This is a genomic window from Erwinia sp. V90_4 (assembly GCF_029967685.1).
Taxonomy (GTDB): Bacteria; Pseudomonadota; Gammaproteobacteria; order Enterobacterales; family Enterobacteriaceae; genus Erwinia; species Erwinia aphidicola.
Window position 1 is genome coordinate 1 of record NZ_JASCAQ010000066.1, and the last position, 57,509, is coordinate 57,509.

Below are 57,509 nucleotides of genomic sequence, written 5' to 3' on the forward strand. Positions count from 1 at the left end.
GTAGGGGGCGACCTTTTTTCCGGTCGCCCCGTGGTGATGATTTACACCGGGCTGAGCGAAAAAGAGGGTCAGCCTCTACACTAATTCAGTGCACCTGTGCGTAGGGGGCGACCTTTTTTCCGGTCGCCCCGTGGTGATGATTTACACCGGGCTGACCGAAAAAGAGGGTCAGCCCCTACACCAATTCAGTGCACCTGTGCGTAGGGGGCGACCTTTTTTCCGGTCGCCCTTTTTTATGGGCGCGGTTTATTCGGGTCGGCGTTGGTCAGCGCCAGTGATACCGCCAGCGTCTGCGCCAGGCAGAGTGAAGCGACCTGGGAACGGAAGCCATCCACCTGCGCTTCACGCACCACAAAGCAGACGTCGCTAAACGCCGCCAGCGGGCTGACCTGACTGTCGGTGATCGCAATCTGATGCGCACCGCGTTTGGCACCCAGCTCCACCAGCTCCACCGCTTCACGCGCATACGGCGAGTAGCTGATGGCGATCACCACATCTTTCGGATTGACCATGCTCAGCTGTTCGGCAAACATCCCGCCGAGGCCGTCAATCAGGAAGGCGCGGCGCTCAAGGTGGCGCAGCGCGTAGGTCAGATAAGAGGCGACGCTAAAGGAGCGGCGCAGGCCAATCACGTAGATGTTATCGGCCTCGTCCAGCAGCTTCACGGCTTTATCCAGCTGTTCCGGATTAACCTGCATCGCCAGCTGCTGCAGCGCCTGCGAATTGACCATGGTGAAGACGTTCAGGATTTCTGCCGGGCTTTCCGGCGCGCCCTGCGCCTCATCGGTAGCGGTCTGGCGGAACAGACGTGCTCGCTCGGTATAGTTAACGGTCTCTTCCATCAGGTGCTGACGAAACACCTGCTTCATTTCATTGAAACCACTAAAACCAAAGGCGTTAGAGAAGCGGATCAGGGTGGAAGGCGGCACGTCGGCCTGCTGGGCGATAGAGGCAACGGTATCAAAGGCGATGCTGTTGCTGTTATCCAGAATATAGCGAGCCACCTGCTTCAGGCGTTTACTCAGGGTGTCGTAACGGCGACGGATATCGTCCTGTAACAGGGAAAGCTGGGTGGGATTGTTATTCATTGCTCGGCTCGCTAAGGAAAATGTTGTTCTTCTGTGCGTTATTCTACCAGATGAACAAAAAATTTCACTTTATAGTCAAAGCAGCGGCTTTTATTTCATCAGGGTTGGGAATTGGTTCACAAAATCGCAAGCTATGGGGCTTCTGCGATATATAAATTCTAAACGACAAAAAAAAGGGGCGACCGTGTCGGATCGCCCTCTGTGTGATGCCGCGCGGCTTACTGCGCCGGGCGCGCTTCCCGCCAGTAGCCAATCAGCGTCAGATAATTACTTTTCACTTTCTCAATCAGCGCAGCGTTATCCAGCTCACCCTGCAGCCACTGGCGTGACGGCTGGCCGAAGATGGTGCGGCCGACGGCGAAACCCTTCACCCACGGCGATTTCGCGGCGGCGGCGAATCCGGCTTTCAGCTCGGCCTCCGGCGCGTCCAGACCCAGCAGCAGGATGCCGCGGCAGTGCGCATCGTGCTGCTCAATCAGTTTGCCTATCGCCTGCCAGGAGTCATGGGACAGCGGCGGCAGCTTCCACCAGTCCGGCTGGATCCCTAAGCTGTAGAAGTGGCTGAGAATTTCCTGATAGTGCTTCTCATCTTTATCCGGGTTGCTGTCGGGCAGGATCACTTCCAGCAGCAGCTCGTGGCCAGATTTGTTACAGCCGTTCCACACGTCAAGGATCAGCTCATCCTGCTGCTGGCGCATTTCGGCGCTGTCATGCGGATGGTAAAAGGTCAGGCACTTGACTACGTGCTCCTGCGGCCAGTCGACCAGCTGCGAGCCGATGTTGCCATGCTCCAGGCGCAGCGGGCGCGAGCCTGGCAGCTCGATCGGGCGTCCAATCCACCAGCCCTTGCCGGTGATTGCGTTCAGCGCCGGCTGGCCATAGGTGGTGTCGGCCAGAATCCCGCTGCGGCCATCGTCAAGGCCCGCCTCTTTCGCCGCTTGCTGTGCACCCTGCAGCAGCAGCAGCTTGAGCTCGGGGATGCGTGAATCATCCACTCCCGCCTCACTGGCCATATCGGCCAGCTGCTTGCGATGGTCGAAGGCGAAAACGTTCAGCTCCTGCCACTGCTGTTTGCGGGTGGTGACGCGGTGCAGGTGGTTGAGGCGCGGGTCGAGATCCGGACGGGTGACCTCTTGGTCGCGGCTGAGGAAGTCGTCCAGCTCCTCTTTCGTGGGCATCGCCGGGGCGCAGCCGTGGCGCGAAACCACCAGCGCACCGCAGGCGTTGGCATAGCGGCAGGCCTGTTCCCAGCTTTCATCGTTCAGCCAGCCGCGCAGCAGGCCGGACATAAAGGCATCACCCGCGCCGAGCACATTAAGCACTTCCACGCGCACGCCGGTTTGCAGTTTAGTCTGCTGCCAGCTGTCCGGGATTTCGCCTTCAAATACCACACAGCCCAGCGGGCCGCGTTTGCACACCAGCGTCGCTTTGGTTGCTTTGCGCACGTTTTTTAGCGCGGTCAGGCTGTCGGTGCTGCCGCCCGCGATGTGGAACTCCTCTTCGGTGCCCACCACCAGATCAAAGTAGTGCAGCACTTCCTGTAGCTGCTGGGTGACGCGTTCGGATTCGACAAAGCGGGTTTCGCCATCGCCCAGCGAGGTCAGGCCCCATAATACCGGGCGGTAGTCGATGTCGAGCGCGGTGCGCAGGCCATTTTTACGCGCAATTTCCAGCGCTTTCAGCACGGCGGCGCGGGTATCGGGATGTGACAGATGCGTCCCGGTCACGGCCACGGCGCGGGCAGAGGCGATGTAATCTTCCTGAATATCGTCCGGCACCAGGCCCATATCAGCGCAGTTGTCGCGGTAGAATACCAGCGGGAAGGTTTCCTGATCTTTGATCCCTAAGATCACCAGCCCGGTCAGGCGGGTTTTATCGGTAATCAGGCTCTGGGTATCACAGCCGACGCGCTGCAGCTCTTCGCGCAGGAAGCGGCCCATATGTTCGTCGCCCACGCGGGCCAGCATCGCTGATTTCAGACCCTGAATTGCCGTGCCGTAAGCCACATTGCCAGAGGAACCGCCAAGATACTTGGCAAAGGTGGTTTCATCTTCAAGGCGTGCACCGATCTGCTGGCCATAAAGGTCGACGGCGATGCGTCCGATACAAATCACATCAAGCCGCTTCTGTTGTGTAGTCATACCTGTTTTTTCCTCTTTAGCTGACCCTGTTGAGCTTCTCCAGCAGATCAGTGGCTTGAATGCCCGATCGATTCCGGATCTTACATGAGCAAAGTATGAGGAATAAAAATTTCAAATTCAATATGAAATGAAATTATTACCCCAAAAGTGTGAGGTGGTTAAAACTCTTGTATCGCTGATTTCACCGTGCGGCTGGCAGGGAGTATTCCGCGCTATGACAGAGATGTGAGCGGCCTCGCAACTTTGTCCTGACCGATCGGCGAACATATTGAAGTGAAACGATTTTTCTCATTTATGACTGAAGATCCTGTTATCGTTTCATTTACTCGCTGGCGATCCCCCCTTGCATCCCCGTTTCACCGCAGAATTTGATCTCTCTCGCAAAATGAAATGTTTCTTCTGTAATTGTGTTTGGTGAAAAAAATATTTGTTTATAATCGTCCCACGTTTCACTTACAGCTGTCGCCGTTTTGCGCATAAGGCGACCATAAATGCGAACCCCGGCCGACCTAAAGATGCGGCCGTCGAACCACAAAGGAAGAGCAAATGGGCAAGACGAGATTAACCACGGCACAGGCTCTGGTCAGATTCCTGGATAATCAGTATCTGTCGGTAGACGGCGTTGAAACCAAGTTTGTGAAGGGCATTTTCGCTATCTTTGGTCACGGCAACGTGCTGGGCTTAGGCCAGGCGCTGGAGCAGGACAGCGGTGACCTTGTGGTGCATCAGGGCCGAAACGAGCAGGGTATGGCGCATGCGGCTATCGGTTTTGCCAAGCAGAAACTGCGCCGCGAAATCATCGCCTGTACCTCTTCCGTTGGCCCGGGCGCGGCCAACATGGTCACCGCAGCCGCCACCGCCACCGCTAACCGCATTCCGCTGCTGCTGCTGCCGGGCGACGTGTTCGCCACGCGCCAGCCGGACCCGGTGCTGCAACAGATTGAGCAGAGCCACGACCTCAGCATCAGCACCAACGATGCCTTCCGCGCCGTGAGTAAATACTGGGACCGCGTCAGCCGCCCTGAGCAGCTGATGACCGCCTGCATTAACGCCATGCGCGTGCTGACCGACCCGGCGGAAACCGGCGCGGTGACGATATCACTGCCGCAGGACGTGCAGGGTGAAGCCTATGATTTCCCTGATTACTTCTTTCAGAAGCGCGTACATCGCCTGGAGCGCCGTCTGCCGACCGAAGGCCAGCTGGCCGATGCGTTAGCGCTGATTGCCGGTAAGAAGAAGCCGATGATTGTCTGCGGCGGTGGGGTGAAATACTCCGGCGCGGGCGAGGCGCTGGTGGCGTTCGCCGAGCGCTACAACATTCCATTTGCCGAAACTCAGGCCGGGAAAGGCACCGTGGTTTCCGACCACCCGCTGAATGTGGGCGGCGTGGGTGAAACCGGCTGCCTGGCGGCCAACCTGCTGGCGAAAGAGGCCGATCTGGTGATAGGTATCGGGACGCGTTACACCGACTTTACCACCGCCTCGAAATGGATTTTCCAGAACCCCGACGTCAACTACATCAACATTAACGTCAGTAATTTTGACGCCTATAAGCTCGATGCCGTTCAGGTGGTGGCCGATGCCCGGGAAGCGCTGATCGCGCTGGAGAGCCGCCTGGCGACGACCGGCTTCAGCAGCGGCTGGGGTGAAAAAGTATCCCAGGCGCAGAGCAAACTGCTGAAAGAGACCCAGCGCGTTTACTCCTCCGTTTACAGCGGTGCCGACTACGTGCCGGAGATCGATGACCATATGGACCGTGACGCGGTGTGGGCCGAGTTTAACCGCCTGACCGGTTCTTACCTGACTCAGAGCAGCGTGCTGGGCACGCTCAATGAGCATCTCCCAAAGGATGCAGTGATTGTCGCGGCCGCAGGCAGCCTGCCGGGCGACCTGCAGCGCATGTGGCGCAACAAAGATTACAACAGCTATCACGTCGAGTATGGCTACTCCTGCATGGGCTACGAGGTCAACGCTTCACTGGGCGTAAAGCTGGCTGAGCCACATCGCGAGGTTTACACCTTCGTCGGCGACGGCTCATTTATGATGCTGCACTCCGAGCTGGTGACCTCGATCCAGGAGCGCGCCAAGATCAACGTGATCCTGTTCGACAACATGACCAACGGCTGCATCAACAACCTGCAGATGGAGCACGGCATGGACAGCTTTACCACCGAGTTCCGCTTCCGTAATGGCGAAGGGGGCAAGCTGGACGGTGGCTTTGTGCCGGTCGACTTCGCGGCGATTGCGGCCGGTTACGGCTGTAAGACCTATCGTGTGACCACGCTGGAGCAGCTGGAAGCGGCGCTGGCGGATGCGCAGAAGCAGACGGTATCCACCCTGATCGACATTAAAGTGCTGCCGAAAACCATGATCCACAAATACTTCAGCTGGTGGCGCGTAGGCGGTGCCCAGGTATCCAACTCAGAGCGCGTAGACGCCGTGGCCCGCATGCTGAACCAACATATCGACCAGGCTCGGGAATACTAATTTTACTTTTTGCTGTGCTTTTACCATGCGGGCGTTAACGCGCCCGCTATATACCCAAAATAATTCGAGTTGCTGCCAACGCACATGCAGCTTGAAGTATGGCGGGGATAAACCCTACAAGTAAGGACCTGTTATGACATTGAAATTAGGTGTAATCGGAACGGGCGCCATTGGCCAGGAACACATTCGCCGCTGTAGCAAAGTGCTGCAGGGTGCCCAGGTGGTGGCCGTTTCTGATATCAACGTTGACGGTGCGAAAGCCGCTCTGACGCGCATCGGTATTGAAGCCGAGGTGTTTGCTAACGGTCACGACGTGGTGAACTCCCCGAACGTGGATGCGCTGCTGGTGACCTCCTGGGACCCCACGCACGAAGAGTTTACCCTGGCCGCGATTGCAGCCGGTAAGCCGGTGTTCTGCGAGAAGCCGCTGGCAATGAGCGCCGAGGGTTGCCGCCGTATCGTCGATGCCGAAATCAAATTTGGTAAGCGCCTGGTGCAGGTAGGCTTTATGCGCCCGTACGACAGCGGCTATCGTGCGCTGAAAAAGGTGATTCAGCAGGGGGAGATCGGCGAGCCGCTGATGCTGCACTGCGCACACCGCAACCCGACCGTGCCGGAAAACTACACCACCGATATGGCGATCACCAACACGCTGATCCACGAGCTGGACGTGCTGCGCTGGCTAACCGAAGACGATTACAAATCGGTGCAGGTGGTGTTCCCGCGCTCCACGTCAAAAACCCACGGCAAGCTGCGCGACCCGCAGGTAGTGCTGTTTGAAACCCGTAAAGGTATCCGCATTGACGTGGAGATCTTCGTTAACTGCGCTTACGGCTACGACATCCAGTGTGAAGTGGTGGGGGAAGAGGGGATCGCTAAGCTGCCTGAGCCATCCGCCGTGCAGATGCGCAAAAGTGCCAATCTCTCAACCGCGATCCTGACCGACTGGAAAGACCGCTTTATCGATGCCTATGACGTTGAGCTGCAGGCATTTATTAATGATGCCACCGCGGGCAAGCTGACCGGGCCATCCGCCTGGGACGGCTATGCCGCTTCCGTGGCTGCCGATGCCTGCCTGAAGGCGCAGGAAAGCGGCGCGATTGAGGCGGTGGAACTGCCGCAGCGCCCCTCTTTTTATCTTTAATGGCTGCGCCTTACCCCGCCGATTGCGGCGGGGGAACGTCGTTATACAGCGTACTGATTTAGCACGGAGAGTCTGATGAAAATTGCCTTTGATGTGGATGTCATTCGAGATTTAGGCATCACAAAAATGGTTCACCAGGTGGCTGACTGGGGCTATCAATATATTGAACAGTCCCCGCATCCGCAGATCAACCCGTTCTATAAGCATCCAAAAGCCAGCCGCGAAATCATTACCGAGTACAAAAACGCGCTGCGCGAGACCGGGTTAGAAATCTCCTCGTACATCGTGGTGTATCGCTGGTCCGGCCCGGACGAAGCGCGGCGTCAGGCTGCCGTACGCAACTGGAAGCGGATGATTGAAATTGCGGTGGAAACCGGCGTGCAGGTGATCAACACCGAGCTGTCGGGAACCCCGAACGAACCCGAAATTTGTGAAGAGATGTTCTATCGCTCGATGGAAGAAATTCTGCCGATCGTCGAACGTGAAGGCATCCGCATCGAAATCCAGTCGCACCCGTGGGATTTTTGCGAAGAGAACAACGAAACCGCCGATCTGGTGAAATCGTTTCGCAGTGAGAACGTCAAATACCTGTACAGCGTGCCGCACACCTTCTTCTACGACAAAGGAAAAGGCGACGTGAAGAGCATGCTGGAGTACGCAGGCGGTGACCTGTCGCACGTGCTGATCGCTGACACCATGAACCACACCAAACACTGCCGCTATATTGTGAACCCGCCTGGCGTTGACGCCACGATTCACCAGCACGTGGGCGTGGGCGAAGGGGAAGTGGACTTCCCGACGCTGTTCCAGACGCTGCGCGATATGGACTTTGCTAACCGCACTTATAAAGTCGGTGGCGAGTCGATTATTGCCTCTTCCCTGTTTGGTTACCCGGAAAAAATGCCTGTTCAGGCGGTCGCCACGCGCGAGCTTATCGAGCGTGAACTGCTGAGCAAATGAACCAGGCGGCTGCGGCCGTCTTTTGAGGTATCAACATGCAAATGAATAAAGAGAACGTGAAGCTGGCGATCGCCCCGATTGGCTGGACCAACGATGATATGCCGGAGCTGGGTAGCGAGAACACCTTCCAGCAGATCGTCAGTGAAATGGCGCTGGCAGGCTTTACCGGCAGCGAAGTGGGCAGCAAATATCCGCGCGATCCAGCGGTGCTGAAGCCGATGCTGGATATTCGCGGCGTGCAGATTGTTAACGCCTGGTTCAGTACCTTTTTTGCCAACGGTGACAAAGCGAAAACCATTGATGAGTTCATCAACCACCGCGATTTCCTGCACGCAATGGGCGCCAGGGTGATCGGTTGTTCAGAGCAGAGCCTGAGCATTCAGGGCACCACTAAAGCGGTGCTGGAAGAGAAACCGCTGTTTAGCGACGAGCAGTGGCGCCTGACCGCAGAAGGTTATAACGAACTGGCTAAGCTGGCGGCGGAGAAAGGCATGACGGTTGGCCTGCATCACCATATGGGCACCGGCATCCAGACCACGGCAGAAATTGATCGCTTTATGGCGGCAACCAATGATGACGTCTATCTGCTGTTTGACACCGGCCATGCGTACTACTCGGAAGGCAGCCATCAGGCGATGCTGGATATCCTGACGAAATATCTGCCGCGCATTAACCATGTGCATCTGAAAGACGTGCGTGATGAGGTGGTGGCGCAGGTGAAGAGCCAGAAGCTGTCGTTTTTGGATGGCGTGAAGAAAGGCACCTTTACCGTACCGGGTGATGGCGTCATTGATTTCAAACCGGTGTTTAAAATCCTCGACGATTTCGGCTACAAAGGCTGGATGGTGGTGGAAGCAGAGCAGGACCCGGCGCTGGCGAACCCGTTTGAATATGCAGTGAAAGCGCGCAAATATATCCGCGAAAATACCGGTTTGTAGAATTAACCCCGGTAATCTGTAGGGGTCGACCGCTTTACTGGTCGACCTTTAGCGGGCTGACCGTAAAAGAGGGTCAGCCCCTGCAGAACATGCTCTATTTCAACGTAATGGTATTGATAATGCTTTCCGCTTCGGTCTGCGCCTGCTGCTGATTATCCGCAGGCAGGGTGATTTGCAGCGTCAACAGTTTGCCATCAACTTTGCCCAGCACCACGGAAGACCATGAAGACTGGTTGTTGGCAGAGATTACGGTATCCAGCTGCTGTAGCGGCTGACCCTTGACGGTGATCGCTTTGTTAGTCACCACCTGCAGTTGGGCATCGCGGTTGCGCTGCTGCGCTTCCAGGCGGCCTGCCAGCACGTCCAGCCCTTCATTGGTGCTCTCACCATCAATCACAATAATCGCTCTCTGGCCGGATTCATCGGCGTAGACGTGCATATTATTGGCCTGAGTCCCGAGCTTGCCGCTCTTATCCGACATGCCCGGCGGCAGGGTAAAGCTCAGCTTACCGTCCATCAGAGTGACGTTCTGGGTAGACTGGCTGCTGCTGGTGCCATTGTCATCGGCAGCGTCTTTGTCTTTTTTGCCATCGCAGGCGGCCAGGCCAGCCACCAGAACTGCTATTCCGGCATATTTTAGTAAGTTACGCATCAGGGTCCCTTTTCTACAGTAGTCGCGTCTTTATCAGGCACTTATACAAGCGTATTCAGCGGCTAAAAGCAACTTAACAACGATTGCAGATCGCGTCCTAACCAAAGTTTACATGGGTACGCGCGGGCGTCCTGGCCAGACGCTTGAGCGCGGTGTTAAGCAGCACCCCATAGGCAGGCAGGAAGAACACCATGCAGATCAGCACTTTGAAGCTGTAATCCACCAGTGCGATCTCCACCCAGTGCGTGGCCATAAACGGGTCCGGGCTTTTATAGAAGGCGATAAAGAAGAATGCCAGCGTGTCGCTGATATTGCCGAGGAACATCGCGGCCGCCGGGGCCATCCACCATGCTGCTTTCTGGCGCAGGCGGTTAAAGACGTGCACGTCTAAGATCTGGCCCAGCGCGTAAGCCATAAAGCTGGCGCAGGCGATGCGGGCAACAAACAGGTTCATCTGAGACAGCGCGGCTAAGCCCTGCCATTCGCCCTGATAGAACAGTGCGGAGATAACGTAAGAGATCGCCAGCGCCGGGATCATCACCGCCAGAATAATGCGGCGTGCCAGCGGAGCGCCAAAAATACGCACGGTCAGGTCGGTAGCGAGGAAGATAAACGGGAAGCTGAAGGCACCCCAGGTGGTGTGCAGGCCAAAAATGGCCACCGGCAGCTGGACCAGGTAGTTACTGGAGGTGATCACCAGCAGGTGAAACAGGGAGAGCCAGACCAGCGCGTGGGTGCGCTGACGCGCAGTAAAAGCGATCATCGTTATCAGCCTTTTTATGTAGAAATGGGGTGAGGGAACCCATAAGAAAAATTTTAATCGTCGGTACGATTTCGCGGCATCTTACCGTTTTAGCCTGCTATTGCAATGGTTAATTTTAGCGCAAACGTTATCGTTGGATTGATCCCTTGCACGCGGTGCGGCTGGCGTTAAAATAGGCGGCAGTTTGTCATCCCAGATTGAGAATATCATGAGCGACCTCTTCGCTAATCCCGACCAGACCCTTGATGCGCTGGGCCTGCGCTGCCCGGAACCGGTAATGATGGTGCGCAAAACCGTGCGTCATATGCAGGAGGGTGAAACCCTGCTGATCATCGCCGATGACCCGGCCACTAAACGCGATATCCCCGGCTTCTGCCGTTTTATGGAACACACGCTGGTGGCCGAGAACACCGAGGCGATGCCGTATCAGTTTTTGTTGAAGAAAGGGTTATAGCCCGTATAAAACCAGGGTCGGGCATGCCCGACCCGTACGCCGATCTCCGCAGGGGTCGGGCATGCCCAACCCGTATGCCGATCTCCGCAGGGGGCGACCATGCCCGAGCCGTATGCCGATCTCCGTAGGGGTCGGGCACGCCCGACCCGTATGCCGATCTCCGTAGGGGTCGGGCATGCCCGACCCGTATGCCGATCTCCGTAGGGGTCGGGCATGCCCTACCCGTATGCCGATCTCCGCAGGGGGCGACCATTTTCCGCTCTACCCATGGCGGGCTGGCCGAAAAGGAGGGGCAGCCCCTACAGGATAGTGAAGTTGACAGCCTGTTATTTCTTGCGCAACAGTCGCAATGCGTTAGCGGTTACTAACGCGGTAGCCCCCGAATCTGCCAGAACCGCCAGCCACAGGCCGGTGATCCCCAGCAGCGTGGTCAGCAGAAAAATCCCCTTAAGCCCCAGCGCCAGCGCCACGTTCTGGCGGATATTGGCGTGGGTGGCGCGCGACAGGCGGATCATCGCCGCCAGCCCGCTAAGGCGGTTATGGGTCAGCGCCGCGTCGGCGGTCTCCAGCGCCACATCGCTGCCGCTGCCCATCGCAATGCCGATGGTCGCGGCCTTCATCGCTGGCGCATCGTTAATGCCGTCACCGACCATCGCCACCGGCTGCTTAGCGTTCAGCGCGCTGACCGCCGCCACCTTGTCTGCCGGCAGCAGCCCGGCGCGGTAGTCAATCCCCAGCTCGGCGGCAATCGCGGCGGCAGCACGCGGGTTGTCTCCGGTCAGCATCACGCCATTAATCCCCAGCGCTTGCAGCTCTGCCAGCGCGCCCCGGGCATCGGCGCGCAGCGTATCGCGCAGGGCGATAATCCCCAGCAGCTGCGCAGCGTCATGCAGCAGCACCACGGTATTGCCGGCGCTCTCCAGCTCTTCCACCACCTGCTGCTGGGGAGCGAGCAGCATTGAAGGCAGTTTAGTCGGGGAGCTAATGGAAAGTAAGCGCCCACTAACTTTTGCCTCCACGCCGCTGCCGGCCAGAGCGCGCTGATCGGTGGCTTCAGGCAATATCAGCGAGCGCCCGGCGGCGGCGGCAACAATCGCCTGCGCCAGCGGGTGTGAAGAACCCTGTTCAACCGCGGCGGCGGTGGCCAGCAGCTGGTCCTCATCACTGCCCGCCAGCGGCAGCAGCGCGGTGACCTGCGGCTTGCCCTCGGTCAGCGTGCCGGTTTTATCAAAAGCGATGGTGCGCACGCTGCCGAGGCTTTCCAGCGCGGCGCCGCCTTTAATCAGCGCACCACGGCGCGCAGCGGCGGCCAGCCCGGAAGTGATCGCGGCGGGGGTGGAGATCACCAGCGCGCAAGGGCAGCCGATCAGCAGCAGGGTCAGCCCTTTATAGATCCACGGCTGCCACGCGGCGGCAAACAGCAGCGGCGGCACGATGGCGACCAGCAGCGCCATCAGCATAATCACCGGGGTGTAGATGCGGCTAAAGCGGTCAAGGAAGCGCTCAATCGGCGCACGGCGCTCTTCGGCCTCTTCAATCAGATGCAGAATGCGGTCAATCGCGCTGTTGCCCGGCTCGGAAACCACCTGCAGCTGCACCAGACGGTCAACGCTCAGGCAACCGGCGCTGATTTTCTCGCCCTGCTGGCGCTCAACCGGGATCGACTCGCCGGTCAGGGCGCTTTCGTCGAAGCTGGCAAAGGGGCTAAGCAGGCTGGCATCGGCGGGCAGGCGCGCTCCGGCGGCCACTTCAATCACATCGCCCGGACGCAGCGCGCTGACCGCCACGCTTGCGCGCTGGCCGTTGCTGACGCGCAGGGCAACGTCCGGCTTCAGCGCCATCAGCGCCGTGACCCCTTTGCGCGCGCGACCGGCAGCGAAGGACTCCAGCCGCTCGCCGAGCATAAACAGCAGCAGCACCATCGCCGCTTCTGCGGTGGCACCGATAAACAGCGCACCAATAGCGGCCACGCTCATCAGGGTTTCAATCGAGAACGGTGACCCGCTGCGCATCAGGCGCAGCGCGCTGCGGGCAATTGGCCAGACGCCCACCAGCGTGGTGGCGATAAAGGCGAGGTTGCCGGCCGGATGGTTGAAGCTGTTAAGCAGCCAGCTGATGGCCATCAGTACGACCAGGGCTATCAGGCTGAGATTCTCCCGCCAGAAGCTGACTTCGGCTTTCGCCGCTGGGGCCGCGTCGCTGCGCTGCAGCTGGAACCCTGCGCGTGACACGGCCTGCTCGACATCGCTGCGCCTGTCGTCTGCGCAGTCGACCAGCAGCTTCTCACTGGCGAACACGACGCGTGCCTGGTGAATCCCGGGCAGCTGCCTGACGGCGGTTTCCACTTTACGCGCGCAGCTTGGGCAGTCCATCCCGCTGACCTGCCAGCTGAAACGCGTGCCGGAGCCGGGCCTGTCGCCCTCATCAAGCGGGTCAGCCCCGGTGGGACTGCAGGATGATTCGGCGCAGCAGGGCGCCTCAACGCTGGCCGCGCTGACGGAAGTGATTTTGCTGATAACGGGACGCGGGCGGGTGCTGCATCCGTGTTGTTTGCTGGCGTGGCAGTGACCACAACCGCAAGAAGAGTGCTGGTGCATAACGCCTCCTGACCGGTGACGGCGGGCTTCAGTGCCCGCCAGTCACCCATCTTACACTCTGGAGTCCACTCCAGAGTCAAGCGTCAACTCAGCTTACAGCCACAGGGAGCGCACGATCATAAAGTGACCGGCAAAGTAGCAGGCGGCAATAATCGCCCGGTCGGCGTTAAAGCGGCGACGGTAGTGGCTGATTAACCAGACAATATTGGCTAATAGCAGCAACCCGGCACCGGCGACCAGGGTAAAGCTGTAGTCGGTCGGGCGGAAGAAATATTGCTCTGCGGCCAGCCACACCATCAGTATCGTCATGCCGATAAAGGTGCAGATTGGCCAGCGCAGCTCCTCCAGCCTGCTCCACACGGTGGCGATCAGCGCCGCACCGATAATCAGCAAAGTGAGCGGGATCGGCCAGAAGAAGCTCAGCGTCATCTGGCTGGCGAAGCACAGGGTATACAGCAGGTGCGAGAGGAAAAATGCGCCAATGGCGTACAGCATGCGCTTATTGGGCAGCAGCGTCAGGGCATCCCCAACCAGCGTTGCCAGCAGGCCAAACAGGATCAGATAGTCCGTGGTTTTCAGTACCGGCGCCTGCCACGCCCATGCCAGCAGCAGCAGCAGGGTAACGGGCTTAAACACCCAGCGCTGCCACTGCGGGCCGCGGTAAGAGGCGTCGACATACAGCCAGCCGGAAAAAAGAACCGCAAGGAAAGACCAAATCATATTGTTATCCTTAGATTAAAAACTCCACAACTGACAATCAGTTTAGGTTAAGCGGGCGCGATGTGACAATGAGAGGGCTCCGGTTGTATGCTTAGCCGCACTGCTGACTTTGCCTCCAGGAGGAGGAAGAAACATGAAGCCACCTCTCATCTTTTTTATCGTGCTGGCCATTATTGCCATCTTAGCCACGCGTCAGTTTATCAAACAGCGGCGTGAAGTCGCGGTTAACGACGCTTCGCCGGTGCGCAGCCTGATTGTGGAAGTGAAAACCAAACGGGAATTTCCGGCGCCGAACCGCCGCTCGCGCCAGCGCGAGAATATTCCGGTGGAGGATATGCGCTACGAGGCGTGGTTTCATCCGCTTAATGGCGCAGGGGATTTCACGCTGGAGCTGAACCCTGGCGATTATCATCAGATTGATAAGGGCGTGAAGGGAGAGTTGAAGGTCAAAGGCACAAGATTCGTTTCGTTCAGCACCAACGCCTCTCGCTGATAAGGCGTTGATGCTTTTAAGCCAGGGGCAGCACTTACTGCTTCGGATAATTCTTCTTTTGCCACGCCAGCAGTTCGAACACGCCAAAGAAAAACACTTTGGCCTGGGTTACGCCGCTGAGCTTTTCCGCGCCGGGTGGCTGGGTAGAGCGCATCAGCACCAGCTGTAGCCCGTGCATGATCACCATGAAAAACAGCGCGACGTTGACGAAATACGTCAGCGGTTTGGGAAAAGGGTGAACCAGGTTGAGCAGTAAAAAAGCCCAGACGAACAGCATCAACACGCGGCCAGCATTAATCAACATTTGACGTTTCCTTATCATTAGCGTGGCGAATATACAGGCGGTAAGCCACCTGCCCGGCAATTTTTTCCCGGTGCAGCTGCCAGTTTACCGGCACTGGCGGCAGGCCGTGTTCCACTTCGCTCTCAACATACACCAGCGCATCATCGCTCAGCCAGCCGTTGCTTTCCAGCAGCGTGCTGGTCTGCTCCAGTAATCCCTTGCGAAACGGCGGGTCGATAAACACCAGCTGATGTGGCTCCCCTTTCTGAGCAAGGAACTGCAACGTGTTAGTGTTCACGACGCGCGCGTTCTTTGCCCCCAGCGTAGCGAGATTTTTTTCCAGCTGCTGCGCCACCGGGCGCTCCAGCTCCAGCAGGGTGGCGCTGCCTGCATGACGCGACAGCGCTTCCAGCCCGAGAGCACCGCTTCCGGCGAAGCAGTCGAGGCACTTGGCCTGCTGAATATCGGCCGCCAGCCAGTTAAACAGGGTTTCGCGCACGCGGTCGGTGGTCGGGCGCAGCCCTTCGCTGTCCGGGACCGGCAGCTTACGGCCGCGCCAAAGGCCGCCAATGATACGTATTTGCCCGGCTGCGCCGCTGCGGGGTTTCTTTGTCATCTCACTGAACTCTTAATAATTTGTTGCACAGTTTAACGGGCTAACCGGGCGGAGGAAACGTAAAAAGGGTGCTGTGATGCTCTCTGCAGAAAGTGTTAGACTAAGGGATTAATTATCAGTCTCTTTATACACCAGAATGGTTTTCCCCACGAGGAGTGTGGTTGCAACATGGCAAAGAATAAAAAACGTGGCTTTTTTTCCTGGCTGGGCCTGGGGCGTGACGAGAAAGCGCCTGAGGAAGAGGTAAAAGAAACGTTAGAACAGCAGCCCTCTGCCGATACCCCCGTTGCTGAAGACACACCGGCTGCTGAAGCAACCCCTGCCTCTGACGCGCCATCAACATCGCTAGCCGAGCCGGAACCTGCCCCTGAAAAAGTGGCAGAAGAGATTGTGGCGGTCACGCAGAGCGTGGCGGAACAGCAGGCGGAAGAAGCGCGTGTGGTTGCAGCACCGATAGCGGCTGAACCTGAGCCTGTCGTGGTGACCCCAGAACCCGAGGTGATTACTGCTGTAGAAGAAGAGATCCTGCCGGAAGAGATTGCCGCTGAAGAAGAAGAGGTGATTGACGACGCGTCGCTTGAAGCCGCCGCGCTGGCAGCGGAGCCGGTTGACGCAGCGCTGGCCGCCGAAATCATCGAAGAGAGCGCTGAAGAGGCTGAAGAGCCTGAAGAAGCTGAAGTGGTTGCAGCGGCGGTGGTCGAGCAGGAGCGCCCAGGTAAAGAGGGCTTCTTTGCCCGCCTGAAGCGCAGCCTGGTGAAGACCCGTCAAAACCTCGGTTCCGGCTTTATCAGCCTGTTCCGCGGTAAGAAAATTGACGACGACCTGTTTGAAGAGCTGGAAGAGCAGCTGCTGATTGCCGACGTCGGGATGGAAACCACCCGCCGTATTATCAGCAACCTCACCGCTCAGGCCAGCCGCAAAGAGCTGCGCGATGCCGAAGCGCTATACGGCCTGCTGAAAACCGATATGGCCGCCATCCTCTCTAAAGTGGAACAGCCACTGGATGTGAGCGGTAAAACCCCGTTTGTTATCCTGATGGTTGGCGTGAACGGCGTGGGCAAAACCACCACCATCGGCAAGCTGGCGCGTCAGTTCCAGGCCGAAGGGAAGTCGGTGATGCTGGCGGCGGGCGATACTTTCCGCGCCGCAGCGGTTGAACAGCTGCAGGTGTGGGGCCAGCGCAACAATATTCCGGTGGTCGCGCAGCATACCGGTGCGGATTCCGCGTCGGTGATTTTTGATGCCATCCAGGCGGCTAAAGCGCGCCACGTTGACGTGCTGATCGCCGATACCGCCGGGCGTCTGCAAAATAAATCACACCTGATGGAAGAGCTGAAAAAAATCACCCGCGTGATGAAGAAGCTCGACGACCAGGCGCCGCACGAGGTGATGCTGACGATTGATGCCAGCACCGGCCAGAATGCTATCAGCCAGACTAAACTGTTCCACGAGGCCGTGGGCCTGACCGGGATCACCCTCACCAAGCTGGACGGTACGGCGAAAGGTGGCGTGATCTTCTCGGTGGCGGACCAGTTCAACATTCCTATTCGCTATATCGGCGTTGGCGAAGGTATTGAAGATTTGCGATCGTTTAAGGCTGACGATTTTATTGAGGCACTTTTTGCCCGAGAGGACTAATTAGGATGATTCGCTTTGAACAAGTCAGTAAGGCTTATCTCGGCGGTCGGCAAGCGCTGCAGGGGGTAGATTTTCATCTGCGTCCCGGTGAAATGGCGTTTCTGACCGGACATTCCGGGGCAGGTAAAAGTACCTTGCTGAAGCTGATCTGTGGCATTGAGCGCCCGAGCGCCGGGCATATCTGGTTTGGCGGCCACGACATCAGCCGTCTGAAAAGCCGTGAAGTGCCGTTTTTGCGCCGCCAGATCGGGATGATCTTCCAGGATCACCATCTGCTGATGGACCGCTCAGTGTATGACAATGTGGCTATCCCGCTGATCATCGCCGGGGCGAGCGGGGAAGATATCCGCCGCCGCGTGTCGGCCGCGCTGGATAAAGTGGGCCTGCTCGACAAAGCGAAAAGTTTTCCTATCCAGCTGTCCGGCGGTGAGCAGCAGCGCGTGGGCATTGCCCGTGCGGTGGTGAACAAACCGGCGGTGCTGCTGGCGGATGAACCGACCGGTAACCTTGATGAAGCGCTGTCGGCAGGCATTCTGCGCCTGTTCGAAGAGTTTAACCGCGTCGGCGTTACCGTGCTGATGGCGACCCATGATATGGGGCTGATCGGCAGCCGTAACTATCGACTGATGACGCTCAACCAGGGACGTCTGCACGGAGGTCATCGTGGTGAATAAACGTAATCCGCGCCCGGCGGCAGCCAAAGCGGTGAAGCAGAAGCAGCCGTCAAAAAGCAAAGCGCTGAAGGGCGGCTGGCAGGAGCAGTGGCGCTATGCGATGCACGGTTCGCTGTCTGATATGTGGCGCCAGCCGCTGGCGACGCTGCTGACGGTGATGGTTATCGCTATCTCTCTGACGCTGCCGAGCGTCTGCTACATGGTCTGGAAGAACGTCAGCCAGGCCGCAGAGCAGTGGTACCCGGCCCCGCAGCTGACGGTTTACCTCAGCAAAACGCTGGATGACGACGCCGCCGAAAGCGTGGTCGCGCAGCTGAAGAAAGAAGAGGGCGTGGAAAAAGTTAACTATCTGTCGCGGGAAGAGGCGCAGGGCGAGTTCCGTAACTGGTCCGGCTTTGGCGGCGCGATGGATATGCTGGAGCAGAACCCGCTGCCGGCGGTGGCGATTATCACACCGAAGCTCAATTTCCAGAATTCCGACACCATGAACAGCCTGCGCGACCGCGTGTCGAAAGTGCAGGGCATTGATGAAGTGAAGATGGATGACAGCTGGTTTGCCCGCCTTGCGGCGCTGACCGGGCTGGTGGGCCAGGTGGCAGCGATGATTGGCGTCCTGATGATTATCGCGGTGTTCCTGGTGATCGGTAACAGCGTGCGCCTGAGCATCTTTGCGCGGCGCGACACCATCAATGTGCAGAAGCTGATCGGCGCCACCGACGGCTTTATCCTGCGGCCGTTCCTGTACGGCGGCGCGATGCTCGGCTTTGCCGGTGCGCTGCTGTCGCTGGTGCTGTCGCAGGTGCTGGTGCTGCGTCTTGAATCGGTGGTGACGCAGGTGGCTTCGGTGTTTGGCACCACCTTCGCGCTGCATGGCCTGGCGTGGGATGAGAGCCTGCTGCTGCTGTTGATTGCCGCGATGATTGGCTGGATAGCCGCGTGGCTGGCCACGGTGCAACATTTACGTCGATTTACGCCGCAGTAACCCATGTACACGTTTTTTTGATATAATCTTCCTCTGCTGCGTGAACGTTAGCCGCAGAGGAAGTTCATCAAACTGTCACTTCCCCCTGCAATTCTGGCCTCTTGTCCGCACAGCATGCTGTTTGTAAAATATCCACTGCCTGAATTGAACTTGTGGATAACTTTAGCGTCTTAATAAGTAATCGGTAACATCGTTAGCACAGATTGCGTTTGCTTCTGCTGTCCGTTCACGTAGTCTTATGGGCGGTTCACGGAATGACGCGGTAATTTGCTTAACACAGAGAGGGTTTGAATGACCAAAGATATGCAAACTTTAGCTATTGCTCCTTTAGGCAACCTGGATTCTTACATCCGGGCGGCTAATGCCTGGCCTATGCTGACGGCAGAAGAGGAAAAAGCGTTGGCTGAACGGCTGCATTACCAGGGCGATCTGGAAGCAGCAAAAACGCTGATCCTGTCTCACCTGCGCTTTGTTGTTCATGTCGCTCGTAACTATTCCGGTTACGGACTGCCGCAGGCAGACCTTATTCAGGAAGGTAACATCGGCCTGATGAAAGCCGTGCGCCGTTTCAACCCGGAAGTGGGTGTGCGCCTGGTGTCATTCGCCGTTCACTGGATCAAAGCCGAAATTCACGAATACGTGCTGCGTAACTGGCGCATCGTGAAAGTCGCCACCACCAAAGCACAGCGTAAGCTGTTCTTTAACCTGCGTAAAACTAAGCAGCGTTTAGGCTGGTTTAACCAGGACGAAGTGGAAATGGTGGCGCGTGAGCTGGGCGTCAGCAGTAAAGACGTGCGTGAAATGGAGTCGCGTATGGCGGCCCAGGACATGACCTTTGACCCAACGCCGGATGACGAAGGCGAAGGCCGCTCCATGGCGCCAATGCTTTATCTGCAGGATAAATCTTCTGACTTTGCTAACGGCATTGAAGAGGATAATTGGGAAGATCACGCCGCCGATAAGCTGAGCGATGCGATGCAGGGGCTGGATGAACGTAGCCAGCACATCATCCGCGCCCGCTGGCTGGACGATGATAACAAAACCACGCTGCAGGAGCTGGCTGACCAGTATGGCGTTTCCGCCGAGCGCGTGCGCCAGCTGGAAAAGAACGCGATGAAGAAACTGCGTCTGGCTATCGAAGCGTAACCGCAGTCGTTCAGTATTTTTTTCAGCACATTGATCAACACCGCCTGTCAGGCGGTGTTTTTGTTTGTATGGCGTTTCTGTCGTGCTGGCTTTGCGGTGCGATGCTGCCTAAAATAAAACATAAATATTTTTCAACTATCAGCAATTTTGTTCCAGGTTCTGACAGGGAGTAAGAACGTATGATGGAGGAGAAAGAGCCAAAAGAGCAGGCCACAATGCATCATCTGGATGAATTTGATGGTCTCGATATGCTTGAAGCCAGGTACTATCGTCGGCGCTTTCCGCGACACGTACATGAAACGTTCTGTATCGGCGTGATCGAAGAAGGCGCCCAACGCTTCTGGCGTGGGGGAGGGGAGCACGTTGCACCCACAGGCGATATCATTCTGGTCAATGCCGATGAAGTGCATACGGGATGTGCTGAAGTCGAGAATGGCTGGGCATATCGGGCAATATATCCTCACCCCGAACTGCTGCGCCAGATCACTGGCGATCTGAGGCATGAGCAAGGGATCATTCCGTGGTTTCCTGATGCGGTAGTGCACGATCCCGGGTTGTCCGCCCAGCTACAACTCGTCTTTAATATGTTGCCTGTTGCGGGCAATAGTCTGCTGAAAGAGTCATTACTACTCACGGCCGTCTGCTGGCTGATCATGCGCTACAGCCGTACGCCCACGTCTCCAGGTCAGTTACCCTGCGCAAAATCGATGATCCTTCAGGTCAAGGACCTGATGACTGCCTGCCCGGAGCAAAACTGGTCGTTGAAACAGCTTTCAGATCTTGTGCAGCTTAGTCCCTGGCATTTTCTGCGCCAGTTTAAGCAGGTTGTGGGAATGCCTCCGCATGGCTGGTTAATCCAGGCCAGACTTCGAAAAGCGCGTGAGCTGTTGGTTAAGGGTGAGACGATCCCCGCTGTTGCGGCACGCTGTGGTTTCTCCGATCAGAGCCATTTCACCCGTCATTTCAAAAATTCGATGGGCGTCACTCCCGGAGAGTTTATCCGCTCATTACGCTTTCCTGGCTAGTTTGGTCTCTCTTCTCCCGGCAATTTTGTTCAATATTTTAATTACCCGTTTCTCTAACCTGACGCCACGTAATTCGTAGAGAGCGGAATGGGTAAAAATGGAGACATCGCCCTGCAAATCATTTGCTGATACCAGCATGCGGAGCAACAGCGGATTCTTTCGTGGCGTGGTTAACATGCTGCCACTTTGCCTTTCCGTAGTCCCATGGGGAGTCCTGGCGGGATCGATGGCGGTGCAGTCAGGGCTGACACTGCCGCAAAGTATTGCGATGTCAGCGGTTGTTTTTGCTGGCGCGGCACAGCTCGTCACACTGGGGCTACTGCTTTCCGGGGCGAGCATTCCTACCATTATCCTCTCCGTATTTTTTATCACCTCACAGCATTTTCTTTACGGTCTGACGTTACGAGAAACGGTGTCATTTTTTCTGAAACGTTATCGATTACCGATAGGTTTCTTATTAACTGACGAGCTGTTCGCGTTGAGCTGCGCTGAAAAACAGCAGGTGGCGTTAACGCCGGGTTATCTGATCGGTGCCGGGCTGACCTTTTACCTCTGCTGGAATCTTTTTAGCCTGCTGGGCATTTTCATGGCTTCGTCTGTTCCTGATTTACAGCGTTATCACCTCGACTTCTCCATCGTGGCCACTTTTATTACCATTGTCGTGCCGATGATTAAAAATCTCAGCGTGTTATGCGGGGTGCTGGTTTCCCTGCTGTTATCGATGATACTTAGCGTGTTTCAGATTGAAGGGGCAATTGTCATTGCCGGGCTGAGCGGCATGTTGTGCTCAGTAATATATGCCCGCCTGACGAGAGGAGAAGCATGAGCTGGATACTGTTATTCACTCTGGCTGCCGTGGTGTTTTTTAACCGCTACGTCTTTCTGGAACCGAGGGTGCCTGTGCGCTTGCCCTCGTTAGTACGTGAAGCATTGAAATATTCAGCGCCCTGCCTGCTAACGGCAATATGTGGGCCGATTATTCTGCTTAACGATGGCGAAATAAGGGCGCTCACCTCCAATCCTTATTTATATGGAGCGATGGCAGGAATTGTCATTGCCCTCTTTGTGCGAAATATGATTCTGTCAGTCCTGCTATGTCTTTCCGTATTTTATCTCATTTCTTGGAGCATCGTATGACACTCAATAAAAGGAATTTTTGTCGTTCTACGCACTCTGTACAGATGCGAGATTCTTACCGCATCCTTCCTTTTCAGGGCGTCTGGACTTGGTTGACGGGGAAAGAGATTGATGGCCGTCCACAGCTATGGCAATCCCATTCTGTTGAGATGATCTGTTGGTCCCTGTCGTGGATGATAGTGGGGAGTATCATGACGTCACTGGCCTGGTTTGGCAGCCTGTCGCTGCTTGTGAAGAGCGTCATCTACATGACGGGCATCTTCTTTGTAGCTTCGGGTGCCAGATATATTGTGGCAACGATTATCCACCATGGGGTGCATGGGCATCTGTTTAACAGCCAACAGGATCCTGTGTGAAATATTATCAACGATTTTGATCGTTCAGCCTTATGATTCCTATCGTCAGTTTCATGTTTATGAGCATCATGGGGCGGCATTCTCAACGTTTGAGGACCGCGACTTAGCGGCAATTTATCAGTTGGGTTTCAAACCGGGTATAAAAGTCAGGCAGCAATATATCAATCTGTTGTTGACTTTGCTGAGCCCGAAATTTTATCTGACGTTTCTTTATGGTCGGCTGAAATCCAACCTGGTAAATTTGCCGATCTGGCGACGAGCAATGTCCCTTTGCTGGTGGGGAGTGCTAATCTGGCTGGCGTTAACTTATGGGTACGGGTTCTTCTTGTTGAATATTGTTATTCCCTACGTGTTGGTTTATCAAATTGCTTCTCTGCTGCATCTTTTAACTGAACATACCTGGTGTTTACGTCAACAGGGCGAAAGCGTGCGCGACAGTCATATTAAAAATTGTCTGGGCAGATTTTGCGGGAGTGCTTGTCCGCCAGATTTTTCCTTACGCTTTACCGCAGACTGGATACGTTGGACATTCACCCATCTGTTTTTCCATTTGCCGTGCCGGATGCTTATCGTTTAGGGCTCTCTGGTATGCCACGACTGGCATCATCGTTTTGGCAGCGTGCGGCAATGGTATGACTATGCCCGGCTACGGGAAAAACATCAGCTGAAGTTAGCAGCAGAAGATCGTAATGACTACATCGATATTTGGGGTACTCAGCACGCGTTGCATTACGTTTTTATTAAATTGAGCGAGATGGATTCAGTTAAAACCGTAAATCTGGCGTACCGGCTTAATTAATGGATATCGAAAGGCTGCATAACCCGTTCCGGGCCGAGATGGCGCAGGAGGATGTCCGGCGATTTGCTCATCTTCACCCTCAACCGATGCGCAAAGAGAGAGAGTCTGCGCCTGAAGAGCGGGCGGAAATGCCTGAGAGGGAATAACCCTCTTTCCTTTCCCTGGCGTTGTATTGTTTTGGGCCCTTGCAGGGCCCCTTTTTACATCTTTATCCATCTATTAGCTTGTCGATTAAATCCCGCTGCCTGCATAAACGCGGCTATCACCTGCTGCGCTGAACTGCCATCCTGACTCATTACCCACTGCGTAACCTGCGGGTTCTGCGCCATCACTTCCTGCACCAGATAGAGACCCACCCCGCGCCGCCGCGTCACCTCGCGTACCTCAAGCTGCTGCATCTCTCCTGCGCTGCCGCTGAGGGTCACGCGCACTGCCGCCAGCAGACGATCGTTAAAACGCGCCGCGTACAGCTGCTTTGCCTCATTCAGTTCGCTTTCCAGCGCCGCGATATTCGCCTGAGGCCAGATTTTTTTTACGTCGCTGCGATCCTGCTCAGACAACTGTTGCAGGCGGATGATAGTCAGTTTCATCAGAATAACCCGGTCATGAGAAAGGCATATTGTAGCGAAGTTGACCATACTATAGCGTGTTAGTTTTTCTGTACGAAAACGAGGCGATGTGCGGGCGTTTCAAATGGTTTACCGAGTAAACCGTTATTCTCTGTGCAGAAAGCCAGCATAATGCGCTGGCTAGTTGGTGAATTTGCCACCGTTGCTGTTAGTGGATTGTCCTGCGGCACCCGCTATTTACTGAATCTGTCAGTTGATTTACAGCAGAATATTCCTGTTTAATAACCTGAAAATTAAAGCCTTATTGATAAAAACTGTCGGGAATTATGCTAACTCGTTCAAAGGCAAAGCGTTTATCGCTATTCACCGACAAATAAATAGCAAGCAATCACAACAGATGGGGTAGTCAGGATGAAGATCAGTAAAGGTAAAGCGCTGTTAGCTGGCTGTATGGCTCTGGCAATGAGCGGTGCAGCAGTAGCAAAAGATATTAAAGTCGCGGTAGTAGGCGCCATGTCCGGCCCGGTTGCCCAGTACGGTGATATGCAGTGGACCGGCGCTCAGCAGGCGATCGCAGACATTAACGCCAAAGGCGGCATTAACGGCGACAAGCTGGTCGCGGTGAAATATGACGACGTGTGCGATCCAAAACAGGCGGTTGCGGTTGCTAACAAAGTGATCAACGACGGCATCCGTTACGTGATCGGCCACCTGTGCTCCTCTTCGACTCAGCCCGCTTCCGACATCTATGAAGATGAAGGCGTGCTGATGATTACGCCAGCAGCAACGGCTCCTGACCTGACTTCCCGCGGCTACAAGCTGATTATGCGCACCACTGGCCTCGACTCTGACCAGGGCCCGACTGCGGCAAAATACATTCTGAATGAAGTGAAACCCCAGCGCATCGCCGTGATCCACGACAAGCAGCAGTACGGTGAAGGCCTGGCGCGCTCCGTGCAGGAGAGCCTGAAAAAAGGCGGCGGCAACGTGGTGATGTTTGAAGGGATCACCGCGGGTGATAAAGACTTCTCTACCCTGGTGGCTCGCCTGAAGAAAGAGAACGTCGACTTTGTGTACTTCGGTGGCTACCACCCGGAAATGGGCCAGATCCTGCGCCAGGCGCGTGCGGCCGGTCTGAAAACGCAGTTCATGGGTCCTGAAGGCGTAGGCAACGCTTCTCTGTCTAATATTGCCGGTGCAGCCTCTGAAGGCATGCTGGTGACGCTGCCAAAACGCTACGACCAGGTCCCGGCTAACAAACCGGTGGTTGACGCGCTGAAAGCGAAAAAACAGGATGCAACCGGTCCCTTCGTCTGGACTACCTATGCCGCACTGCAATCCCTGGCCGCGGGCATGGAGCGCAGCAAAAGTGAAGAGCCAGACGCTATCGTTAAAAACCTGAAAGAGGGTGCGCCGGTGCCAACCGTGATGGGTGACCTGAGCTGGGATCAGAAGGGCGACCTGAAAGGCTTCGAGTTCGGCGTATTTAAATGGCACGCTGATGGTTCATCAACCGCCGTTAAATAAATCGGGCTTTTGGGATAATGACGCCTGGTGATGTATGCCAGGCGTCATTGTCTTCAGTGTGGGTTGATTCGTAAGGTATTAAGGTATGTCCGAGCAGTTTCTTTACTTCCTGCAGCAAATGTTCAACGGCGTCACGTTGGGCAGCACTTATGCGCTGATCGCCATCGGTTACACCATGGTGTACGGCATCATCGGCATGATCAACTTCGCCCACGGTGAAGTGTATATGATCGGCAGCTACGTCTCGTTTATCGTTATTGCGGCGCTGATGATGATGGGCATTGATACCAGCTGGCTGCTGATTGGCTGCGGCTTCGTGGTTGCGGTGGTGATCGCCTCCTGCTACGGCTGGAGCATTGAACGCGTGGCGTATAAGCCCGTGCGTTCCTCTAAACGGCTGATTGCCCTGATCTCGGCGATCGGCATGTCGATATTCCTGCAAAACTACGTCAGCCTGACCCAGGGATCGCGTGACGTGGCGCTGCCAAACCTGGTCACCGGCCAGTGGACGCTGGGCGTCAGCAATGGCTTCGCGGCGACCATCTCCACCATGCAGATTGTGATCTGGGTCGTGACGTTCCTGTCGATGCTGGCCCTGACGCTGTTTATCCGCTATTCACGCATGGGCCGCGCCTGCCGCGCCTGCGCGGAAGATCTGAAAATGGCCAGCCTGCTGGGGATTAACACCGACCGCGTTATCTCGCTGACTTTCGTCATTGGTGCAGCGATGGCGGCAGTGGCAGGCGTGCTGCTGGGCCAGTTCTACGGCGTGATCAACCCGTACATCGGCTTTATGGCCGGGATGAAAGCCTTCACCGCGGCCGTTCTCGGCGGTATCGGCAGCATTCCGGGTGCAATGCTGGGCGGTCTGATCCTCGGTATTGCTGAAGCGCTGACCTCGGCGTATCTCAGCACCGAATACAAAGACGTGGTGTCGTTTGCGCTGCTGATTGTGGTGCTGCTGGTGATGCCAACCGGCATTCTTGGCCGCCCGGAGGTTGAGAAAGTATGAAGAAGCTCAACCTGCTTAACGCCCTCGTTTCCTCGCTGATGTTGCTGGTGCTGGCGGCGTTCTTTATGGGGATGCGCCTGAATCTCGACGGCACGCATCTGGTGGTGAATAACGCCGGAAGCGTGCGCTGGAACTGGATTGCGCTCGGCTGCGGCGTGGTGTTTCTGTTCCAGCTGCTGCGCCCGCTGCTGACCAGCGGCCTGAAAAAAGTCTCCGGCCCGGCATTTGTGCTGCCGGGCATTGATGGCTCAACCGTTAAGCAGAAGCTGTTCCTGCTGGTGCTGATCGTCGCGGCGGCGGTGTGGCCATTTCTGGTTTCACGCGGCACGGTGGATATCGCTACCCTGACGCTGATCTACGTGATGCTGGGCCTCGGCCTCAACGTGGTCGTCGGCCTGTCCGGCCTGCTGGTGCTGGGTTACGGCGGCTTCTACGCCATCGGCGCCTATACCTTCGCGCTGCTCAACCACTATTACGACCTCGGCTTCTGGCAGAGCCTGCCGCTGGCGGGCCTGGTGGCGGCGGCGTTTGGCCTGCTGCTCGGCTTCCCGGTGCTGCGCCTGCGCGGAGACTACCTGGCGATTGTCACGCTCGGCTTCGGCGAGATCGTGCGTATCCTGCTGCTGAACAACACCGAAATCACCGGTGGCCCGAACGGTATCAGCCAGATCCCAAAACCGACCTTCTTTGGCCTGGAGTTTGGCCGCAGCGTGCGCGACGGCGGTTGGGGCACCTTCCACGACTTCTTCGGGCTGAAGTATGACCCAAGCGACCGTATTATTTTCCTCTACCTGGTGGCGCTGCTGCTGGTGGTGATCACCCTGTTTGTGATTAACCGCCTGCTGCGCATGCCGCTGGGCCGCGCGTGGGAAGCGCTGCGTGAAGATGAGATCGCCTGCCGCTCGCTGGGCCTCAGCCCGACGCGCATCAAGCTGACCGCTTTCACCATCAGCGCCGCGTTTGCCGGTTTTGCCGGCTGCCTGTTCGCCGCGCGCCAGGGCTTTGTCAGCCCGGAATCCTTCACCTTTGCCGAATCGGCGTTTGTGCTGGCGATTGTGGTGCTGGGCGGAATGGGGTCGCAGTTTGCAGTGATCCTCGCCGCTATCCTGCTGGTGGTGTCGCGTGAGCTGATGCGCGATCTGAACGAATACAGCATGCTGGTGCTCGGTGGCTTAATGGTATTGATGATGATCTGGCGCCCGCAGGGCTTACTGCCGATGAAGCGCCCGCATCTGAAGTTGAAAAGCGTAGAAAAAGGAGAGCAGGCATGACTCAGCCTTTGTTAGCAGTCAATGGCCTGATGATGCGCTTCGGCGGCCTGCTGGCGGTCAACAATGTTGAACTGGAGCTGCGCCCGCAGGAGATTGTCTCCCTGATTGGCCCTAACGGTGCCGGGAAAACCACGGTGTTTAACTGCCTGACCGGCTTCTACCGCCCGACGGGCGGTTCGATCAAGCTGGGTGACCAGCAGCTGGCGGGCCTGCCGGGGCAGAAGATTGCGCGTATGGGCATTGTGCGTACTTTCCAGCACGTGCGCCTGTTCCGCGAAATGACGGTGATTGAGAACCTGCTGGTGGCCCAGCATCAGCACCTGAAAAGCGGCGTCTTCTCCGGCCTGCTGAAAACCCCGGCCTTCCGTAAAGCGGAAAGCGAAGCGCTGGATCGTGCGGCAACCTGGCTGGAACGCGTCGGCCTGCTCTCCCTGGCCAATCGCCAGGCGGGTAATCTTGCCTATGGCCAGCAGCGCCGCCTGGAGATCGCCCGCTGCATGGTGACCCGCCCGGAAATCCTGATGCTGGATGAACCGGCGGCCGGTCTGAACCCGAAAGAGACGCACGAGCTGGATGAACTGATCGCCGAGCTACGCAGTCAGCACAACGTCTCGGTACTGTTGATTGAGCACGATATGAAACTGGTAATGGGCATTTCCGACCGCATTTACGTGGTCAATCAGGGTACGCCGTTGGCAAACGGCACGCCAGACGAGATCCGCAACAACCCGGATGTGATCCGCGCTTACCTTGGGGAGGCCTAAGATGACTCAGGCTATGCTATCCCTGAATAACGTCAGTGCGCACTACGGTAAAATCCAGGCGCTGCACAACGTCAGTCTGCACATCAATCAGGGCGAAATCGTTACCCTGATTGGCGCCAACGGGGCGGGTAAAACCACCCTCCTCGGCACGCTGTGCGGGGAACCTCGCGCCAGCGAAGGCTCGATTGTCTTCGACGGCAAGGCGATCACCGACTGGCAGACGGCGCGTATTATGCGTGAAGCGATTGCCATCGTGCCGGAGGGCCGCCGCGTCTTCTCACGCATGTCGGTAGAGGAGAACCTGGCGATGGGCGGCTTCTTTGCCGAGCGCCAGCAGTATCAGCAGCGTATCAAGCGCGTGTACGAGCTGTTCCCGCGCCTGTATGAGCGCCGCGTGCAGCGCGCCGGCACCATGTCCGGTGGCGAGCAGCAGATGCTGGCGATTGGCCGCGCGCTGATGAGCCAGCCGCGCCTGCTGCTGCTGGATGAGCCGTCGCTCGGCCTGGCCCCGATTATCATCCAGCAGATCTTCGACACCATTGAGCAGCTGCGTCAGGAAGGCATGACGATTTTCCTCGTCGAGCAGAATGCCAACCAGGCGCTCAAACTGGCCGACCGTGGCTATGTGCTCGAAAACGGTCACGTGGTGCTGGAAGATAGCGGTGCTGCGCTGCTGGCGAATGAAGCGGTAAGAAGCGCCTATCTGGGCGGTTAAATCCGGATCGGGCATGCCCGATCCCTACGAGTAACGTCGGGGCGAGGCATGCCTCGCCCGTTTCGAACCCTCTGTCACCTTGCTGTCACCCCTCCGTCATAACGCCGTTATTTTTCTGTCATTTTTGCGTGTCATGTTACCTCCCGACTACAACAATGCGCGATAGCGCGCTTTACAACACCGGGCACAGGTAATCGACATGTCATCATTCGCATTTCGCCGTAACGCAGTAAGCGTGGTACTGGGACTGACTCTGAGCGCGAATGCGCTGGCCGCCACCGAAATCCCTTTCTGGCACTCAATGGAAGGCGAGCTGGGCGTGGAAGTGAACTCGCTGGCGACGCGCTTCAACGCTGAACACCCCGATTACAAAATCGTGCCGACCTATAAAGGCAACTACGAGCAGAGCCTGGCCGCCGGGATTGCTGCGGTGCGCACCGGTAAAGCGCCGGCGATTTTGCAGGTGTATGAAGTCGGTACGGCAACCATGATGTCGTCAAAGGCGATCGTGCCGGTGAATGAAGTGTTTAAAACGGCCGGGATCGCGATGGATGCCCAGCAGTTCGTTCCGGCGGTGGCAGGTTACTACAGCGACGCAAAAGGTCAGCTGATCTCCCAGCCGTTTAACAGCTCCACCCCGGTGCTGTACTACAACAAAGACGCGTTTAAAAAAGCCGGATTGGACCCGGAGCAGCCGCCAAAAACCTGGCAGGAACTGGCGAAAGATACCGCCGCCCTGCGTAAAGCGGGCATGAGCTGCGGCTATGCCAGCGGCTGGCAGGGCTGGATCCAGATTGAGAACTTCAGCGCCTGGCACGGTCTGCCGGTCGCCAGCAAAAACAACGGCTTCGACGGCACCGATGCGGTACTGGAGTTCAACAAGCCGGTGCAGGTGCGCCACATCCAGATGCTGGAAGATCTCAACAAAAAGGGCGATTTCACCTACTTCGGGCGTAAAGATGAACCCACCGCCAAGTTCTATAACGGCGACTGTGGCATCACCACCGCCTCTTCCGGCTCGCTGGCCGACATTCGCAAATACGCCAAATTCAACTTCGGCGTTGGCATGATGCCGTATGACGAGACCGTGCCGAACGCGCCGCAGAACGCCATCATCGGCGGTGCCAGCCTGTGGGTAATGAAAGGCAAAGATGCCGATACCTACAAGGGCGTGGCCGAGTTTATGCAGTTCCTGGCAAAACCAGAAATTGCCGCCGAATGGCACCAGAAAACCGGCTACCTGCCTATCACCACTGCCGCTTATCAGCTCACCAAACAGCAGGGCTTCTACGACAAAAATCCCGGCGCGGATATCGCCACCCGCCAGATGCTGAACAAAGATCCGCTGCCGTTTACCAAAGGAATGCGCCTCGGCAATATGCCTCAAATCCGTACCATCGTCGACGAAGAGCTGGAAGGCGTATGGACCGGGAAGCAGTCACCGCAGGCGGCACTGGATAGCGCCGTGAAGCGCGGTAACGAACTGCTGCGCCGTTTCGAACAGCAAACCCGTTAGGGTATGCCATAGGGGCGGATTAACAATCCGCTCGCCATGAGAAAAGTGAGGAGGGGCGGATCGACGATGCGCCCGCCCGGGCCGACCAGAACCACGGTCGGCCGCTACGCATTGAGATGAGATGGTTGCCATGTCCCAACCCCGCCCCGTATTCCGCACCAGCGCGCTGCCCTATCTGCTCATGCTGCCGCAGCTGCTGATCACCGCCATCTTCTTTATCTGGCCCGCTGGCGAAGCGCTCTGGTACTCGTTGCAGAGTATCGACCCGTTTGGCATCTCCAGCACTTTCGTCGGGCTGGATAACTTTAAACGGCTGTTTGCCGATAGCTACTACCTCGACTCTTTCTGGACCACGCTGAAGTTCAGCGGTCTGGTCACCGTTTGCGGCATGACGTTCTCGCTGCTGCTGGCGGCGCTGGTGGACTACATTGTCCGCCTGAAAAAGCTCTATCAGACGCTGCTGCTGCTGCCCTACGCGGTCGCCCCGGTGGTGGCTGCCGTGCTGTGGATGTTCCTGTTTAACCCGGGCCTTGGCCTGTTCAGCCACCTGCTGAACCAGTGGGGCTACAGCTGGAACTACGCGCAGAACAGCGGCCAGGCGATGTTTCTCATCGTACTGTCCTCAATCTGGCAGCAGATGAGCTATAACTTCCTGTTCTTCTTTGCCGCGCTACAGTCGATCCCGAAATCGCTGGTGGAAGCCGCCGCCATTGACGGGGCCGGTCCGGTGCGCCGCTTCTTCAGCCTGGCGCTGCCGCTGATCACCCCGGTCAGCTTCTTCCTGCTGGTGGTGAACCTGGTGTATGCCTTCTTCGATACCTTCCCGGTGATCGACGCTGCCACCGGCGGCGGCCCGGTGCAGGCCACCACGACGCTTATCTATAAAATCTATCGCGAAGGCTTTGCCGGTCTGGATCTCTCCTCCTCGGCTGCACAGTCGGTGGTACTGATGCTGCTGGTGATTGGCCTGACCGTGATCCAGTTCCGCTTCGTCGAACGCAAGGTGCGCTACCAATGATTGAAAACCGACGCGGGCTGGATATCTTCAGCCATACGCTACTGATCCTCGGCATCCTGACCATTCTGTTCCCGCTGTACGTGGCGTTTGTCGCCGCGACGCTGGATAACAAGGCGGTGTATCAGGTGCCGATGACGCTAATCCCCGGCAGCCATCTGTGGGAGAACGTGCGCAATATCTGGCTCAACGGAGTGAACGGCAGCGGCCCGGCCTTCAGCCTGATGATGCTCAACAGCCTGATTATGGCGCTGTGCATTACGGTGGGGAAAATCAGCGTGTCGATGCTGTCGGCGTTCGCGCTGGTGTGGTACCGCTTCCCGCTGCGCAATCTGTTCTTCTGGATGATTTTTATCACCCTGATGCTGCCGGTTGAGGTGCGTATTTTCCCCACGGTGCAGGTGATTGCCGACCTGAACCTGCTCGACAGCTACAGCGGGTTAACCCTGCCGCTGATGGCTTCCGCCACCGCCACCTTCCTGTTTCGCCAGTTCTTTATGTCGCTGCCGGATGAGCTGATGGAGGCGGCGCGCATTGACGGTGCCAGCCCAATGCGCTTCTTCCGCGATATCGTGCTGCCGCTGTCGAAAACCAATCTGGCGGCGCTGTTCGTGATTACCTTTATCTATGGCTGGAACCAGTACCTGTGGCCGCTGCTCATCATCAATGATGCTTCGCTCGGTACGGCGGTCGCGGGGATCAAAAGCATGATCTCCACCAGCGGATCCCCCACCCAGTGGAATGAAGTGATGGCGGCGATGCTGCTGACGCTGGTCCCGCCGGTGGTGATTGTTTTAGTGATGCAGCGCGCCTTTGTGCGCGGTCTGGTTGAGAGCGAGAAATAGTGATGGCAGGTGTACGACTTCAGGCAGTAACCAAATCCTACGACGGTAAAAACCAGATTATTCAGCCGCTGGACGTGTCGATCCGCGATGGTGAGTTTATGGTAATGGTCGGGCCATCCGGCTGTGGAAAATCCACGCTGCTGCGCATGGTGGCCGGGCTGGAGCGGGTCACCAGCGGCGATATCTGGATTGATACGCGGCGCGTGACCGAAGAGGAGCCGAAGGATCGCGGCATTGCCATGGTGTTCCAGAACTATGCCCTCTACCCACATATGAGCGTGGAGGAGAACATGGCGTGGGGCCTGAAAATTCGCGGCATGGGCAAAGAGCAGATCCGCCAGCGGGTGCTGGAGGCGGCGCGCAGCCTGGAACTGGAAGCGCTGCTTAAGCGCCGCCCGCGTGAACTGTCCGGCGGCCAGCGGCAGCGCGTGGCGATGGGGCGCGCCATTGTGCGTGAGCCCGCGCTGTTCCTGTTCGATGAGCCGCTGTCGAACCTTGATGCCCGCCTGCGCGTGCAGATGCGCCTTGAGCTGCAGCAGTTACACCGCCGCCTGAACACCACCAGCCTGTACGTGACGCACGATCAGGTCGAGGCGATGACGCTGGCGCAGCGCGTGATGGTGATGAACAAAGGCGTGCTGGAGCAGCTCGGCACCCCGGAGGAGATTTACCAGCGCCCGGCCACGCGTTTCGTCGCCAGCTTTATTGGCGCCCCGGCGATGAACCTGCTGGACGGCCAGCTCAATGATGACGGCTCGCGCTTTATCCTCGCGGATACCCTGGCGCTGCCGCTGAGGGCGCCGAAGGCAAAATGGGCCGCGCGCACGTTGACGCTGGGCATCCGTCCGGAGCATATTGAGCTCTCCTCTCAGCAGGACGGCGGCATTCCGCTGGTGGTGGAGACGCTGGAGATGCTGGGGGCCGACAATCTCGCCCACGGGCACTGGGGAAAAAATAAGCTGGTGGTGCGCCTGCCGCACTCGGTGCGCCCGCAGATGGGCAGCACGCTGTGGTTGCAGCTTCCCGCTGCCGCGCTACACTTTTTTGACCATAACGGACAACGGACCGAATAATGACCCACAGCTGGCCATATCCGCCGATCGTCGCCCATCGCGGCGGCGGGAAACTGGCACCGGAAAATACCCTTGCCGCCATTGATGTTGGCGCGCAGCACGGGCATCGCATGATTGAGTTTGACGCCAAACTGTCGCAGGACGGCGCCATCTTCCTGCTGCACGATGATACCCTGGACCGCACCAGCAACGGCTGGGGCGTGGCGGGCGATCAGCCGTGGGACAAGCTGGTAACGCTGGATGCCGGCGGCTGGTTTGGCAGCGCGTTCAGCGATGAACGCCTGCCGCTGCTGGCGGAAGTCGCCGCCCGCTGCCGCCAGCATCGCCTGATGGCCAATATCGAAATTAAGCCGACTCACGGAGCGGAGGTGGCAACCGGGCGCGCTATCGCGCTGGCCGCCCGCGTGATGTGGCAGGGCCAGGTCGCGCCGCTGCTGTCGTCGTTCTCGTACTCTGCGCTGGAAGCGGCACAGCAGGCGGCCCCGGAGCTGCCGCGCGGGCTGCTGCTCGACAGCTGGGATGAGAACTGGCAGGCGATGACGCGCGCGTTAGGCTGCGTGTCGATCCATCTGAATCACAAAGTGCTCGACCCGGAGCGCGTGGCGCTGCTGAAGCAGGCCGGGCTGCGTATTCTGGTGTATACGGTGAATAAGCCAGAGCGGGCGCGGGAGTTACTACAGTGGGGCGTGGATGCGATCTGCACCGACCGCATTGATATTATCGGGCCGGATTTTCGTTAATTAAACCGCGATCGCCTGGTGATAACGGGCGGACCCAAACTGCGGTCCGCCCCTACTGTAGGGGTCGACCTTTTTTCCCGGTCGGCCCTTAGGTTGGCCGGATTAATTCTGCTGGGTCTGCTGCAGCTGACCGTTGTTATTGGTGCGCTGCGTGGCACTGTCGCGCTGCTCCTGAATTTTTCGCTGTAAATCCTGCTGCTGACGCTGCTGATCCTGTTGCAGCTTCAGCTTCTGCTGCGACTGCTGATTCTGCATGTTTTGCTGTAAGCGCTGCGTGCTCGGATTGTAGTTTGAAGACTGCGGGTTATTCGGATTATTGTTGTTGCTGTTATTCAACATGTTCGCCATGCCGCTCAGCGGCAGCAGGGCAGCAAAAACAACCAGCCATTTGGTTTTGATTTTCATGTTACGTCCTCCGTGTTCCTGCCATAAGTCTATGTTATCTGCCAGGCCTGTACCCCAGGAGTGCTCCTGAATTGCGCTATCGTTCGCCTTTTGCGCAATTTTGTGCATATTTATCAATGGCAAACACAACGTAAATAAACTTAAAGGATGTAACAATGATAACAAAAGGTACTGTGCAGCGCCTGTCGTGGTCGCTGTTAGCCGCTTTACTGGTGTGGCAGGGGGCGGGTGCCGCTCCAGCCGCACCGCCGGTCTCCTATGGCGTAGGCGCTGATACTTTCCATCCGGTCACGGCTCAGCACGGCATGGTCGCCTCGGTGGATGCCACCGCAACGGAAGTGGGGGTGAAAATTCTTCAGCAGGGCGGTAACGCGGTGGATGCCGCGGTCGCCGTGGGTTACGCGCTGGCGGTGACGCATCCACAGGCCGGTAATCTCGGTGGCGGCGGCTTTATGCTGTTGCGCACCGCCTCCGGCCAGACTACCTCGATTGATTTTCGCGAAATGGCCCCGGTGCGCGCCAGCCGCGATATGTTCCTTGACGCTGCAGGTAATGCCGACAGCAAAAAATCGCTGATCTCCCACCTGGCGTCCGGCGTTCCCGGAACCGTGGCGGGCTTTGCGCTGGCGAATAAAAAGTACGGCACGCTGCCGCTCAGCACGCTGATCCAACCGGCGCTGGAGCTGGCGCGCAAGGGCATTGTGGTTAACGAAGCGCTGGCCGATGACCTGAAGATCTACGGCAGTGAGGTTTTGCCAGCCCACCCGAACAGTAAAGCAATCTTCTATAAAGCCGACGGTAAGCCGTACCAGCAGGGCGATAAGCTGGTGCAGCGCAACCTGGCGCACAGCCTGGAGCTGATTGCGAAGCAGGGGCCGGATGCGTTCTACAAAGGGCAGATTGCCGATGAGATCGCCTCTGAGATGGCGCAGCACGGCGGGCTGATCGACAAGCGCGACCTCGCCAACTATCGGGCAATTGAGCGCAAGCCGGTGAGCGGCAGCTACCGCGGCTATGAGGTCTTCTCCATGCCACCGCCATCCTCCGGCGGTATTCATATCGTGCAGATCCTCAATATCCTGGAAAACTTCGATCTGGCAAAAATGGGCTTTGGCAGCGCTGATGCCATGCAGGTGATGGCCGAGGCGGAGAAATATGCCTATGCCGACCGCTCGGAATATCTCGGCGATCCAGATTTCGTTAAGGTGCCGTGGCAGGCGCTGACCAGCAAAGCCTACGCCAAATCACTGGCCGAACAGATCGATGTGGCCAAAGCGCGGCCGTCATCCGAGATCAAACCGGGCAAGCTGGCGCCCTATGAAAGTAATCAGACCACGCATTTCTCGGTGGTGGATAAAGACGGCAATGCGGTCGCGGTGACCTACACGCTGAACACCACCTTTGGCAGCGGTATTGTGGCCGGCAACAGCGGCATTCTGATGAATAACGAGATGGATGACTTCTCCGCCAAGCCGGGCACGCCCAACGTTTACGGTCTGGTCGGCGGGGAAGCGAATGCGGTGCAGCCGTATAAGCGCCCACTGTCGTCAATGTCGCCGACTATCGTTGCGAAAGACGGTAAAACCTGGCTGGTGACGGGTAGCCCGGGCGGCAGCCGTATTATCACTACCGTACTGCAAATGGTGGTGAACAGCGTTGATTTCGGGATGAACGTGGCTGAAGCCACTAACGCGCCGCGCTTCCACCATCAGTGGCTGCCCGACCAGCTGCGCGTCGAGAAGGGCTTCAGCCCGGATACGCTGAAGCTGCTGGGTGAGAAGGGGCAGAATGTGAAGGTGATGCCTGCGATGGGTAGCACACAGAGCATTATGCTGGGGCCGGACGGTATGCGTTACGGTGCGTCCGATCCGCGCACCATCGATGATCTAACCGCCGGGTATTGATGCGATGCGGGCGAGGCCGATCTGAGGTAGGGGGCGACCCTTTTTTCCAGTCGCCCCGTGCCGGTGATTTCCCACAAGGGCATTACGCTTCCCGTTTCTGCTGGTGCTCTTGCAGCCGTTGATTAAACAGCTTCGGTGCCCAACTCTCGCGCAGTGCCTGCAGCAGCAGCGACTGCTGAGTCTGAGGCACCAGCCCCCCCACCGGCGGGTCGGTATCCAGATTGGTTGGGAACGAATAGCCCTCCGCCGCCGCGGCAATCACCGCATTGATCCGCTCCTCGGACATTCTGCGCAGGCGCAGCGCCGGGTAAATATGCTGTAGCACCTTAATATGGTTCACTTTCTCCATCGTTTTGCCAAAGGATGAAGAGACCTGCAGCAGGTTTGCGGTGCGGATATGGTCGTGGGTATGGTTACTGCCCGCCGCATGGAACAGTGCCGGATTGAAGAACAGCCCGTCCCCCTTCTCCAGCGGCAGCTGGATGGCATTGCGCTGGAAATAGTCGATAAACTTCTCATCGCGCCAGGCCAGATAGCCCGCCTGATACTGATGCGACCACGGCAGCAGCTGCGTCGGGCCGGACTCCACCGGCATATCGCTGTGTGCCACCGCGCCCTGAAGCGTCAGGTACTGCGAGAGGATCTGCAGCGGCAGTGGGAAGCGTTCCACCACCTCATTGCTTTGAAAGCCGAGATGATAATCACGGTGCGGCTGCTGGGCTTTGCCGCCGGGGCGCACCTGATTGACCTGCGCGGTCATCTCATAACCCGGGCCGACCCAGCTTTCGCAGATCAGCGCCAGCAGCGGGTTACAGTAGTAGTCAATAAACGCATCGGCATCGCGCTCGGCGACTTTCTGCAGAGCATTCCAGATGCGCCCGTTATTGCCTGCCGCCGCAAAATGGTCCCCGCCGCTGCCGCTTTCAGACTCACTGAGCAGGATCTGCTCGAACAGCGCGCTGTTGCGATCCACCGTCGGGAGATCGCTGAACAGCCCTTTAACCACGAAGACGCCCGGCCCGGAGGACAGGGCGCGGTGCAGTTCGCTCAGCACCGTTTGCCGGTGCTCGGCGGCGGCTTTGGTCAAATCCTCGCGCTGGTAGATCAGCACATCCAGCTCGGCCTTCCGCGCCAGCGGGAAATCTTTCAGCGGGGTGGTCTGCTCGCAGACAATGGCGAAATCATCAACCGATAACTGTTCTTTAGTCAGATAGAGACTGTTCATCACAGGTTCCTCACAGGGCCAGTTTATTCTGGGGTTTTGCCGCGCCGTCATCGCTACAGCCGACGACGTTTTGATCGAAGTCGACGATCGCACCGGTCATCATTCCCGACTCTTCGGACAGCAGGAATGCCACGCTGCGCGCCACCTCCTGCGGTTTGAGAAGGCGACCAAACGGCTGCTCACGCTCGGCTTTCTCCAGCCAGTCCTCGCTGGCGTTGTGATACTGCTTCTGGATCTGATCTTCGTGCGGCGTATCCATCCAGCCGATGTTCAGGCCGTTGACGCGAATGCGGTTGCGCATCGCGCTGAAGGCGACGTTTTTCGTCAGGGTAACCAGCGCACCTTTGGAGGCGGCATAAGGCGTGAGGAAGCTCTGCCCACCGTGGGAGCTCATAGTGATGATATTGACGATGCTGCCTGCAACGTGGTTGGCAATCATCAACCTGATGGCCGCCTGCATCAGAAAGAACGGCGCGCGGACGTTAACGGCGAAGATGGCGTCAAAAAGCTGCGGCGTGGTGTCGAGTATGGTGCCGCGGTCGGACATCCCCGCGCAGTTAACCAGCCCGTGCAGCGTGCCAAAACGGCTCTCCGCTTCGGCGATCACCCGTTCACAGCAGGCCGGGTCGCTAAAATCGGCGGCGACAAACCAGGCTTCACAGCCCGCAGCGCGCAGCTTATCGACCTGCGCGGCACCGGCCTGCTGGTTGCGCCCGCAGATCACCAGACCGCGTGCGCCGCGCTCGGCCAGTAATAAAGAGACGGCTGCGCCCAGCCCCTGATTACCGCCGGTGACCACGAAAACCTTGTCACGAAACTGCTCGTTGAATTGTATGCTCATGATGATGCCTTGCTGGTCTGTTTAAGGGTGTAGGGTATGTGTGAATTGCCTTGACTCACCCCCACCTTAGCACCAACATTTTGTTAACAATATGCGCAGGTGACCTCAAAAAGACCTCAAAAAAGAGCCGTTCAGACGTTTGGCCAACGGCCTATGCCCCTTAGCGATTTTCCCGACATATCACCGCCATTAGCACGATTGAATTTCGTAACTTCCCCTTTTTCACGTAAATTACAGCATTCAGAAACCCTTCTGATCCTGCACGATGGATGTGCAGAGAGACTTATCGCGACAAGGATCGTAATGAAATATCTCTCACACTTCTGGGGCATTGCAGCCGCGCTGCTGTTGCAGGCTTCATCCGTATCGGCTGACAGCATGTATGCACCGTCGCCCGTTCCTCTGCTGACGGTGAGCGTTCGATCTGATGCGCTGATCGTGCCCGTGACTATTGCTGGCAAGCAGTACTCTTTTTTACTGGATACCGGCGCCGCGATGATGGTGATTGATAACCGTCTCGCCAGCGATATCACCAGCAAAACGCCCGACGACCTCCTGCCGGAGCTGGCTAAAAAAATCCTGAGCACCGGCATCAATACTTCAGGCGGTATGCTGAGAGGCGAGTCAATACGTTTCTGGCAGCCGCTGGCGCTGGCGATTGGCAATGAGGTGGTGCCCGCCAGCGATCCCTGGGTGGGTGCCGATCTCAGCGCGTTCACCCAGAACAGCGGGATGCAGATTGATGGCATCATTGGGCAGGACCTCTACCGCCAGTTCAACTGGGCAGTGGATAACCGCAATCATCAGCTGACGGTCTGGAAGCACCCGCTCACTGTCCGCAATTACCAGGCCTGCGTACCCTATCGCGATGCCTGGGATTTTGGCCCCGAACTGATGCTGGACTATCACGATCGCCCGCTGTATATGGCGTTGAACACCGGGGCGGCCTGGAGCACGATTGGTGAGGAGATCGTCCACGCCAGCCGTGGCCATTTCGGCAGCGCGATCCTGACCGGCATTACCCAACCGGTTATCACGCTGAACGGAATAGAACGCAGCGATGCTTATCTGCTGGGCGGGATTCAGTTTGATCGGCTGCCGCTGGGGAAGCTGCTGGCGATTGAAGATAAACGGGGCAACTACGGGCTGGGCATGAACTTTCTGCAGCGCTTTGATGACTATCTGTTGGCCCCGGACAAAATGCTGTTGTGCTATAACCAGCAGCACTTTACCCGTGATGAGGCGGCCCCGCTGCGCACCCTGGCCGTTCGGTACTTTGCCAGGCGAGTGGAAATTTATGCCAACTCCCCCGGGGCACTCTCCTCGTCCGTGCTGCACAACGGCGACGTCCTGCTGCAGATTAACGGCAGCAAAGTGTTGCCTGAAAAGATGGAGTGGATCCGTGGCACGCTGGCTGATACGCCGCTCGGGGAACTAAATCTGCGCATTGAGCGGCGGGGAAAGGTCAGGAACGTCACGCTGTGAGTAAGGGGAGGGCGGCTGCGCTCCCCCCTTCAATGGCCCGAATACCGTTACGAAAACGGTTTACGCGCGAAAGCGCGCCATGTAGAGCGCATCTACCAGCTGGCCGTTGCGCAGCGCAAAGCGGCGGGCGCGTCCCTCGGTTTTAAAACCAAACTGTTCATACAGTGCGATGGCATGCTGATTATCGGCAAAAACCGTCAGCTCAATACGTTCGACGCTGAGCCAGTTGTCACACAGGTCGATCAGCGTGCGCATCATCGCTTTGCCCACGCCTTTTCCACGCTGGTGAGCATCCACCGCGATGCCAAAGGTTGCCGTATGACGGCGGCGGGCACGCCCGTTGACCTCCAGCGTCAGCTGGCCTGCAATCTCATTATCGATACAGGCCACCAGCATCTGCACGCCGTCAGGCACCGACGCAATCCGCTCCTGCCACTTTTTGAGAGAGGGATGGGGGAGCTGTAGCGTATCGGCATAGGTTTCAGGCTGGCTGTACAGCTGATGGATGGCAACAGCATCTTCGGCAACCACATGACGGACGACAATCTCACTCATCTTACCTCTCCTTGTTTGCGGGAATCCCCTTTAAATTCAGGGTTTTTACCAGCAAGATCAAGTGAAAAATAATCGGCAAAGCACTTTACAAGTGCGAATGATAATGATTATTATTGTCATGCGTTTTCAGGAGAGCCTACGGTGCTCGCTGGGAAGGCACGACATTGCTCACATTGCTTCCAAGTATTATTTAGCCAGCTCGGGTGCTGGCTTTTTTTTTGCCTGCGATTTGCCATCTGCTCCGGCAGTTTCTTTGAAGTTCTCCCTCCTACCCCATCGAATATTTTGAACAGAGAAGACAATTTTCTCCGCTATCATCCCCCTCCTTTCAGGTTCAGACTGTGTCAAAACGTTGAGGAGAATTGAATATGATTTACTTACGCAAAGCACAAGATCGCGGTCATGCTAACCATGGCTGGCTGGACAGCTACCACACCTTCTCTTTCGCTGATTACTACGATGCCAACTTTATGGGCTTCTCCGCGCTGCGGGTGATTAATGAAGATGTGATCGACGGCGGCCAGGGTTTCGGTACCCATCCGCATAAAGATATGGAGATCCTCACCTATGTCCTGTCCGGGACCGTTGAGCACCAGGACAGCATGGGCAACAAGGAGCAGATCCCGGCGGGTGAGTTCCAGATTATGAGCGCCGGGACCGGCGTGCGTCACTCTGAGTACAACGCCAGCAAAGAGGTGCCGCTGCACCTGTACCAGATCTGGATTATCCCGGAAAGCACCGGTATTGAACCGCGCTATGCACAGCGCCGTTTTGACGATGTGCAGGGCCGCCAGCTGGTGCTGTCGCCGGATGCGCGTGACGGTTCACTCAAGGTGTTCCAGGATATGACCCTGTCGCGCTGGGCGCTGAAAGCGGCGGAAGAGGGCGTGGTTGAGGTTGAAGAGGGCCGCCGCATCTGGATCCAGGTGGTGAAAGGCGATGTGACCGTCAACGGCGAAGCGGCAACCACCTCTGACGCCTTCGCTATCTGGGATGAAAAATCCCTGGCGATTAACGCCAGCAGCGATGCAGAGATCCTGCTGTTCGACCTGCCGCCGGTTTAACTACAACCTGTGTCACACTTTAAGGGGCGAGACCCTCGCCCCTTTGTCGTTTTTGCCCACGCTTTTGTTACACTCAGAATAATTCTGTCCGCATAGCTGAAGCCCAATGAAGAAAAAAAGACCGGTACTACAGGACGTTGCCGATCGCGTAGGCATCACCAAAATGACCGTTAGCCGCTATCTGCGTAACCCCGATCAGGTTTCTGCCGCGCTGCAGGGCAAGATCGCCGCCGCGCTGGATGAGCTGGGTTATATCCCCAATCGCGCCCCCGATATGCTTTCCAACGCCACCAGCCGCGCCATTGGCGTACTGCTGCCCTCACTGACCAACCAGGTGTTTGCCGACGTGCTGCGCGGCATTGAAGCGGTGACCGACGCCGCAGGCTACCAGACGCTGCTCGGGCACTTTGGCTACAGCGCCGAAAAGGAAGAGTTGCAGCTGCGCTCCCTGCTTGGCTGGAATATCGACGGCCTGATCCTCACCGAGCGCACCCACACCGCCGCCAGCTTGCGCATGATCGAAACCGCAGGCATTCCGGTGATTGAGATGATGGACAGCGTATCGCCATGCCTGGATATGGCGGTCGGTTTTGACAACGTTGAGGCGGCGCGCCAGATGACCCACGCCATTCTGCAAAAAGGCCATCGTCACCCGGTTTACCTCGGGGCGCGGCTGGATGAGCGTACCTTGCAGAAAGAGCAGGGCTATGCGCTGGCGATGCGTGAAGCAGGGCTGGAGCCGCAAACGGTGATGATGGAGGCGGCCTCGTCGTTCTCCGCCGGGGCGATGCTGATGCGCGAGGCGCAACAGCGCTATCCGCTGACCGACAGCCTGTTCTGTACCAATGATGACCTGGCGGTCGGGGCGATGTTTGAGTGCCAGCGCCAGGGGCTGCAGATCCCGCAGCAGATGGCGATTGCCGGTTTCCACGGCCACGATATTGCTGATGTGGTCAACCCGACGCTGGCGACGGTGCAGACCCCGCGTGAACGCATGGGGCACGAGTCTGCGGCGCTGCTGCTGGCGCGCATTCGTGGCGAGAATGTTGATATGCGCCCGGTGGATGTCGGCTTTACCATCTCAGCCGGGGGCAGCATTTAATAACTTGTTTAGCTATTCGGGGCGGATATGTCCGACCCCGACTCTGATTCTTCCGTTTTTATGACCCCCCTCACATTTACCAGCTTTTTCCTGGCCAGCTGTTGCCATAATCAATGCACATCCAGACAATGTTACCGATAACAACTGGACGAACACACCTGCACCTTCTCTGCCGGAGCGATAAAAATGAACACAACTTCAACGCCAAATCACGTATTTGTCCTGATGGGCGTATCCGGCAGCGGCAAGTCCGCCGTTGCCAATGCGGTCGCGCACCAGCTGCAAGCGGCATTCCTCGATGGCGATTTCCTGCATCCGCGCGCCAATATCGAAAAAATGTCCGAAGGCCATCCGCTGAATGATGATGACCGCCGCCCGTGGCTGCAGTCGATCAACGATGCGGCCTTTGCCATGCAGCGCACCAACAGCGTGTCGCTGATTGTCTGCTCGGCGTTGAAAAAAAGTTATCGCGACATCCTGCGCAAAGGGAATCAGAACCTCTCCTTCGTCTATCTGCAGGGCGATTTCGATACCATTGAATCCCGCCTGCGCGCGCGCAAAGGCCACTTCTTCAAGCCACAGATGCTGGTGACGCAGTTCGCCACCCTGGAAGAGCCGGGCAGTGATGAGCATGACGTGCTGGTCGTCGATATTAATCAGACGCTGGATGAGGTTGTTGCGGCAACGCTCAAAACCATTGATGGTGCGATCGCCAAAACTAAGTAGGGTGTCATGAGTACTGCAACGCTGGTGTTAACCGCAGCCGGATCGGTCCTGCTGCTGCTGTTTTTAGTGATGAAGGCGCGAATGCACGCCTTTGTGGCGCTGATGCTGGTCTCGATCGGCGCCGGGCTGTTCTCCGGGATGCCGCTGGACAAAATCGCCGATACCATGCAGAAAGGCATGGGCGGCACGCTCGGATTCCTCGCTATTGTCGTCGCGCTGGGCGCGATGTTCGGTAAAATCCTGCACGAAACCGGCGCGGTCGATCAGATCGCCATCCGCATGCTGAAAACCTTTGGCGAAAGCCGGGCGCACTACGCCATGGGCATTGCCGGTCTGATCTGCGCACTGCCGCTGTTCTTCGAAGTGGCGGTGGTGCTGCTGATCAGCATCGCGTTTGCCGTGGCGCGCCGCACCGGGGATAACCTGGTGAAGCTGGTGATTCCGCTGTTCGCCGGGGTGGCTGCCGCCGCGGCATTTCTGCTGCCGGGGCCTGCGCCGATGCTGCTGGCTTCCCAGATGCACGCGGACTTTGGCTGGATGATCCTGCTGGGGCTGTGCGCCGCTATTCCGGGGATGCTGATTGCCGGGCCGCTGTTTGGTCGCTTTATCAGCCAGCACGTTGAGTTCGGCGTGCCCGAAGAGGGCGAGCACCCGGAGTTTGACGAGAGCAAGCTGCCCTCATTTGGCTTCAGCCTGTCGCTGATCCTGTTCCCGCTGATCCTGGTCGGGCTGAAAACCATCGGTGCGCGCTTTACCGCGCCGGGCACCAGCCTGTACGAGTGGCTGGAGTTTATCGGCCACCCGTTTACGGCGATCCTGCTGGCCTGCCTGGTGGCGATTTATGGCCTGGCTTATCGTCAGGGTATGGATAAAGAGCGCGTGATGCAGATTTGCGGCGCGGCGCTGCAGCCGGCGGGCATTATCCTGCTGGTGATCGGTGCGGGTGGCGTGTTCAAGCAGGTGCTGGTGGATTCCGGCGTGGGTCCGGCGCTGGGGAATGCGCTGACCGGAGCCGGTTTGCCGGTAGCGCTGGCGTGCTTTGTGCTGTCCGGTGCGGTGCGCATTATTCAGGGCTCGGCGACCGTAGCCTGCCTGACCGCCGTGGGCCTGATTATGCCGGTGATCGAACCGCTGCACTACTCGGGCGCGCAGCTTGCCGCGCTGTCGATCTGTATTGCCGGGGGCTCGATTATCTGTAGCCACGTCAACGATGCCGGTTTCTGGCTGTTTGGCCGCTTTACCGGCGCCACCGAAGCACAGACGCTGAAAACCTGGACGCTGATGGAAACTATCCTCGGTACCGTCGGCGCGATTATCGGCATGATTGCCTTTGAACTGTTGTCGTAATTGATGTTGCGGGTCGGGCATGCCCGACCCCTACGAAACCGCAGGGGCGAGGCATGTCCGACCCGGACAAAACCGCAGGGGCGAGGCATGCCCGACCCGGACAAAACCGCAGGGGCGAGGCATGCCTCGCCCGCGATCGTCACAGTTTCAGGTACGCGCGTATCCCATCCAGAAACATCTGCGTCGCCAGCATAATCAAAATCAACCCCATCAGCCTCTCCAGCGCATTCACGCCTTTATCCCCCAGCAGGCGCAGGAACAGCCCCGACAGCAGCAGAATCGCCACCGTAGCGCCCCAGGCGATCAGCAGCGCGCCCACCAGATGACCCATCTGATGCGGATACTGGTGCGACAGCAGCATCAGCGTCGCCAGCAGCGACGGCCCGGCCACCAGCGGGATCGCCAGCGGTACCAGGAACGGCTCTTCACCTGCGGATAATCCGCTGCTGCTGCTCTCCTGACCGGGGAAGATCATCTTAATCGCAATCAGAAACAGAATTATCCCCCCGGAGATCGACACCGTTTCCGTACGCAGGTTGAGGAAGCTAAGTATTTTTTCCCCGGCGAACAGGAACAGCAGCATAATCAGCAGCGCAATCAGCATTTCGCGCATCAGCACCATGCGTCGACGTTTCGGCTCCAGATGCTTTAATACCGACATAAAAATCGGCAAATTGCCCAGCGGGTCCATAATCAGCAACAATAATATCGTCGCCGAGATCATTTCGGTCATCGTCGATGTTCTCTTTAATTATCAATGTCCACGCGTTATAAGCGTAGCTGCTAAAAAAACCGGCCTAATCGATTTAATTCACTTGCCACTTTTGCTGCACCTTGTAAGGTTTAACCCTATTTCTTTTATTAACTCTAACAGGTCAGGCGTTACTGGCGCAGCCAGTTTGCTTACCGCCAGCGCACAGCAACCGCAGCGTACTGTAGTACGTGAGGATTGCGCGCACTGCCGGGAGGCAGAATGGCAAGTAAAGTAGCCTGAAGCAGGTGCATGATGAAGACAGTTGGACTGGTAGGTTGGCGCGGCATGGTTGGCTCGGTGCTGATGCAGCGCATGAGTGAAGAGCGCGATTTTGATGTGATCCGCCCGGTATTCTTTTCTACTTCTCAGCACGGCCAGGCCGCGCCGGAGTTTGGCGGCCGCTCGGCAGGCACGCTGCAGGATGCGTTTGATATTGAAGCGCTGAAGGCGCTGGATATCATCATCACCTGTCAGGGTGGCGATTACACCAGTGACATCTATCCTAAGCTGCGCGCGGCGGGCTGGAATGGCTACTGGATTGATGCGGCTTCCACTCTGCGCATGAAAGATGATGCCATTATCATCCTCGACCCGGTCAACCATAAGGTGATCCACGACGGCCTCGATAAAGGGATTAAAACCTTCGTCGGTGGCAACTGCACCGTCAGCCTGATGCTGATGTCGCTGGGCGGCCTGTTTGAAAACAATCTGATTGAGTGGGCGTCAGTGGCGACCTACCAGGCGGCTTCCGGCGGCGGCGCGCGCCATATGCGCGAGCTGTTGACCCAGATGGGCATGCTGCACAATCACGTGGCGAAAGAGCTGCAGGACCCGGCTTCTGCCATCCTCGATATTGAACGCAAAGTCACCGAGCTGAGCCGCACCGGCGTGCTGCCAACCGATAACTTCGGCGTGCCGCTGGCGGGCAGCCTGATCCCATGGATCGACAAGCAGCTGGATAACGGCCAGACGCGTGAAGAGTGGAAAGGGCAGGCGGAAACCAACAAAATTCTGCGTACCAGCAGCGTGATCCCAGTGGATGGCCTGTGCGTCCGCGTCGGTGCGCTGCGCTGCCACAGCCAGGCCTTTACGCTGAAGCTGAAAAAAGATGTGCCGCTGGGCGAAATTGAGCAGATGCTGGCTTCGCACAACGAATGGGTGAAAGTGGTGCCGAACGACCGTGAGATCTCCATGCGTGAACTGACCCCAGCCGCCGTGACCGGCACGCTGAACACCCCGGTTGGCCGCTTGCGTAAGCTGAACATGGGGCCGGAGTATCTCTCTGCCTTCACCGTCGGCGATCAGCTGCTGTGGGGCGCGGCCGAGCCGCTGCGCCGCATGTTACGCCTGTTGGTCGGTTAAAAGTTGTGACGCTTCCCCCGTTTTGACGCGGGGGAAGATGTCACCCTGTATCTTAGTGCTCCAGCGCTTTCACTAAAACCAGATCCACCCGTAATCTCTTTTCTGACGATCCTCTGCGTCAGATTTCAGCATCTTAACCGTGCCACGGGCGCTGCCCTCCGGCCTTTTTAAGAATGCACTTAGCTTCCTGCTTCTCGCCTCTACAACAACAAACGTGGATCTGAAAGAAATATATTTACGCTTTCAGGCAGGGTTATTGTTGTGCCCTGGCTATGCTTAAAACGTCACTCTCCCAGAATAATTTTGCTTTATGAACGGTTAGTTTGTTGCGCGCGGCGGCGGTTTTTTCCAAGGGAAGGTCCGGTCCTGCCAGCGTGATTTAGGCTCAATGAAGAGCAGTGCATGGGTTATGCCTTCCCTGGCTTAATTTTCGCCTGCCGACCATCACGGGAAGAAAGTCATGTCAGAGCTTGTAGATCGCAATGTTATCAATGCATTAGTTTCTGGTCATTTTGCTGACCCCTTTTCCCTGCTGGGTATGCACCAGACCGCAAGCGGTCTTGAAGTGCGCGCCCTGTTGCCGGATGCCACTGAAGTTTGGGTGATCGATACCCGTACCGGGCAAAAGTGCGTGCAGCTTGAGTGCCAGGACTCACGCGGTTTCTTTCATGGCGTGGTACCGCGCCGGAAAAATCCCTTTCGCTATCAGCTGGCCGTCACCTGGCACGGCGAGCAAAACCTGATTGATGATGCCTACCGCTTTGGCCCACTGCTGCCGGAAATGGACAGCTGGCTGCTGGCGGAAGGCACGCACCTGCGTCCCTACGAAACCATGGGGGCGCATGCCGACGTCATTGATGGGGTGATCGGCACGCGCTTTGCGGTATGGGCGCCGAACGCGCAGCGCGTCTCGGTGGTCGGCGAGTTTAACTTTTGGGACGGCCGCCGCCATCCGATGCGCCTGCGGCGGGAAATTGGCGTCTGGGAACTGTTTGTCCCCGCCGCCCGCACCGGGCAGCTGTATAAATTTGAGATCATCGATAAAGACGGCCAGCTGCGACTGAAGGCTGACCCGTATGCCTTTGAAGCGCAGATGCGCCCGCAAACGGCCTCAATGATCTGCGGTATCCCGGAAAAAACCACGCTCTCGCCGGAGCGCCAGCGCGCCAACGGCTTTGATGCCCCGATCTCGATTTACGAGGTTCACCTCGGCTCCTGGCGCCGCCACACCGATAACCACTTCTGGCTCAGCTACAAAGAGCTGGCGGAGCAGCTGGTGCCCTATGTTAAAGAGATGGGCTTCACCCACCTTGAACTGCTGCCGATTAATGAGCATCCGTTCGACGGCAGCTGGGGCTACCAGCCGCTGGGAATGTATGCGCCGACGCGCCGCTTTGGCACCCGCGACGAGTTCCGTGAGTTTATTACCGCCGCGCACCAGGCCGGGCTGAACGTGCTGCTCGACTGGGTGCCGGGCCACTTTCCATCCGATGATTTTGGCCTGGCGAAGTTTGACGGCACCGAGCTGTACGAGCACGGCGACCCGCGTGAAGGCTTTCACCAGGACTGGAACACGCTGATCTATAACTTTGGGCGCCGCGAGGTCAGCAACTATCTGGCGGGCAATGCACTCTACTGGGTGGAGCGCTTTGGCATCGACGGGCTGCGCGTGGATGCCGTGGCATCGATGATCTATCGCGACTACAGCCGCGCCGAAGGTGAGTGGGTGCCAAACCACCTTGGCGGGCGCGAGAATCTTGAAGCAATCTCTTTCCTGCGCTACACCAACCGCACGCTGGGCCACGCCGCGCCCGGCTCAATTACCGTGGCGGAGGAGTCGACCGATTTTGGCGGCGTGTCGCGACCGCAGGAGATGGGTGGGCTGGGCTTCTGGTTTAAGTGGAACCTCGGCTGGATGCACGACACTCTCGACTATATGTCGCTCGACCCGATTTATCGCCGCCATCATCACGACCTGATGACCTTCGGCATGCTCTACAACTACACCGAAAACTTTGTGCTGCCGCTGTCGCACGATGAAGTGGTCCACGGCAAGCGCTCGATCCTCGACCGCATGCCGGGCGATGCCTGGCAGAAGTTCGCTAACCTGCGCGCCTATTACGGCTGGATGTTCGGCTTCCCCGGCAAAAAGCTGCTGTTTATGGGCAACGAGTTTGCCCAGGGGAAAGAGTGGAACCACGATACCAGCCTGGACTGGCATCTGCTGGAGGGCGAAGACGGCTGGCACAACGGCGTGCAGCGGCTGGTGCGCGATCTTAACCACACTTATCAGGCCAACCCGCCGCTCTATCAGCAGGATTTTGATCCGGCCGGTTTTGAGTGGCTGGTGGTGGATGATTTCGATAACTCGGTATTTATTTTTGTGCGCCGCGACCGCGACGGCAATGAGCTGATCGTCGCCAGCAACTTTACTCCCGTACCGCGCTACAACTACCGCTTTGGGGTGTCTGGTGCCGGGCGCTGGCGTGAAGTGCTGAATACCGATTCTGGCCACTATCACGGCAGTAACAATGGCAATCTTGGCACCCTCAGCACCGACGACTGGGGCAGCCATAACCGCAGCCACTCGCTGAGCATAACGCTGCCGCCGCTCGCTACGCTGTGGCTGGTGCGGGAGGCTGAATGACGCCCATCCGCAGCGGTGAGCCCTTTCCGCAGGGGGCCAGCTATGATGGCAGAGGGGTGAACTTTACCCTGTTTTCGCAGCACGCCGAGCGCGTGGAGCTGTGCCTGTTTGACGCTGCCGGTAGCGAAACCCGCGTTGATCTGCCGGCGCGCAGCGGGGATATCTGGCACGGCTATCTGCCCGCCGTGCGCCCCGGTCAGCGCTACGGCTACCGGGTACACGGCCCCTGGCAGCCGCAGATCGGCCAGCGCTTTAACCCGGCTAAGCTGCTGCTCGATCCGCGTGCGTGCGAAGTGGTGGGCGAGGTGACTGACCACCCGTGTTTCCAGTGTGGCGTGCAGCAGCCAGACCCGACTGACAGCGGGCCGCTGGCACCGAAAAGCGTGGTGCTGGCGAATGATTTCGACTGGGAAGATGATGTCGCGCCACGCATACCCTGGGGCAGCACGGTGATTTATGAGGCGCACGTGCGTGGGCTGACTAAACTCCATCCTGAGCTGCCGGAAGCGATCCGCGGCACCTACGCTGCGCTGGGTCATCCGGTGATGATTGACTATTTCAAGCGCCTCGGCATTACCACCCTCGAACTGCTGCCCGTCGCCAGCTTCGCCAGCGAGCCGCGCCTGCTGCGCCAGGGCTTAAGCAACTACTGGGGCTACAACCCGCTGGCCTGCTATGCGCTGGAGGCGCGCTACGCTTCCGGGCGTAATGAGCTGCACCCCAGGCGTGAATTTCAGCAGGCGGTAAAGGCGCTGCACAAAGCGGGGATTGAGGTGATCCTCGACGTGGTGTTCAACCATACCGCCGAGCTGGAAGAGACCGGCCCGACCCTGTCGATGCGCGGCATCGATAACCAGAGCTATTACTGGCTGGACGAGCAGGGCGCGTACCGCAACTGGACCGGCTGCGGCAACACGCAGAACCTCAGCCACCCTGCGGTGATGGGGTGGGCGCTCGACTGCCTGCGCTATTGGGTGGAGGAGTGCCATATCGACGGTTTTCGGTTCGACCTCGCCACCGTGCTGGGGCGCACGCCGGACTATCGGGCGGATGCGCCGCTGTTCCAGGCGATCGTCGCCGATCCGCTGCTCTCGGCCTGCAAGCTGATTGCCGAACCGTGGGACATCGGCCCCGGCGGCTACCAGGTGGGTAATTTCCCGCCACCGTTTGCCGAGTGGAACGACCATTTTCGCGATGCGGCGCGGCGCTACTGGCTGCACGGCGATCTCAGCAACGGCGATTTCGCCCGCCGCTTTGCCGGGTCCAGCGATGTGTTCCAGCGCGCCCAGCGCCAGCCCTCCAGCAGCATCAATCTGATCACCGCGCACGACGGCTTTACGCTGCGTGATGTGGTCAGCTACGGGCAAAAGCATAACGAGGCCAACGGCGAGGATAACCGCGACGGCAGTAACAGCAATTTCAGCCACAACCACGGCGTGGAAGGCTTGCAGGCACCGTTGCTGGTTACCGAGCATCGGCGGCGCAGCGTGCATGCGCTGCTGACCACCCTGCTGCTGGCGCAGGGAACGCCGATGCTGCTGGCCGGGGATGAACACGGCCACAGCCAGCACGGAAATAATAATGCCTATTGCCAGGACAACCCACTGACGTGGCTGGACTGGCAGCGGCAAGACCGCGGTTTATTTGCCTTCACTGCCGCTTTGATCCATCTGCGTCGCCGCATCCCGGCGCTGCAGCAGGATAGCTGGTGGCAGGAGGGAGATGGCAACGTTGAGTGGCTGAACAGCCAGGGGCTGCCGCTCAGCGCTGCGGAGTGGGAGCAGGGTGTGCATCGTTTGCAGATCCAGCTTTCACAGCATTGGTTGATAACCTGCAACGCCACCGAAGAAGTGTGCGACCTGGTGTTACCTCAGGGGCAATGGCATGCCATTCCTCCCTTCGCCGGGGATGATAACCCGATTCTGTTAACTGTCTGGCATGGAGCCGCGCACGGTGTGTGCGTGTTCCAGAAACAATCATAAATAGGAGTCAGACATGAGCAAATTAGATAAGAACGACCCTGTCATGTTGGCAAGACAATTGCCAACCCAAACTGTCGCCTTGATCCTCGCTGGTGGTCGCGGAACGCGCCTAAGAGACCTGACTGCCAAACGCGCTAAGCCCGCCGTTCACTTCGGCGGTAAATTCCGCATCATCGACTTTGCGCTCTCCAACTGCCTGAACTCCGGCATCCGGCGCATCGCGGTGATCACCCAATATCAGTCGCATACGCTGGTGCAGCATATCCAGCGCGGCTGGTCTTTCCTCAATGAAGAGATGAATGAGTTTGTCGACCTGCTGCCCGCCCAGCAGCGCCTGTCGACGGAACACTGGTATCGCGGCACGGCGGATGCGGTGACGCAGAACCTCGATATCATCCGCCGCTATCGCGCCAAGTACATCGTGATCCTCGCCGGGGACCACATCTACAAGATGGACTACTCGCGCATGCTGATCGACCACGTCGACAGCGGCGCGCGCTGCACCATCGCCTGCCTGCCGGTGCCGCTGCATGAGGCCAGCGCCTTTGGCGTGATGAAGGTGGATGACGACAACAAAGTGGTCGAATTCCTTGAGAAACCGGACAGCCCGCCGTCGATGCCCGGCGATGACAGCAAAGCCTTAGCCAGCATGGGCATCTACGTCTTTGATGCCGACTACCTGTACGGGCTGCTGGAAGATGACATGGAGCTGCCGGAGTCGAATCACGATTTTGGCAAAGATCTGCTGCCGAAAATCGTTGCCAGCGGTGAGGCGTTCGCACACTCCTTCAGCATCTCCTGCGTGCAGCAGGATGAGACGGCAGAACCTTACTGGCGCGACGTCGGCACGCTGGAGGCCTACTGGAAAGCTAACCTCGATCTTGCCTCGGTAATGCCTGAGCTGGACATGTACGACAGCAGCTGGCCTATCCGTACCCATATGGAGCCGCTGCCGCCGGCCAAGTTTGTGCAGGACCGCTCGGGCAGTCACGGTATGACGATGAATTCACTGGTATCGGGGGGCTGCATTATCTCCGGTTCGGTAGTAGTGAACTCGGTGCTGTTCTCACGGGTTCGGATTAACTCCTTCTGCAATATTGAGTCGTCGGTATTACTGCCGGACGTGGTGGTGGGTCGCTCCTGCCGCCTGCGCCGCTGCGTGATTGACCGCGCCTGCGAGCTGCCAGAAGGGACGGTGATTGGCGAAAACCCGGACGATGATGCCCGACGTTTCCACCGGTCTGAAGAAGGAATAGTGCTGGTCACCCGGACGATGCTGGCGAAGCTCGGATGGCGTTAGTCAGGTATGTGCTTGAATAAAGGAGCCGATAATGCAGGTGTTACATGTCTGTTCAGAAATTTTCCCGCTGCTGAAAACCGGCGGGCTTGCTGATGTTGTTGGGGCATTACCGGCGGCGCAAATTGCGGAAGGCACCGATACCCGGGTATTAATTCCAGCGTTTCCGGCGCTGAAAAAAGGCATCCCCAACACCGAGGTGGTGGCGAAGATGCAAACTTTTGCGGGCGAAGTTGAGCTGCTGTTTGGGCACTTCAATGGGGTGGGGATCTACCTGATCGATGCGCCGGGCCTGTACGAGCGGCCCGGCAGCCCGTATCACGATGAGTCGCAGTTTGCCTATACCGATAACTACCTGCGCTTTGCGCTGTTAGGGTGGGTGGGGTGTGAACTGGGCTGCGGGCTGGATAGCCACTGGCGGCCCGATGTGGTGCACGCGCATGACTGGCATGCTGGCCTGACCTGTGCCTATCTGGCCGCTCGCGGGCGCCCGGCGAAGTCGGTGTTTACCGTGCACAACCTCGCCTATCAGGGGCTGTTTAAAGCGCACCACCTGGAAGAAATTCAGCTGCCGCAGTCGTTCTTCAATATGCACGGCCTGGAGTTCTTTGGTCAGATCTCCTACCTGAAAGCCGGGCTGTTTTACGCCGATCACATTACCGCCGTCAGCCCGACCTACGCGCGCGAGATAACCCTGCCGGAGTTCGGTTACGGCATGGAAGATCTGCTCAAACAGCGTCAGCTGGAGGGCAGGCTGACGGGGATCCTGAACGGTGTCGACCCGGCAATCTGGGACCCGCAGCAGGATTTACTGTTAAGCGCACGTTATAACCGTGACGTACTGGAAGCGAAGCAGGAGAATAAGCGCCAGCTGCAGGTGACGATGGGTTTGAAGACCGACGATAAAGTGCCGGTCTTCGCCGTGGTCAGCCGCCTGACCAAGCAGAAAGGTCTCGACCTGGTGCTGGAAGCGCTGCCCGGACTGCTGGAGCAGGGTGGACAACTGGTGCTGCTGGGGGCGGGGGATGCGGATATCCAGCAGGGATTCCTCGCCGCTGCCGCCGAGTATCCCGGCCAGGTGGGGGTGCAGATTGGCTATCACGAAGCGTTCTCGCACCGCATCATGGGCGGTGCCGATGTGATAATGGTGCCGAGCCGTTTTGAGCCGTGCGGGCTAACGCAGCTCTATGGCCTGAAATACGGCACGCTTCCGCTGGTGCGGCGCACCGGGGGGCTGGCCGACACGGTCAATGACAGTTCGCTGGAAAATTTAGCCGATGGCATCGCCAGCGGCTTTGTATTTGAAGACAGTAACGCCTGGTCATTACTGCGTGCTATCCGACGTGCTTTTGTACTCTGGTCCCGTCCTTCATTGTGGCGCTACGTTCAGCGTCAGGCGATGGGGATGGATTTTAGCTGGCAGGTGGCTGCGGTGGCCTACCGCGATCTTTATCAACGTTTGTTGTAACCAGTAAATGGGAAAATTGATATGAACGCACCTTTCTCCTACGCCTCCCCGACGCTCAGCGTAGATGCACTTAAGCATTCGATTGCCTATAAACTGATGTTCACCATCGGTAAAGATCCCTCAATCGCCAACAAGCATGAGTGGCTTAACGCCACGCTGCTGGCGGTGCGTGACCGCATGGTGGAGCGCTGGCTGCGATCAAACCGTGCGCAGCTGTCGCAGGACGTGCGCCAGGTATACTACCTGTCAATGGAGTTTCTGGTCGGGCGCACGCTGTCGAATGCGCTGCTGGCGATGGGTATCTATGATGATGCCAAAGCGGCGCTTGATGAGATGGGCTTTGACCTCGAAGAGCTGATTGAAGAAGAGAGCGACCCCGGCCTGGGCAACGGCGGTTTGGGCCGTCTGGCGGCCTGCTTCCTCGACTCGCTGGCAACCCTCGGCCTGCCGGGGCGCGGCTACGGCATCCGCTACGAATACGGCATGTTTAAGCAGAATATCGTCGACGGCCGCCAGGCCGAGTCGCCAGACTACTGGCTGGAGTACGGTAATCCGTGGGAGTTCGAGCGCTTTAACACCCGCTACAAAGTGCGCTTCGGCGGGCGTATCCAGCAGGAGGGCAGCCGCGCCCGCTGGGTGGAAACCGAAGAGGTGCTGGCGACCGCGTATGACCAGATTATCCCCGGCTATGACACCGATGCTACCAACACGCTGCGGCTGTGGGGGGCGCAGGCGAGTAATGAAATTAACCTCGGTAAGTTTAACCAGGGGGATTACTTCGCGGCGGTGGAAGATAAAAACCACTCGGAGAACGTGTCGCGCGTGCTCTACCCGGATGACTCCACCTACTCAGGCCGCGAGCTGCGCCTGCGCCAGGAGTATTTCCTGGTGTCTGCCACGGTGCAGGATATCCTCCACCGCCACTGGGCGATGCACCAGACCTTTGACAACCTCGCGGACAAAATCGCGCTGCACCTCAACGATACTCACCCGGTGCTGGCGATCCCCGAGCTGATGCGCTTACTGATCGACGAGAACAAATTTACCTGGGATGACGCGTTCGAAGTCACCTGCCAGGTGTTCTCTTACACCAACCACACGCTGATGCAGGAAGCGCTGGAAACCTGGCCGGTGGATATGATCGGCAAGATCCTGCCGCGCCATCTGCAAATCATCTTTGATATTAACGACTACTTCCTGAAGACCATTCAGGAGTATTACCCGGATGACTGGGCGCTGCTGTCGCGGATTTCGATCATCGACGAGAACAACGGCCGGCGCATTCGCATGGCGTGGCTGGCGGTGGTGGTCAGCCACAAGGTCAACGGCGTCTCCGAGCTGCACTCCAACCTGATGGTGCAGTCACTGTTTGCCGACTTCGCCACCCTGTTCCCCGGCCGCTTCTGCAACAAAACCAACGGCGTGACGCCGCGCCGCTGGCTGGCGCTGGCCAACCCGGCGCTCTCCGACGTGCTGGATGACACCATTGGCCGCAACTGGCGTACCGAGCTGAGCCAGCTTGCCGAGCTGGAGCAGCACATCGACTACCCGGAATTTATTCAGCAGGTCAGCGCCGCCAAGCTGGCGAATAAAAAGCGCCTTGCCGCCTGGGTGAGCCAGAAGATGGATATCGTTATCGATCCGCGCGCGATGTTCGATGTGCAGATCAAGCGTATCCACGAGTACAAGCGCCAGTTGCTCAACGTGCTGCATGTCATCACCCGCTATAACCGCATCAAAGCGGACCCGACCGCCGACTGGGTGCCGCGCGTGAACATCTTCGCCGGGAAAGCCGCCTCGGCTTATTTTATGGCGAAGCATATTATTCATCTGATCAACGATGTGGCGCAGGTGATCAACAACGATCCGCAGGTGAAGAACAAGCTGAAGGTGGTGTTTATTCCCAACTATGGCGTCAGTATCGCGCAGATCATTATTCCGGCGGCCGATCTCTCCGAGCAGATTTCGCTGGCGGGCACCGAGGCTTCCGGCACCAGTAACATGAAGTTTGCGCTTAACGGCGCGCTCACTATCGGTACGCTGGACGGGGCTAATGTCGAAATGCAGGAGCACGTCGGTGAGGAGAATATCTTTATCTTCGGTAACACCACGCCGCAGGTGGAGGCGCTGCGCGCCAGCGGCTACAACGGGCGTGATTTTTATGAGAAAGATGCCGAGCTGCATCAGGCGCTGACGCAGATCGCTACCGGGCTATTCAGCCCGCAGGAGCCGGGGCGCTACCACAATATCTTTGATTCGCTGGTCAGTCTTGGCGACCACTATCAGCTGCTGGCCGACTACCGTAGCTATGTGGATATGCAGGATGAGGTGGATAAGCTGTATCGCAATCAGGAGGAGTGGACGCGTCGTGCGGTGCACAACATCGCCAATATGGGCTACTTCTCGTCGGACCGTACCATCCAGGAGTATGCGGATGAGATCTGGGCGATTAAGCCGGTGCGGCTGTAGCTGAACGGGTAAGGGCGAGGCATGCCTCGCCCCTACGTAATGTCACCGCTGCAATGACGCAGGGCTCGGGCTTGCCTCGCTCCTACGTAATGTCACCGCTGCAATGACGCAGGGCTCGGGCATGCCTCGCTCCTACATAATGTCACCGCTGCAATGCCGCAGGGGTCGGGCATGCCCGACCCCATTTTCTATTACGACGCTAACGACAGTACAGTGGGTTTTTTACCGTGCTGCGCCAGCCATTCGGTGACGCGCGCCTGCTGTTCATCGGTCAGCCACATCCCCTCTTTGGTACGGCGCCAGATGGCATCATCGGTGGCACGCACCCACTCATGATCCACCAGGTAACGCAGCTCCGCCTCGTAAAAGTGGTGACCAAACAGCTCGCCGAGATCTTCCAGGCTGGTGGCATCCTTCAGCAACACTTCGCTATTGCTGCCGTAGGTGCGCGCATAGTGACGTGCCATCGCTTCCGTAATGAACGGGAAGCGGCGACGCAGGCTGGCGGCGTAATCTTCACGCGTACCGGCAAAGTTTCCGCCCGGCAGCACGCAGCTTTTGGTCCAGGCTGCTCCGATATTCGGATAATACTTGCTGAGTTTTTCCATCGCATGCTCGGCCAGCTTACGATAGGTGGTCAGCTTGCCGCCAAATACCGAGAGCAGCGGCGCCTGACCGGCATCATCGTGCACGTCGAGCGTGTAGTCACGGGTAATGGCCTGCGGAGAATCGGATT

At 57.8% G+C, this 57,509-nt stretch carries 53 protein-coding genes (1 of these 53 running past the window's edge); 37 read left to right on the top strand and 16 right to left on the bottom strand.

The genetic code is table 11. From position 1 onward, the window contains the following. Positions 1-233 precede the first annotated feature (233 nt). Positions 234-1,088: a MurR/RpiR family transcriptional regulator gene (locus tag QLG07_RS20970; protein ID WP_048917756.1), complete on the bottom strand. Its 855-nt coding sequence runs from the start codon at positions 1,086-1,088 to the stop codon at positions 234-236. 218 nt (positions 1,089-1,306) lie between these two features. Beyond that, positions 1,307-3,229: a 5-dehydro-2-deoxygluconokinase gene (gene iolC, locus QLG07_RS20975; RefSeq protein ID WP_282470102.1), complete on the bottom strand. Its 1,923-nt coding sequence runs from the start codon at positions 3,227-3,229 to the stop codon at positions 1,307-1,309. Between the two features lie 546 nt (positions 3,230-3,775). Here iolC and iolD point away from each other — a divergent pair. From iolD to iolE, 4 genes are all read left to right on the top strand, one after another. Then, entirely contained in the window at positions 3,776-5,716 is a 1,941-nt protein-coding gene (gene iolD, locus QLG07_RS20980; protein WP_187497369.1) for a 3D-(3,5/4)-trihydroxycyclohexane-1,2-dione acylhydrolase (decyclizing), read from the top strand. Positions 5,717-5,849: 133 nt separating this feature from the next. Beyond that, entirely contained in the window at positions 5,850-6,860 is a 1,011-nt protein-coding gene (locus tag QLG07_RS20985; protein ID WP_048917753.1) for a Gfo/Idh/MocA family oxidoreductase, read from the top strand. Between the two features lie 75 nt (positions 6,861-6,935). Then, positions 6,936-7,820 carry a sugar phosphate isomerase/epimerase family protein gene (locus QLG07_RS20990; RefSeq protein WP_048917752.1) on the top strand — a complete coding sequence of 295 codons (885 nt, stop codon included), beginning with the start codon at positions 6,936-6,938 and terminating at the stop codon, positions 7,818-7,820. 41 nt (positions 7,821-7,861) lie between these two features. Beyond that, positions 7,862-8,758: a myo-inosose-2 dehydratase gene (iolE, locus tag QLG07_RS20995; protein ID WP_282470145.1), complete on the top strand. Its 897-nt coding sequence runs from the start codon at positions 7,862-7,864 to the stop codon at positions 8,756-8,758. Between the two features lie 94 nt (positions 8,759-8,852). Here iolE and QLG07_RS21000 read toward each other — a convergent pair whose 3' ends face one another. Next, the gene (locus QLG07_RS21000) at positions 8,853-9,410 is read right to left on the bottom strand and encodes a DcrB family lipoprotein (protein ID WP_048917750.1); all 558 of its coding nucleotides are present in this window, start codon (positions 9,408-9,410) and stop codon (positions 8,853-8,855) included. Positions 9,411-9,507: 97 nt separating this feature from the next. Beyond that, complete coding sequence (locus QLG07_RS21005) at positions 9,508-10,173, bottom strand: 7-cyano-7-deazaguanine/7-aminomethyl-7-deazaguanine transporter (RefSeq protein WP_048917749.1); 666 nt, start codon at positions 10,171-10,173, stop codon at positions 9,508-9,510. Between the two features lie 208 nt (positions 10,174-10,381). Here QLG07_RS21005 and tusA point away from each other — a divergent pair, with 208 nt between their 5' ends. After that, on the top strand, positions 10,382-10,627 hold the full coding sequence (tusA, locus tag QLG07_RS21010; RefSeq protein ID WP_048917748.1) for a sulfurtransferase TusA: 246 nt from the start codon (positions 10,382-10,384) through the stop codon (positions 10,625-10,627). Between the two features lie 326 nt (positions 10,628-10,953). Here tusA and QLG07_RS21015 read toward each other — a convergent pair whose 3' ends face one another. Next, complete coding sequence (locus tag QLG07_RS21015; RefSeq protein ID WP_282470103.1) at positions 10,954-13,224, bottom strand: zinc/cadmium/mercury/lead-transporting ATPase; 2,271 nt, start codon at positions 13,222-13,224, stop codon at positions 10,954-10,956. A 93-nt stretch (positions 13,225-13,317) separates the two neighbouring features. Further along, complete coding sequence (locus QLG07_RS21020) at positions 13,318-13,944, bottom strand: lysoplasmalogenase (protein WP_048917746.1); 627 nt, start codon at positions 13,942-13,944, stop codon at positions 13,318-13,320. 133 nt (positions 13,945-14,077) lie between these two features. Between QLG07_RS21020 and QLG07_RS21025 the strand changes: the two genes are divergently transcribed. After that, entirely contained in the window at positions 14,078-14,437 is a 360-nt protein-coding gene (locus QLG07_RS21025; RefSeq protein WP_282470104.1) for a DUF2500 domain-containing protein, read from the top strand. A gap of 34 nt (positions 14,438-14,471) precedes the next feature. On the opposite strand, the gene QLG07_RS21030 is transcribed toward QLG07_RS21025, so the two are convergent. Beyond that, on the bottom strand, positions 14,472-14,741 hold the full coding sequence (locus QLG07_RS21030; RefSeq protein WP_048917744.1) for a DUF1145 family protein: 270 nt from the start codon (positions 14,739-14,741) through the stop codon (positions 14,472-14,474). Next, entirely contained in the window at positions 14,731-15,336 is a 606-nt protein-coding gene (gene rsmD / locus QLG07_RS21035; protein WP_048917743.1) for a 16S rRNA (guanine(966)-N(2))-methyltransferase, read from the bottom strand. Before rsmD ends, QLG07_RS21030 begins: the two co-directional genes overlap by 11 nt. Before the next feature lie 168 nt (positions 15,337-15,504). Between rsmD and ftsY the strand changes: the two genes are divergently transcribed. The 9 genes from ftsY to QLG07_RS21080 all read left to right on the top strand — a co-directional run bounded on the left by ftsY (position 15,505) and on the right by QLG07_RS21080 (position 22,871). Then, the gene (ftsY, locus tag QLG07_RS21040) at positions 15,505-16,974 is read left to right on the top strand and encodes a signal recognition particle-docking protein FtsY (protein ID WP_282470105.1); all 1,470 of its coding nucleotides are present in this window, start codon (positions 15,505-15,507) and stop codon (positions 16,972-16,974) included. Positions 16,975-16,979: 5 nt separating this feature from the next. Then, positions 16,980-17,648 carry a cell division ATP-binding protein FtsE gene (gene ftsE, locus QLG07_RS21045; protein WP_048917741.1) on the top strand — a complete coding sequence of 223 codons (669 nt, stop codon included), beginning with the start codon at positions 16,980-16,982 and terminating at the stop codon, positions 17,646-17,648. Further along, the gene (ftsX, locus tag QLG07_RS21050; RefSeq protein WP_048917740.1) at positions 17,638-18,630 is read left to right on the top strand and encodes a permease-like cell division protein FtsX; all 993 of its coding nucleotides are present in this window, start codon (positions 17,638-17,640) and stop codon (positions 18,628-18,630) included. The genes ftsE and ftsX overlap by 11 nt, the downstream gene beginning before the upstream one ends. 291 nt (positions 18,631-18,921) lie before the next feature. Further along, positions 18,922-19,776, top strand: coding sequence for an RNA polymerase sigma factor RpoH (gene rpoH, locus QLG07_RS21055; protein WP_048917739.1), 855 nt, complete (start codon positions 18,922-18,924; stop codon positions 19,774-19,776). 179 nt (positions 19,777-19,955) lie between these two features. Further along, the gene (locus QLG07_RS21060) at positions 19,956-20,801 is read left to right on the top strand and encodes an AraC family transcriptional regulator (RefSeq protein WP_282470106.1); all 846 of its coding nucleotides are present in this window, start codon (positions 19,956-19,958) and stop codon (positions 20,799-20,801) included. A 136-nt stretch (positions 20,802-20,937) separates the two neighbouring features. Then, positions 20,938-21,627, top strand: a complete 690-nt coding sequence (locus QLG07_RS21065; protein WP_282470146.1) for an AzlC family ABC transporter permease — start codon at positions 20,938-20,940, stop codon at positions 21,625-21,627. After that, positions 21,624-21,938, top strand: a complete 315-nt coding sequence (locus tag QLG07_RS21070; protein ID WP_133622521.1) for an AzlD domain-containing protein — start codon at positions 21,624-21,626, stop codon at positions 21,936-21,938. The genes QLG07_RS21065 and QLG07_RS21070 overlap by 4 nt, the downstream gene beginning before the upstream one ends. Then, the gene (locus QLG07_RS21075; protein ID WP_282470107.1) at positions 21,935-22,294 is read left to right on the top strand and encodes a hypothetical protein; all 360 of its coding nucleotides are present in this window, start codon (positions 21,935-21,937) and stop codon (positions 22,292-22,294) included. Before QLG07_RS21070 ends, QLG07_RS21075 begins: the two co-directional genes overlap by 4 nt. Further along, entirely contained in the window at positions 22,257-22,871 is a 615-nt protein-coding gene (locus QLG07_RS21080; RefSeq protein ID WP_282470108.1) for a fatty acid desaturase, read from the top strand. The genes QLG07_RS21075 and QLG07_RS21080 overlap by 38 nt, the downstream gene beginning before the upstream one ends. Positions 22,872-23,293: 422 nt before the next feature. Here the strand turns inward: QLG07_RS21080 and panM are convergent, their stop codons facing one another. Next, positions 23,294-23,683, bottom strand: a complete 390-nt coding sequence (gene panM / locus QLG07_RS21085) for an aspartate 1-decarboxylase autocleavage activator PanM (RefSeq protein ID WP_282470109.1) — start codon at positions 23,681-23,683, stop codon at positions 23,294-23,296. Between the two features lie 390 nt (positions 23,684-24,073). On the opposite strand from panM, the gene QLG07_RS21090 reads away from it, so the two are divergent. From QLG07_RS21090 to ugpQ, 10 genes are all read left to right on the top strand, one after another. Beyond that, the gene (locus QLG07_RS21090) at positions 24,074-25,189 is read left to right on the top strand and encodes a branched-chain amino acid ABC transporter substrate-binding protein (protein ID WP_048917737.1); all 1,116 of its coding nucleotides are present in this window, start codon (positions 24,074-24,076) and stop codon (positions 25,187-25,189) included. An 85-nt stretch (positions 25,190-25,274) separates the two neighbouring features. Continuing rightward, positions 25,275-26,201: a high-affinity branched-chain amino acid ABC transporter permease LivH gene (livH, locus tag QLG07_RS21095; RefSeq protein WP_048917736.1), complete on the top strand. Its 927-nt coding sequence runs from the start codon at positions 25,275-25,277 to the stop codon at positions 26,199-26,201. After that, on the top strand, positions 26,198-27,472 hold the full coding sequence (locus tag QLG07_RS21100; protein WP_282470110.1) for a high-affinity branched-chain amino acid ABC transporter permease LivM: 1,275 nt from the start codon (positions 26,198-26,200) through the stop codon (positions 27,470-27,472). The genes livH and QLG07_RS21100 overlap by 4 nt, the downstream gene beginning before the upstream one ends. After that, positions 27,469-28,236 carry a high-affinity branched-chain amino acid ABC transporter ATP-binding protein LivG gene (livG, locus tag QLG07_RS21105; protein WP_048917734.1) on the top strand — a complete coding sequence of 256 codons (768 nt, stop codon included), beginning with the start codon at positions 27,469-27,471 and terminating at the stop codon, positions 28,234-28,236. The genes QLG07_RS21100 and livG overlap by 4 nt, the downstream gene beginning before the upstream one ends. A 1-nt stretch (position 28,237) precedes the next feature. Next, positions 28,238-28,951 (top strand): high-affinity branched-chain amino acid ABC transporter ATP-binding protein LivF, encoded by a 714-nt coding sequence (gene livF, locus QLG07_RS21110; RefSeq protein WP_282470111.1) that lies wholly within the window; start codon positions 28,238-28,240, stop codon positions 28,949-28,951. A 199-nt stretch (positions 28,952-29,150) separates the two neighbouring features. Beyond that, entirely contained in the window at positions 29,151-30,467 is a 1,317-nt protein-coding gene (gene ugpB, locus QLG07_RS21115; RefSeq protein ID WP_099754384.1) for a sn-glycerol-3-phosphate ABC transporter substrate-binding protein UgpB, read from the top strand. Between the two features lie 130 nt (positions 30,468-30,597). After that, entirely contained in the window at positions 30,598-31,485 is an 888-nt protein-coding gene (ugpA, locus tag QLG07_RS21120) for a sn-glycerol-3-phosphate ABC transporter permease UgpA (RefSeq protein WP_282470112.1), read from the top strand. Continuing rightward, positions 31,482-32,327 (top strand): sn-glycerol-3-phosphate ABC transporter permease UgpE, encoded by an 846-nt coding sequence (gene ugpE / locus QLG07_RS21125; RefSeq protein ID WP_282470113.1) that lies wholly within the window; start codon positions 31,482-31,484, stop codon positions 32,325-32,327. The genes ugpA and ugpE overlap by 4 nt, the downstream gene beginning before the upstream one ends. Positions 32,328-32,329: 2 nt before the next feature. Continuing rightward, positions 32,330-33,400 (top strand): sn-glycerol-3-phosphate import ATP-binding protein UgpC, encoded by a 1,071-nt coding sequence (locus tag QLG07_RS21130; protein ID WP_048917730.1) that lies wholly within the window; start codon positions 32,330-32,332, stop codon positions 33,398-33,400. Next, on the top strand, positions 33,400-34,140 hold the full coding sequence (gene ugpQ, locus QLG07_RS21135; RefSeq protein ID WP_048917729.1) for a glycerophosphodiester phosphodiesterase: 741 nt from the start codon (positions 33,400-33,402) through the stop codon (positions 34,138-34,140). The genes QLG07_RS21130 and ugpQ overlap by 1 nt, the downstream gene beginning before the upstream one ends. A gap of 102 nt (positions 34,141-34,242) precedes the next feature. Here the strand turns inward: ugpQ and QLG07_RS21140 are convergent, their stop codons facing one another. Further along, positions 34,243-34,539 carry a DUF2756 domain-containing protein gene (locus tag QLG07_RS21140; RefSeq protein ID WP_048917759.1) on the bottom strand — a complete coding sequence of 99 codons (297 nt, stop codon included), beginning with the start codon at positions 34,537-34,539 and terminating at the stop codon, positions 34,243-34,245. A 161-nt stretch (positions 34,540-34,700) separates the two neighbouring features. Between QLG07_RS21140 and ggt the strand changes: the two genes are divergently transcribed. Further along, complete coding sequence (ggt, locus tag QLG07_RS21145; RefSeq protein ID WP_048917728.1) at positions 34,701-36,449, top strand: gamma-glutamyltransferase; 1,749 nt, start codon at positions 34,701-34,703, stop codon at positions 36,447-36,449. A gap of 82 nt (positions 36,450-36,531) precedes the next feature. Here ggt and QLG07_RS21150 read toward each other — a convergent pair whose 3' ends face one another. Both QLG07_RS21150 and QLG07_RS21155 read right to left on the bottom strand, forming a co-directional pair. Beyond that, complete coding sequence (locus QLG07_RS21150; RefSeq protein WP_048917727.1) at positions 36,532-37,674, bottom strand: phytanoyl-CoA dioxygenase family protein; 1,143 nt, start codon at positions 37,672-37,674, stop codon at positions 36,532-36,534. A 10-nt stretch (positions 37,675-37,684) separates the two neighbouring features. Next, positions 37,685-38,515: an SDR family oxidoreductase gene (locus QLG07_RS21155; RefSeq protein ID WP_282470114.1), complete on the bottom strand. Its 831-nt coding sequence runs from the start codon at positions 38,513-38,515 to the stop codon at positions 37,685-37,687. 303 nt (positions 38,516-38,818) lie between these two features. Here QLG07_RS21155 and QLG07_RS21160 point away from each other — a divergent pair, with 303 nt between their 5' ends. Further along, positions 38,819-40,000, top strand: coding sequence for an aspartyl protease family protein (locus QLG07_RS21160; RefSeq protein WP_282470115.1), 1,182 nt, complete (start codon positions 38,819-38,821; stop codon positions 39,998-40,000). 60 nt (positions 40,001-40,060) lie between these two features. Here QLG07_RS21160 and QLG07_RS21165 read toward each other — a convergent pair whose 3' ends face one another. Together QLG07_RS21165 and QLG07_RS21170 are read right to left on the bottom strand one after the other, a co-directional pair. Continuing rightward, positions 40,061-40,555: a GNAT family N-acetyltransferase gene (locus tag QLG07_RS21165; protein ID WP_282470116.1), complete on the bottom strand. Its 495-nt coding sequence runs from the start codon at positions 40,553-40,555 to the stop codon at positions 40,061-40,063. 186 nt (positions 40,556-40,741) lie between these two features. After that, complete coding sequence (locus QLG07_RS21170; RefSeq protein WP_282470117.1) at positions 40,742-40,873, bottom strand: hypothetical protein; 132 nt, start codon at positions 40,871-40,873, stop codon at positions 40,742-40,744. Between the two features lie 50 nt (positions 40,874-40,923). Between QLG07_RS21170 and QLG07_RS21175 the strand changes: the two genes are divergently transcribed. The 4 genes from QLG07_RS21175 (at position 40,924) to gntU (ending at position 44,794) form a co-directional block, all read left to right on the top strand. After that, positions 40,924-41,619: a pirin family protein gene (locus QLG07_RS21175; RefSeq protein ID WP_048917722.1), complete on the top strand. Its 696-nt coding sequence runs from the start codon at positions 40,924-40,926 to the stop codon at positions 41,617-41,619. A gap of 106 nt (positions 41,620-41,725) precedes the next feature. Continuing rightward, positions 41,726-42,721, top strand: a complete 996-nt coding sequence (gene gntR, locus QLG07_RS21180; protein WP_048917721.1) for a gluconate operon transcriptional repressor GntR — start codon at positions 41,726-41,728, stop codon at positions 42,719-42,721. 186 nt (positions 42,722-42,907) lie between these two features. After that, positions 42,908-43,447 (top strand): gluconokinase, encoded by a 540-nt coding sequence (gntK, locus tag QLG07_RS21185; protein ID WP_062818501.1) that lies wholly within the window; start codon positions 42,908-42,910, stop codon positions 43,445-43,447. 6 nt (positions 43,448-43,453) lie between these two features. Next, complete coding sequence (gntU, locus tag QLG07_RS21190) at positions 43,454-44,794, top strand: gluconate transporter (RefSeq protein ID WP_062818500.1); 1,341 nt, start codon at positions 43,454-43,456, stop codon at positions 44,792-44,794. Positions 44,795-44,933: 139 nt separating this feature from the next. Here the strand turns inward: gntU and QLG07_RS21195 are convergent, their stop codons facing one another. After that, on the bottom strand, positions 44,934-45,527 hold the full coding sequence (locus QLG07_RS21195) for a YhgN family NAAT transporter (RefSeq protein ID WP_048917715.1): 594 nt from the start codon (positions 45,525-45,527) through the stop codon (positions 44,934-44,936). A 273-nt stretch (positions 45,528-45,800) separates the two neighbouring features. Here QLG07_RS21195 and asd point away from each other — a divergent pair, with 273 nt between their 5' ends. The 6 genes from asd (at position 45,801) to glgP (ending at position 56,773) form a co-directional block, all read left to right on the top strand. Continuing rightward, positions 45,801-46,910: an aspartate-semialdehyde dehydrogenase gene (gene asd, locus QLG07_RS21200; RefSeq protein WP_048917717.1), complete on the top strand. Its 1,110-nt coding sequence runs from the start codon at positions 45,801-45,803 to the stop codon at positions 46,908-46,910. A 460-nt stretch (positions 46,911-47,370) separates the two neighbouring features. Further along, entirely contained in the window at positions 47,371-49,557 is a 2,187-nt protein-coding gene (gene glgB / locus QLG07_RS21205; RefSeq protein ID WP_099753512.1) for a 1,4-alpha-glucan branching enzyme, read from the top strand. Then, positions 49,554-51,539 (top strand): glycogen debranching protein GlgX, encoded by a 1,986-nt coding sequence (gene glgX, locus QLG07_RS21210; protein WP_282470118.1) that lies wholly within the window; start codon positions 49,554-49,556, stop codon positions 51,537-51,539. Before glgB ends, glgX begins: the two co-directional genes overlap by 4 nt. Before the next feature lie 13 nt (positions 51,540-51,552). After that, the gene (gene glgC, locus QLG07_RS21215) at positions 51,553-52,839 is read left to right on the top strand and encodes a glucose-1-phosphate adenylyltransferase (RefSeq protein WP_048917712.1); all 1,287 of its coding nucleotides are present in this window, start codon (positions 51,553-51,555) and stop codon (positions 52,837-52,839) included. Between the two features lie 31 nt (positions 52,840-52,870). Continuing rightward, positions 52,871-54,304, top strand: a complete 1,434-nt coding sequence (gene glgA, locus QLG07_RS21220) for a glycogen synthase GlgA (protein ID WP_048917711.1) — start codon at positions 52,871-52,873, stop codon at positions 54,302-54,304. Between the two features lie 21 nt (positions 54,305-54,325). Continuing rightward, positions 54,326-56,773 (top strand): glycogen phosphorylase, encoded by a 2,448-nt coding sequence (glgP, locus tag QLG07_RS21225; RefSeq protein WP_048917710.1) that lies wholly within the window; start codon positions 54,326-54,328, stop codon positions 56,771-56,773. A gap of 191 nt (positions 56,774-56,964) precedes the next feature. Here glgP and glpD read toward each other — a convergent pair whose 3' ends face one another. Further along, positions 56,965-57,509: the end of a glycerol-3-phosphate dehydrogenase gene (gene glpD, locus QLG07_RS21230; RefSeq protein WP_048917709.1), read on the bottom strand. Its footprint extends 967 nt past the window's final position; the window shows 545 of its 1,512 coding nt (coding positions 968-1,512); the start codon falls outside the window, past its right edge; it ends in the stop codon at positions 56,965-56,967.

Coding starts and splice junctions, on each gene's coding strand:
- QLG07_RS20970 (WP_048917756.1), bottom strand. CDS start 1,088: ATGAATAACAATCCCACCCAGCTTTCCCTGTTACAGGACGATATCCGT.
- iolC (WP_282470102.1), bottom strand. CDS start 3,229: ATGACTACACAACAGAAGCGGCTTGATGTGATTTGTATCGGACGCATC.
- iolD (WP_187497369.1), top strand. CDS start 3,776: ATGGGCAAGACGAGATTAACCACGGCACAGGCTCTGGTCAGATTCCTG.
- QLG07_RS20985 (WP_048917753.1), top strand. CDS start 5,850: ATGACATTGAAATTAGGTGTAATCGGAACGGGCGCCATTGGCCAGGAA.
- QLG07_RS20990 (WP_048917752.1), top strand. CDS start 6,936: ATGAAAATTGCCTTTGATGTGGATGTCATTCGAGATTTAGGCATCACA.
- iolE (WP_282470145.1), top strand. CDS start 7,862: ATGAATAAAGAGAACGTGAAGCTGGCGATCGCCCCGATTGGCTGGACC.
- QLG07_RS21000 (WP_048917750.1), bottom strand. CDS start 9,410: ATGCGTAACTTACTAAAATATGCCGGAATAGCAGTTCTGGTGGCTGGC.
- QLG07_RS21005 (WP_048917749.1), bottom strand. CDS start 10,173: ATGATCGCTTTTACTGCGCGTCAGCGCACCCACGCGCTGGTCTGGCTC.
- tusA (WP_048917748.1), top strand. CDS start 10,382: ATGAGCGACCTCTTCGCTAATCCCGACCAGACCCTTGATGCGCTGGGC.
- QLG07_RS21015 (WP_282470103.1), bottom strand. CDS start 13,224: ATGCACCAGCACTCTTCTTGCGGTTGTGGTCACTGCCACGCCAGCAAA.
- QLG07_RS21020 (WP_048917746.1), bottom strand. CDS start 13,944: ATGATTTGGTCTTTCCTTGCGGTTCTTTTTTCCGGCTGGCTGTATGTC.
- QLG07_RS21025 (WP_282470104.1), top strand. CDS start 14,078: ATGAAGCCACCTCTCATCTTTTTTATCGTGCTGGCCATTATTGCCATC.
- QLG07_RS21030 (WP_048917744.1), bottom strand. CDS start 14,741: ATGTTGATTAATGCTGGCCGCGTGTTGATGCTGTTCGTCTGGGCTTTT.
- rsmD (WP_048917743.1), bottom strand. CDS start 15,336: ATGACAAAGAAACCCCGCAGCGGCGCAGCCGGGCAAATACGTATCATT.
- ftsY (WP_282470105.1), top strand. CDS start 15,505: ATGGCAAAGAATAAAAAACGTGGCTTTTTTTCCTGGCTGGGCCTGGGG.
- ftsE (WP_048917741.1), top strand. CDS start 16,980: ATGATTCGCTTTGAACAAGTCAGTAAGGCTTATCTCGGCGGTCGGCAA.
- rpoH (WP_048917739.1), top strand. CDS start 18,922: ATGACCAAAGATATGCAAACTTTAGCTATTGCTCCTTTAGGCAACCTG.
- QLG07_RS21060 (WP_282470106.1), top strand. CDS start 19,956: ATGATGGAGGAGAAAGAGCCAAAAGAGCAGGCCACAATGCATCATCTG.
- QLG07_RS21065 (WP_282470146.1), top strand. CDS start 20,938: ATGCGGAGCAACAGCGGATTCTTTCGTGGCGTGGTTAACATGCTGCCA.
- QLG07_RS21070 (WP_133622521.1), top strand. CDS start 21,624: ATGAGCTGGATACTGTTATTCACTCTGGCTGCCGTGGTGTTTTTTAAC.
- QLG07_RS21075 (WP_282470107.1), top strand. CDS start 21,935: ATGACACTCAATAAAAGGAATTTTTGTCGTTCTACGCACTCTGTACAG.
- QLG07_RS21080 (WP_282470108.1), top strand. CDS start 22,257: ATGGGCATCTGTTTAACAGCCAACAGGATCCTGTGTGAAATATTATCA.
- panM (WP_282470109.1), bottom strand. CDS start 23,683: ATGAAACTGACTATCATCCGCCTGCAACAGTTGTCTGAGCAGGATCGC.
- QLG07_RS21090 (WP_048917737.1), top strand. CDS start 24,074: ATGAAGATCAGTAAAGGTAAAGCGCTGTTAGCTGGCTGTATGGCTCTG.
- livH (WP_048917736.1), top strand. CDS start 25,275: ATGTCCGAGCAGTTTCTTTACTTCCTGCAGCAAATGTTCAACGGCGTC.
- QLG07_RS21100 (WP_282470110.1), top strand. CDS start 26,198: ATGAAGAAGCTCAACCTGCTTAACGCCCTCGTTTCCTCGCTGATGTTG.
- livG (WP_048917734.1), top strand. CDS start 27,469: ATGACTCAGCCTTTGTTAGCAGTCAATGGCCTGATGATGCGCTTCGGC.
- livF (WP_282470111.1), top strand. CDS start 28,238: ATGACTCAGGCTATGCTATCCCTGAATAACGTCAGTGCGCACTACGGT.
- ugpB (WP_099754384.1), top strand. CDS start 29,151: ATGTCATCATTCGCATTTCGCCGTAACGCAGTAAGCGTGGTACTGGGA.
- ugpA (WP_282470112.1), top strand. CDS start 30,598: ATGTCCCAACCCCGCCCCGTATTCCGCACCAGCGCGCTGCCCTATCTG.
- ugpE (WP_282470113.1), top strand. CDS start 31,482: ATGATTGAAAACCGACGCGGGCTGGATATCTTCAGCCATACGCTACTG.
- QLG07_RS21130 (WP_048917730.1), top strand. CDS start 32,330: ATGGCAGGTGTACGACTTCAGGCAGTAACCAAATCCTACGACGGTAAA.
- ugpQ (WP_048917729.1), top strand. CDS start 33,400: ATGACCCACAGCTGGCCATATCCGCCGATCGTCGCCCATCGCGGCGGC.
- ggt (WP_048917728.1), top strand. CDS start 34,701: ATGATAACAAAAGGTACTGTGCAGCGCCTGTCGTGGTCGCTGTTAGCC.
- QLG07_RS21150 (WP_048917727.1), bottom strand. CDS start 37,674: ATGAACAGTCTCTATCTGACTAAAGAACAGTTATCGGTTGATGATTTC.
- QLG07_RS21155 (WP_282470114.1), bottom strand. CDS start 38,515: ATGAGCATACAATTCAACGAGCAGTTTCGTGACAAGGTTTTCGTGGTC.
- QLG07_RS21160 (WP_282470115.1), top strand. CDS start 38,819: ATGAAATATCTCTCACACTTCTGGGGCATTGCAGCCGCGCTGCTGTTG.
- QLG07_RS21165 (WP_282470116.1), bottom strand. CDS start 40,555: ATGAGTGAGATTGTCGTCCGTCATGTGGTTGCCGAAGATGCTGTTGCC.
- QLG07_RS21170 (WP_282470117.1), bottom strand. CDS start 40,873: ATGATAGCGGAGAAAATTGTCTTCTCTGTTCAAAATATTCGATGGGGT.
- QLG07_RS21175 (WP_048917722.1), top strand. CDS start 40,924: ATGATTTACTTACGCAAAGCACAAGATCGCGGTCATGCTAACCATGGC.
- gntR (WP_048917721.1), top strand. CDS start 41,726: ATGAAGAAAAAAAGACCGGTACTACAGGACGTTGCCGATCGCGTAGGC.
- gntK (WP_062818501.1), top strand. CDS start 42,908: ATGAACACAACTTCAACGCCAAATCACGTATTTGTCCTGATGGGCGTA.
- gntU (WP_062818500.1), top strand. CDS start 43,454: ATGAGTACTGCAACGCTGGTGTTAACCGCAGCCGGATCGGTCCTGCTG.
- QLG07_RS21195 (WP_048917715.1), bottom strand. CDS start 45,527: ATGACCGAAATGATCTCGGCGACGATATTATTGTTGCTGATTATGGAC.
- asd (WP_048917717.1), top strand. CDS start 45,801: ATGAAGACAGTTGGACTGGTAGGTTGGCGCGGCATGGTTGGCTCGGTG.
- glgB (WP_099753512.1), top strand. CDS start 47,371: ATGTCAGAGCTTGTAGATCGCAATGTTATCAATGCATTAGTTTCTGGT.
- glgX (WP_282470118.1), top strand. CDS start 49,554: ATGACGCCCATCCGCAGCGGTGAGCCCTTTCCGCAGGGGGCCAGCTAT.
- glgC (WP_048917712.1), top strand. CDS start 51,553: ATGAGCAAATTAGATAAGAACGACCCTGTCATGTTGGCAAGACAATTG.
- glgA (WP_048917711.1), top strand. CDS start 52,871: ATGCAGGTGTTACATGTCTGTTCAGAAATTTTCCCGCTGCTGAAAACC.
- glgP (WP_048917710.1), top strand. CDS start 54,326: ATGAACGCACCTTTCTCCTACGCCTCCCCGACGCTCAGCGTAGATGCA.